We start from the raw sequence: 41107 nt of genomic DNA on the forward strand, positions 1-41107 counted from the left end.
GCATCGTCTTCTCCGGTGCCACGGCCTGGCGGGCTGCCGAGACGATCCTCGCCTGCGTGCACAGTCAGGGCGTCGAGCAGCTCGGCCACCTCTTCAAGCTCCTCGCGCTCTTCGCGCACGCCCCGCCCGAGGAGTACGACCTCGTGGCGAGCGAGTGGATGGGCCGTCCGACCGACGCGGCGTCGCGCGACGCGGGCGAGGCTGGGCTCAGCTACATCTCCGACAACCTCACCGGAGACATCCGGCTGTCGACGGCCGCACGTCTCGCGTACATGTCGGAGCCGACGTTCTCGAAGTACTTCAAGAGCGCGACCGGCATGACCTTCTCGAGCATGGTCAAGAAGCTGCGGATCGCCTACTCCCGACGCCTGCTCGACACGACCGACCACTCCGTGGCCCAGGTCGCCGAGATGAGCGGCTACCACAACATGGCCAACTTCAACCGGCAGTTCCTCGCCGAGGTCGGGACGACGCCGAGCGCCTACCGACGGCTCGAGTCGGACCAAAAGCCGCCGCCCGAGGTGTTCAGCCTCGGTCGTCGGGCGCCTTCGAACTGACCCTCCGGGGTGACGCCGAGGTCGCCGAGGCCGCCGCTCCGACGCCCGGTCTGCCCACCATCAGAGACGGTCGGGTCCGGTCGCGTGTCTTTTGTGTGACGTGCCCGGCAGACCTGCCGCTACCCGTGCGTCGTGCTCTAGGTTCGTGAACCAGTGCCCACAGCCCTCCCGCGCGAAGGAGCCCAGCGTGCAGATCGGTGTCCCCCGTGAGACCCGTGCCCGCGAGACACGTGTCGCCGCGACGCCCAAGACCGTCGAGCAGCTCGTCGGACTCGGTTACGACGTCGCCGTCGAGAGCGGGGCGGGGGAGCGGGCGAGCTTCTCCGACGAGGCGTATGCCGTCGCCGGCGCTCGTGTGGTCACGGCTGAGGAGGCGTGGGGCTCGCCGATCGTACACAAGGTCAACGCACCCTCCGACGACGAGATCGCGCGGCTTCGACCGGGCACCGTCCTCGTGTCGCTCCTGGCGCCGGCCATCACCCCCGACCTCGTCGAGAAGCTGCGCGCCGCGGGCGTCACCGCGATGGCGATGGATGCCGTGCCGCGCATCAGCAGGGCACAGTCCCTCGACGTCCTGTCGTCGATGGCCAACATCGCCGGCTACCGGGCCGTGGTCGAGGCCGCCCACGAGTTCGGCTCGTTCTTCACCGGGCAGGTCACGGCCGCCGGCAAGGTGCCCCCCGCCAAGGTGCTCGTCGCAGGGGCCGGTGTGGCGGGCCTCGCCGCGATCGGCACGGCACGCTCGCTCGGGGCGATCGTCCGCGCGACCGACGCCCGAGCCGAGGTGGCCGAGCAGGTCGAGTCGATGGGCGCGGACTTCCTCGCCGTCCAGATGCCCGAGGTGGATGCCGCAGCCGCGTCGAGCGACGGCTACGCCAAGGAGATGGGCGAGGAGTACAACCGGAGGGCCGCCGAGCTGTATGCCGCCCAGGCGCCCGACGTGGACATCATCGTCACGACGGCGCTCATCCCGGGACGTCCCGCGCCGCGGCTCATCACCGGCGAGATGGTGGCCTCGATGAAGCCCGGCTCGGTCATCGTCGACATGGCGGCGGCCAACGGCGGCAACGTCGAGGGCGCGGTCGCCGACGAGATGGTCGTCACCGACAACGGCGTGACGATCATCGGCTACACCGACCTCGCGGCCCGTCTGCCCACGCAGGCGTCGCAGCTCTACGGCACGAACCTCGTCAACCTCATGAAGCTCCTGACGCCCGGCAAGGACGGTCAGCTCGTCCTCGACTTCGACGACGTCGTGCAGCGCAACATGACGGTGGCCCGCGACGGCGAGCTGCTCTGGCCGCCGCCCGCCATCCAGGTCAGCGCGGCCCCGGTCGCGCAGACGGCAGCCGGCACGAAGGTCGTGAAAGAGCCTGAGCCACCGAAGGACCCGCGGCGCAGGTATGCGGGGATGGCGATCGGCGCCGTCGTCTTCGCGGCCATCGCGGCCGTGTCGCCGCCGAGCTTCCTCGGGCACTTCACGGTCTTCGCGCTCGCCGTCGTCATCGGCTACTACGTCATCGGCAACGTCCACCACGCGCTGCACACGCCCCTGATGTCGGTCACCAACGCGATCAGCGGCATCATCGTCGTCGGCGCGCTGCTCCAGCTCGGCTCGGCCGGGTCGGTGGGCGGCACGAAGGGTGTCGTCATCATGGTGCTCGGCTTCGTCGCCGCGCTCCTGGCCAGCATCAACATCTTCGGTGGCTTCACCGTGACCCGCCGCATGCTGACGATGTTCCGGAAGGGCTGACCGCACATGGACATCGCACTCATCCAGGCGGCATACATCGTCGCGGCGCTGCTCTTCATCATGTCGCTCGCCGGGCTCTCGAAGCACGAGACCGCCCGCGACGGCAACGTCCTCGGCATGGTCGGCATGGGCATCGCCCTCGTCGCCACGCTCTGGCTCTCCCTGCGTGATGCCGTGTGGTCGGCCTGGCTGCTCATCGCGGTCGCGATGGTCATCGGCGCCGCGATCGGCATCGCCCGGGCGCGCAAGGTCGAGATGACCGGCATGCCGGAGCTCATCGCGATGCTGCACTCGTTCGTCGGTGCCGCCGCCGTGCTCGTCGGCATCAACACCTTCGTCGCCACGTCCGACCTCGTCGGGGTCGAGGGTGAGGCCGTGCACCTCGTCGAGATCTTCCTCGGCGTCTTCATCGGAGCCGTCACGTTCACCGGCTCGATCGTCGCGTTCCTCAAGCTGTCGGCGCGCATCTCGAGCAAGCCGCTCATGCTGCCGGCACGCCACTGGCTCAACCTCACCGCACTCGTCGTGTCCGCAGGGCTGATCGTGTGGTTCGTGACGGCGCACTCGATCGTGCCGCTGCTCGTCATGACGGCGATCGCGCTCGCGTTCGGCTGGCACCTCGTCGCCTCGATCGGCGGTGGCGACATGCCCGTCGTCGTCTCGATGCTCAACAGCTACTCGGGCTGGGCTGCGGCCGCCGCGGGCTTCATGCTCGGCAACGACCTGCTCATCGTCACGGGCGCACTCGTCGGCTCGTCCGGTGCCTACCTCTCCTACATCATGTGCAAGGCCATGAACCGGTCGTTCGTGTCGGTCATCGCGGGCGGGTTCGGCTCCGACGGGGCCGTGTCGAACTCTGACGTCGACTACGGCGACCACCGCGAGACGAACGCGGCCGAGGTCGCCGACCTGCTCAAGAACGCGTCCACGGTCGTCATCACCCCCGGCTACGGCATGGCGGTCGCGCAGGCGCAGTACCCCGTCGCCGACCTCACGTCGAAGCTGCGTGAGCGGGGCGTGGACGTCCGCTTCGGCATCCACCCGGTGGCCGGTCGCCTCCCGGGCCACATGAACGTCCTGCTCGCCGAGGCCAAGGTGCCCTACGACATCGTCCTCGAGATGGACGAGGTCAACGACGACTTCCCGGACACCGACGTCGTGCTCGTCATCGGCGCCAACGACACGGTCAACCCGGCTGCGGCCGAGGACCCGACGTCACCGATCGCCGGCATGCCGGTCCTGCAGGTGTGGAACGCCAAGGACGTCGTCGTCTTCAAGCGCTCGATGAACGCCGGCTATGCGGGTGTCCAGAACCCGCTCTTCTTCCGCGACAACTCGGCCATGCTCTTCGGCGACGCCAAGGAACGCGTCGAGGACATCATCAAGGCCCTCTGACCGACAGAACCGACTGACCGAGTGCCCCATGACTGGCCGAATGCCTTGGTATGCCGGGCAGCCCGGTCAGTCGCGGGGCAGTCGAGGGCGCGTGGGGCAGCCAGTCCGGACACGGTTCAGGCGCTGCGGGGTCGACGGACGTCGCGTCGGGATGAGCGCATGACGGCGGCGTGCAGCAGGGTCCGGACGCGCTCCGGGTGTGACAGGTCAGCCCACACCAGTCGGACGACTTCGTAGCCGAGCGAGCGGATCCGGTCCTCACGCTGCTTCTCGGCGAAGAGCGCGTCGCGGCCCTCGTACTTGACCTTGCCGTCGAACTCCACGACGACGCGGGTGCCCTCGACGAGGAAGTCGACGCGGTCCGGCCACCCGCTCGCGGTCAGCTGCCCCGTCCCGGGCACGTCGTACTGCGGCACGAACCGATACCCGAGCTGGTGCAGGAGCCATGCCGTGAGGGTCTCGCCCGGAGACTCGTGCAGCGGCTCGATGCGGTGCGCCACCGCACGCGCAGCCACGATCCCGCGGTGCCCGTCGAGCAGGGCCAGGGCGTCGTCGACCTGCGCGCGAGTGGCGACTCGCGACCTCATCGCGGCGTCGCCCGCGACGAGAAGGGCCCGGCGGCTCCGCAGCCCTGTCTGGGCGATCGCGAGAGCCGGTGTCACGGAGCGTTCCGGGTCGAGGGGGTGGGCCGTCGGGCACTGGTGCAGCCGCACCCACCGACCGAGGTGTGCCGGGATGCCGGGCTCGGTCCACGTGAGATCGACGCGAGAGGTGACCGGACGGAAGGTCGGCAGACCGAGGGTGAGCAGGGCCGCGTCGTGGCTGAGCACGGCGCGACCGGCATACTCCTGAGCGGCCGCAGCCACGCGCAGACGCCAGAGCTCGTGGTCGGAGGCCGGCCGCCCCGGCGCGTACCAACCGGGCCGGAGACGCGTGCAGCTACCGGCGCGCAGCAGACGGCGGAGCGCTGCGGCATCAAGTCCGAAGCGTGACGCGGCGGCGCTCGAGAACACGCCGTCGCGGGCGATGGTGGACAGGTCCATCGGTCCATCGTGGCCTCGAAGCCCCCGTCCGTGCAGGAGGCCTGTGGACACCTACCGGTTCGCTGCCCGCCCACGGCACGACTGCCCCCACATGGAACGACTCCCACGGCATGCCGTGGGAGTCGTTCGAAGAGAGAGCAGTCGAGCGTGTGGGGCGGAGTCAGCGTTCGCTGAGCACCTCGGGGGCTGCTCGGCGGCCTTCCTCCTCCTCGCCCGTCGCCAGCTTGCTGTGGTGGCGGGAGTAGAGGAAGTAGATGAGGAAGCCCAGCAGCATCCAGATGACGAACCGGATCCACGTCTCGACCGAGAGGTTGAGCACGAGGTAGAAGCAGGCGGCTGCCGACAGCCACGGCACGACGGGGTTGCCCGGCACCTTGAACGAGCGCTTGAGGTCGGGGCGCCGCTTACGCAGGATCGGGACGGCGAGCGAGACGAGCATGAAGGCGGTCAACGTGCCGATGTTGACCATCTCCTCGAGCTTCCCGATGGGGGTCAGCGAGGCGATGAGGGCGACGACGGTGCCGATGATGAGCGTGAGCCTGACCGGGGTGCTCGTGCGCGGGTTGGTCCGTCCCAGCCCGGCCGGGATGAGGTGGTCACGGCTCATCGCGAACGTGACGCGGGTCGCGCCGATGATGAGGGTCATGACCACCGTGGTCAGACCGGCGACGGCGCCGGCCGAGATGAGCGTGGCGTAGCCCTCCTTGCCCACGGACTTGAACGCCGTGGCGAGCGCCGCATCGGGGTCGATGTCCTTGTAGTTCTGCATGCCGGTGATGACGAGCGTGACGGCGACGTAGAGCAGGGTGCAGATGGCGAGCGAGCCGAGGATGCCGCGGGGGAGGTCACGCTGCGGGTTCTTGGCCTCTTCGGCCGTCGTCGCGACGACGTCGAAGCCGATGTAGGCGAAGAAGACGATGGCGGCGCCGGCCATGATTCCCATGACGCCGTACGTCGCGGGAGTCATGCCGGTGATGACCTGGAGCAGCGGCGTCGTCAGGCCCTCTGCGGCCTTGCCCGGCTGCGACGGCGGGATGAACGGGGACCAGTTGTCGCGGTTGATGAACTGGATGCCCGCGAAGATCACGAACAGCACGATGAAGAGCTTGACGCCGACGAGCACGAGGTTGACGCGCAGCGACTCCTTGATGCCCCAGGCGATGAGCAGCGTCAGTGCGGCGATGAGCAGGAAGGCCGGCAGGTCGAAGTGCGACCCCGGCCCCACCGATTGCGGCCAGGTCACTCCCAGCTGCCCCAGGAAGGTCACGAAGTACTGCGACCACCCCTGGGCGACCACGCTCGCGCCGAGCATGAGCTCGAGGAGCAGGTCCCAGCCGATGATCCACGCGACGAGCTCGCCGAGCGTCGCGTAGGAGAAGGTGTAGGCCGACCCGGAGACGGGAACCGTCGACGCGAACTCGGCGTAGCAGAGAGCGGCGAGGCCACAGACGATCGCGCCGATGACGAACGACAGGGCGATGGACGGACCGGCGTAGTCCTTGGCGGCTCTGCCGGTCAGCGTGAAGATGCCGGCGCCGATGATGACACCGATGCCGAAGACCGTGAGGTCAAGGGCGCTGAGTGTCCTCTTCAGCTTGTGGTCGGCCTCTTCGGACGAGGCCATCGAGGCCTCGACCGACTTGGTGCGGAACACGCTCATGCTGACCTCCGAGCGGTCGGTGACGGGCGGATCATCACAAACTAGCGGTGAGCGCGACCGCCTGCGAGTCCTGCCCGGGCGTCGTCGGCCGCGCGCCGCGGGGGATGCCGCGGCTACCGAGTGGTACCCGCCCGGCGCACATCCGTGTCACCGGATGCCGGGATCCGGCGAAGGGCTCAGTCGCGGGAACGGGGCCAGATCGGGCCGGTGTCGGCGCCGCGACGGCGACGCTTGAGGTCGTCGCTCTCGTAGACGGTCTCGGACCCGTCGGACGGCCGCTGGATCGGGACGGCCCGCGAGTAGGAGTCGAGACGGTCCTGGATCGGGTTGTGGGTGCGGTGCACGTCGGGGTACGACGTGCCGCCACCCGGGGCGATCGGGCTCACGGGCGGTATCTGACCGCCGGGCTGCCCGGGGTCGTCAGGGAACTCGTCGTCGATCTCCTCGAAGTCCTCGTCGCCGGGTGGCGGGACGATGTGGAAGATCTCGGCGCAGATGTCGCGGTAGGTCTGGTCGGGGTTGGGCACCCACTTGACCTCGCGAAGCGCCTGGTCCTGGCCGGCGCTCTCGAGGACGAACTTGCCGTAGCCGAGGAACTGGCCGGGGATGGAGCGGACGTAGCTCATGTCGGTGACCTTGAGCAACGGCATCATCGCGACCTTGTGGGAGATGAGGCCGTAGCGCAGCAGCAGCCGCTTGTCGGTGGCCACGAACCAGTTGTGGCTCCAGTCGAGCAGGCACCACAGGAGGCGGGCGAGCAGCCCGAAGAAGAGCCACCAGAAGATGGTGCCGAGGGCCTGGGTGGCCTTGGTGACGTTCGAGTCGACCCACACGGCTGCGGTGAGCCCGAGGAGCATGGTCGCGACGGGCTCGGCGAGCTTGCCCCAGTGCGCACGCACCGCGGTGACGAGTCTCTCGCCAGGGAGCAGGATCGGCGCCAGTCCCGCCGGGACCTCCGTGCTCCGCATCAAGGCCATGAGCTCAGTGTGCTCGCATCAGCGGTTGAGCAAGGAGTTGAAGAACCTGAGGATCGCGTTGAAGCCGTCGACGATCACACCCCAGATGTTGCTGACGATGTCGGCAGCCTTGTCGGGGGACGTGAACACGGCGTAGACGAAGAACGCGAGCACGATGATCACGATGATCTTCTTGGCCTTGGGGCCCATGGTGTGTCGCTCCTTGGAGGGAAGGTGCTGGCGCTGCCCTGACAGCCCCACGGCACAGGGGTGGGACCAGTGTGCCGCACGTGGCTGGTGGGGTGCGGCATCGGCGCCCGCGTGTCGGCTTGACGTCCCCGTCGCCGCTATCCTCCACGGGTGTCGCGAACGCCAGCGTATGCCGCCGAGCTGCGCACCGCCCTGAGCCGCGCCGCGCGTGGGGTGGACGAGCGCGAGCTGACCCGGGCGACCGAGGCGCTCGTGTCGCGCTACCGGTCGGTCGCGCCCGCGTCGGCGCCGATCCTCGCCTCCCGGGTGCACGTGGCCGCGTATGCCGCCTACCGGATGCCGGCGACGCACGCGGCGCTCTCGCGGGTCATGGCCGATCTCGCCGACCGGGGGCTGGCGCCGCGTTCGCTGCTCGACCTCGGTGGTGGCACGGGCGCGGCGGCGTGGGCGGCTGCGGGCGCCTTCGACTCGCTCGAGTCGGTCACGGTGCTCGACCAGGTGGAGGACGCCCTGACCCTCGGTCGTGACCTCGTCGCCGACGCTGCGTCGCCCGCACTGAGGGGCGCGACGTTCCGCCGCGCCGTCGCCGGCGCGTGGCCGCAGCTCGAGGCCGATCTCGTGACGGTGTCGTACGTGTTGAGCGAGCTCGACGAGAGGCAGCAGGACGGGCTCGTCGCCGACGCGATGCGCCTCGGCCGCGCCGTCGTCGTCGCCGAGCCGGGGACGCCCGACGGCTACGCGCGCGTGCTCCGCGTCCGGTCGGCTCTGCTCGCGGCCGGCTGGACCCTGCTCGGCCCGTGTCCGCATTCGATGGAATGCCCTCTCGCACAAGGGGACTGGTGCCACTTCGCGGCTCGAGTGAGCCGGTCGGCGGAGCACCGTCGGCTCAAGGGGGCGGAGCTCTCCTACGAGGACGAGAAGTTCTCGTGGGTCGCGGCCGCCGCTCCCGGCGTGCTCGACTCCCCGACCCGAGAGGCGATCTCGGGTCGCATCCTCCGACACCCCTTGAAGCGCAAGGGACTCGTCGAGTTCCAGGTCTGCCGACCCGACGGGACCGCGGGTCGCGAGGTCGTCTCGAAGAAGGCGGGGGAGCGCTACCGCAGGGCGCGCGACGCCGAGTGGGGCGACGCACTGCCCTGACCGGACGGCATACGCAAGGGCGTCTGCTCAGACGACGCCGTAGAGGCGGTCGCCCGCGTCACCGAGCCCGGGGACGATGTAGCCCTTCTCGTTGAGCTTCTCGTCGATGGTGCCGAGCACGACCTTGACGGGGATGTCGCTGTCGGCGAGCTCGTCCTCGAGGTGCTGGATGCCCTCGGGCGCCGCGAGCAGGCAGACGGCGGTGATGTCGCGGGCACCCTTGGCGGTGAGGTAGTCGATCGCCATGACGAGCGTGCCGCCGGTGGCGAGCATCGGGTCGAGGATGAAGACCTGGCGTCCGGTGAGGTCGTCGGGCAGGCGGTTCGCGTACGTCGAGACCTCGAGCGTCTCCTCGTTGCGGATCATGCCGAGGAAGCCCACCTCGGCGCTGGGGAGCAGCTTGACCATGCCGTCGAGCATGCCGAGACCGGCACGCAGGATCGGGACGATGATCGGCTTGGGGTTGGAGAGCTTGATGCCGGTGGTCGGCGCGACCGGCGTCTCGATCTCGAACGGCTCGACACGGACGTCGCGCGTGGCCTCGTAGGCGAGCAGCGTCACGAGCTCCTCGGCGAGGCGCCGGAAGGTCGGGCTGTCGGTCCGCTTGTCGCGCAGGTAGGTCAGCTTGTGGGCGATGAGCGGGTGGTCTGCGACATGGACGTCCATGGGTGGAAACTTATCGCGTGGCGAAGAGATCCGAGACCCCCGACAAGAGCTCCGTCCCGGCCCCGGAGACGTATGCCGCCTGGGTCGGCCAGGCGCTCGACCTCGCAGCGGCGACCGTCGGCTCGCAGGACGTCCCCGTCGGCGCTCTCGTTGTCGACCCCGAGGGCAGCGTCGTCGGGCGCGGGCGGAACGTCCGTGAGGAGCTGGGCGACCCGACGGGCCATGCCGAGGTGGTCGCGCTGCGTGAGGCGGCGCAGGCGCTCGGCTCGTGGCGGCTCGACGGCTGCATGCTCGTCGTGACGCTGGAGCCGTGCGTCATGTGCGCCGGCGCGACGATGGCGGCGCGGGTCGAACGGGTCGTGTTCGGCGCCTGGGACCCCAAGGCTGGAGCCTGCGGATCGGTGTGGGACCTGACCCGGGACCCGCTCGCGACGCACGTCGTGGACGTCGTCGGGGGCGTTCGGGCGGAGGAGTCGGCGGCCCTGCTCGTCGATTTCTTCGAGGGCCGGAGGCTCGGGTAAGGTCTCTCCCGGTGGCGTGTCCGAGCGGCCTAAGGAGCACGCCTCGAAAGCGTGTGTGGGGGTAACTCCACCGTGGGTTCAAATCCCACCGCCACCGCCAGTCACCTGCAGAAACGCCGGTTCGAGCCTCAGGGCCCGGACCGGCGTTTCTCGTGGTGGTCTCAGTTGTGGTCTCATTCGAGGTCCGCCGGGCTCTCGAGCCCCGGCCAGAGGAGCCCGTCGACCTGGCGTGCGACGTCGTCCCGGATCGGTGCGACAACGTGGGCGTAGCGCTGGGCCATGGCGGGGTTGGACCAGCCCATGATGCTCATCATCGTGGTTTGGCTCACCCCGAGCATGAGCAGCACGGTCGCTGCGGTGTGGCGAGCGTCGTGAAGTCGTCCATCACGGATGCCTGCCCGCTGGAGCAGGACCTTCCAGTGAGACCAGTCGGTGCGGGGGTTGATGGGGTCGCCCGTCTCGGTGGTGAACACCCACCCGCCCTCATGCCATGCGTTGCCGGCGTGGACGTGCTCTTCCTGTTGGACGTGCAAGTGGTGCTGGAGAAGGGTGACGAGCTGCGGTGGTAGGCCGACCTGCCGGTTGCCGGCGCGGGACTTCGTCGTGTCTGTCTCCGGGTTGATGCGGACACGCTCTGGGCAGTGGCCGGCCTGCGCCTTGCCGCACGTGCCCCCGCAGGCGTGGGCGTACCTGGGGCGCAGGAGTGAGCGGCGAGCGGTCAGGACCCCGTTGTCGAGGTCGATGTCGGTCCACTTGAGGCCAAGTACCTCGCCCTGGCGCAGGCCAAGGGCGAGGGCCATGACCCAGCGGACGCCGTTGCGTGACTCAGCGGCCGCGACGAACAGTCTGCGGATCTCATCAACGGTGAACGGCTCGATGTCGGGTGGGACGACCCGGGGTGCTCGGGCGATGGTGGCCGGATTCCGAGGTAGGTGGCCACGGCGGACGGCTTCGTTGAGCGCGGTTCGGATGGTGCGGTGAACCTGGTGGACGGTTGCGGGCTTCGTCTCGGCGCTGAACTTGGTGGGCTGGATCAGGATCCGGCGATAGAGGGATTCGAGGTGCTCGGGCTCGAGGAGCTCGAGACGGTGTGCGCCTATCCCGGGGACGAGGTGGTGACGTACGGCGACGCGGTACGCCGACAGCGTCGTGGCTTTGACGTGCCCGGTCACGACGTTGTCGAGCCAGTGCGTGAGCCAACTCTCAACGGTCCACCGGGTGCCGGCTGTCGGAACCGTGCGCTGCTCACGGTGCTTCTCGAGCCTACGCACCTTCTCGGTCACGCCAGCCTTCGACGCGGACCGGACGTGGCGACGGTCAGGTCTTCCGTCGTCGCGAATGCCGACGGTCACACGTCCATGCCATGATCCGTCGCTGCCCTTGTAGATAGACGAGCGGCCATTTGGCTGTCGTGACATTGACGAGGTCATCGTCAATGTCATCCGATGCCGGAGTCGCCACTGTCGCCGGGCGAAGAAGCAAGCGCGCGAAGGCGGGCCACGAAGTCGTCGAGGGCGTCGCACGGGATGCGACGCAGGCGACCGATGGCGATGGACTCGATGTCGCCGCTGCGCACGAGCGCGTAGACAAGGGTGCGCCCGACGCCGAGCCTCTCTGCGGCTTCTTCCACCGTGAAGACGATGCGCTCCGTCTGAACGGACATGGTGCCTCCTGAACGTTGGCGTGCTGATAGCACCAAGACCGACCCGAGCGGGGCACCACGCGTTTCGTGTGCATCCTGATCTATTTGACGCGCAATCCCGACCATCGGTTGATGAGCGGGCCCGGCTCCGGCCAGGAGAGGGTGCCTCTCTGCTCAACACAGCCCGCGGATGGAGCAGCAGAAAGCGTTGTCGTCGGTATGCGTCGCCTCCCACTCGCGACGAAGTAGCCAGCTGCACATTGCGTGTGCTTCGATGCTGCCGCAGGGATTCATCAAACAGTTGGAGAACCCAAGGCATGGCACAGCGAATTCAGACGATTCTGGACGATGACATCGACGGTGGCCCCGCCGATTCCACGATTCAGTTCAGCTATCAAGGCACTCAGTACGAGATCGACCTCTCCAAGGAGAACGAGCAGAAGTTGATCGCAGCGCTCGAGCCCTTCACGAGCAGAGCCCGCAGGATCGGCGGCGGCCGCCGATCCTCGACCAAGGCGCCTGCCGGGAAGACGGACAAGAACCAGCTCCAGGCTATGCGCGACTGGGCACGCTCCAACGGCCTCAAAGTCTCTGATCGGGGCCGGGTCAGCCAAGAAGTGCAGGACGCATACAACGCCTCACGCTGAGACCAGCGACGAAGGTCGCCCGCCCCGGCAAGGGCGGGCGACCTTCGCGTTCGTCGTGCTTTCAGTGTTTCTCGCTCCCGAGGGATTGGTCCGTGCAGCGGGCCCGCTGTCGCACGTAACACGCAAGGGCCCAGACCCGACTGGTGCGCACAGCCCGCCAAGGCGGAGTTGCGTGGTCGGAGGTTACGCCACCCCTCGGACTCACGCGTCAGGCAGCGTGGGAGGGATGGCGCGACTTGGACGACCTCACTTCACACGTGAGCAACCAGACCGCCGACTGTAACTCCGCGGCCTCTGCGGAGTGGTCCACAACCAATCTTCCCCGAGCTGAGGAGTCCCTTCGCGGCGATAGGGGACACTGCCGCTTCGCGGCGCTATGACGCGCCTTGCCGGCACTCAGGTAGACGCAGGTGGCTCTGGGTCCGACTCGATTGCCTTCACGGCAGCCGACACGCCACCGTGGTCACTGCCCTTGCGCATTGCCAGCGCCGCTTGGATCAGTTTGCGCACCGTCAGCAGAAGCATCAGGCCGCCCGAGATCCCGCACCCAGCTTCCAGGAGGGCGGGTGAGAATGGGCCCCACCTTCGGAAATCTGCGGTGAACAGAGGGACGAGCAAGGTAATTCCAACACCGGCGTAGGCCGCGGCCTCCGTCAACCGCACGCGTCGCTCGAACTTGCGAGCTAGGCCCCTCTGAAAGCTCTCCAAGTGTGCTTGCAGCCTGTCGTGGGTCGTCCTAACGACAACCTGATCAACGTTCTGACGCAACTCGACAACGGGTGTCTCCTCGTCACGGACTAGGCGAGGTCTCGATGTCCTGCGTGCTTCATCGCCCGCGACGCCCAACCGGGGCGGCGACTCTGGCAGCGTGGACGCGTCGGTCGGGTCGGGTTCTCCCAACTGCGGCGGCTCAGACACCTCCTCACCGCCCCTGGTCGACCGGATCCCTCTGCTCCCTTCCCTCAGGGTCCCGCACAGCGGTCACTTCCGCCATGGTTATCGGCCGCCGGTGGTTCTAGTCGAAGCAGGCACTAGACGCCGTAACCGCGAGCTGCGCCAAGGCTGCCCTCTGTGTCATGTCGCCAATCGCGTAGCTGATGAGCCGATGGTGTTGGGCTGTCTCCCAAGGCTTGGGATAGCGAGGAAGTCCCACGGCTGGGCTGCTGGTCGAGTCGGAGGCAATGTGACCACCCAAGACTGTTGAGTCACGGGTGGTCGGCATGCGGCGGAGTGGCGCGGACCTTCGACTCGCTCCTCGAGGCAGTCACGACGGAGCGGCTTCCCTCGATGGCCCTGAACGCTGCGTGTCGAATGACGTTTGGTAGAGCACAAGAGGTTGTCGATTCTGATTGCTTCTACCGTCTCCGGGGAAGTGGACATTTTCGCGGGTCCCGAGGACATGATGGGTAGAAAGGTTTGCCGGACAGCTGCGCAAACCCGGACCTCCACGCATCGACGACGTGGGGTCATGTGCTGTTCGGGCGGGAAGGCGGGGCGTAATGTCAGGAGACGATGATCGCGTTGATGTCTGGGTTAGGCCCCTGCACTGGTTCGTGAGAGATCAAGGCTCTGGGGTCGCGCATCTCCTTGATTACGAGTGCGCCACGGCTGATCACGCGCTGTGCGGCAGGCCGTTCGGCGAGATCAGGTGGCAGGGTGATGAGCGCCCTCGTGCCGTCTGTCGGCGCTGTCAGGAGCGCCTGTCGAAGCACGAGGCCGGCGAGTGGCAACGACGCGCAGAAGCTGAGGCCGCACGCCGCCGCGAGCAGGAAGCGGAACTGCAAGCAATTCGTTCCCGGCTGCGTCGCGCGGAGAGAACCATCCTCGACCTCGAAGCCGCTTCGACGGCGTTCGACCCTGAGGTCATAGTGCTGCACTGGTACGTGCGCGACCGAGGATCCCGTTCTGCACACCATCTGGACAGTGAGCGAGAGGCGCTCGACCACGGACTCTGTGGTCGCCCATTCGACGAGATTCTCTGGCAGGGAGCCGAAAGACCGCGTGCCGTCTGTCGGGCTTGTCAGGCGCACCTCGAGGCCTACGAAAAGAGGTGGTGGCAAAGGGTGGCCGCAGCCGAGCACGCGCGCCGCACAGCATTGGAGGAGGCCCAGAGCCGCTCGGACGAGCAGCGACGCTCCCTCGAGCAGAAGATCGAGAACCAACGCCTAGCGTTGAAGGGTTTTAATGAGCGCGTCCGGTCGGCGAAACCGTCAAACCTCAAGCCGCCACGACCCACACCGTCTTCGGGTAAGAGGTCCAAGCGGTCGCTGGCACACGACCTGCCCCGGCTCACCAAGCAGACGCGCTCGCGAACGTCAGAATCTTGGTTACCAGAGGGATACAAGCTGCCTACCATTCGGGTCGTTCCAGGCGGCTTGCCTGGTCATGGAAAGGGCCGTTAAAAGGGCCGATGACCAAACGGGGAGAGGCGAGGAAGTCCCGCACCGCCCGCACCGAACTCGCGTGGCAGGCGATTGGGCCAAGCGCATGAACCACCAGACTCAACGCTCTCTGCACGTAGCATTCGGACTCCCGACGAATCTCCGGGCCTTCGCGACCGCTGTGGTCGGCTCGCGGCGGTGGGACCCGCCCGATTCGCGGCGGTAGGACACAACCAACACAGCCCTCTCAGCAACGATCGCATCGACCCTCGTCGGTGAGGCCATGCACCAATGGCCAGCGGCATGAGGCCCGCATGGTGCGGGGGGTTGTTAACCGCGCTGGGCGGATCGCTAGCAACGATTCCTCACAAGGAATCTTCGGGTCGCAATCTAGCTTGGAACCCTAAGGGCAAGTATGGATACACGCCGTCGAGGCAGTTCAACAAGTCAGTAGCCGATACATATCCGAAGGCCGCCACGTCCTGGCGAACAAAGTTGCTCCATCTTTCGCCTTCTTCGGATTCCTTGTCGACATGTCGTTCCATGCTTCGAATAATGTCCGCGGCGTTGGATGGCTCGCTCGCACGGTTCGCCAAGAGTTCCTGCAGCGCAGATGGCACCCCGATCGCCAGCGCCGCTGCCAGCAAGAGACCCAGCCCTGCGTGCACGTCTTCCGCGTTCTCCTCCTCGATCTCGGCGGCCAAGTATCGTGCGCGCAGAACTAGGTACAAGTTGAGAAAACGCTGGGCGCGGCGTGGTGAGTGGGAGACCAGAGGAGCGACGACCCGAAGTGCTGCGATCTCGTCCGGATTGAGGAATAGCGCTGTCGTGAGGCGGCGCAGGGCCAACTGCTCTGCGATCCCAGCTCCGATGGGACCTCCGGTCCTCCGAGGAGCATTCGCCTTCCGCCTCGAAATAGGGAAGCTTGTGTCGGAACCCTCAGCTGAACTCGATGCAGGTCCGTTCGAGGAGTTCGCTAAGCCTGCCAAAAGGTCGGCCGACCCTTCGATCCCCATGGGGGGAAGAGAGTAGGTCAGCTGGAAGATCTTCTCGAGGTAATCTGCAGCGGTTGTAGAAGCTGACCGATCGGCAAGAAGAACCGGATGGCGCTCTCTCAGGGATTGCTCAAGCCATCGGGGGTTCACGCCCACTACGACCACGAACAAAGGCAGGGCAAGGAGTAGGTGAACGGCATCAAGCACATCCGCTACGCGCTCCGGGTCGCAACGATCCAGGTCGTCGATGTATAGGATGATTCGATCAAGCTTCCCATCTTCGTGATCATTGCCACTCAGGGTGTTCTTTATCAGTTCCTCCAGCTCGCGCAGGTCTCGATGCGCGAGCGCGACTACGCCCAAGTAGTTTTGGTAGTCCGCGCTTTCCGCGCGCTCCTTGAGATACCTATGCAACAGTCTCACGCCGGTCATATCGTCATGCTTCAGCTTTGCCTGCGCCTCAGCAACCTCGGCCTCGACCAACGCTGTTTGCCTTTGCGTGTAGTCCGCCTCCGCGAGCCTCACTTCATCCTGCAAGATGGCCATCTCCTCAGCGAATCGGTTCTCGACCTCCTTCAGTCGTTGTTCGAGTTCATGCTGTACCCGCAGCGCAGGTCTTAACAATCTTCGAAGTAATGTGCTTTGTCGGGAAATCAAAGCCGCCGCGGCGGAAAAGACAGCTGTGACTTGCCCGATGACAAGGGCGGCGGATCCCGCCCACTCGTCCCAGAATCTCAGGACGAGAGAAAGAGCAAAGGTGGTCAGCCCGACTATCGCGGCGGCGTACAGTCCGAATGCCAATGGGGACTTAAATCTTCCACCCGCAGTCGCTAAGACTCGTGCGCGACGTGCGAGCGTTGTGATCATACCCGCCGTTTCCCACAACTCCTTCGCGGAGTCCAGCATTGGGGGAACGCCGAGGGTGGTCGCCGCGCCGCTCAAGTCCTTCTTGAGTTCTGTATCTGCCGCCGTAACTTCGACAGCTGCCCAAAGGTCTCTTTTTCCCAACCGATGCGCATCAGTGAGTGCTTTGCGGCGCCGGGTTGAGGCGGCGGCCACGGCATCTTTTGCGACCGCAACACTTTGCTCCGCCAACTTGAGTCGAGCTGCGGCATCTGCGCTCATCTGTTGAGCGCCGGTCAGCTGCCCTATCGCCTCATCCAAGGCCTTTTGGTATGCAGGCTTGGTGCCATTAAGGCATGTAAAGACATGATCCAGGAGGCTGGCCCACAGGTTTCCCTCCGCATAATGCCACGCGCTGAACCATACATGCGCGACGTTTCGGCAAAAGGTGCTGCTCGTGACATCCTGCTCGCTCAGTGAATGAATTTCTGCCTGCAAATGCTTCATGAAGAAGGTCTTGCCGCTTCCCCATTCGCCATAGAGACCAACCGCTATTGGCGGCTCGAGCCGTCGAGAGGACAGAAGCGCAGACATGGCCCTCACGTCTGGACCTATGCCTATCAGGTCCGTTGAGTTTGCTGAATCAGCAACCAACCCGGCCACAACTAGTCCGCGGGACGAATCATTCGAGGAGCGCAGCGATCGAATTCGTGCGCCCTGACTACCTAGCTTTGGGTTCTGGTCCGCCTCCAAGCCTCCGGAGCCAAGCGTGGATGTAGTCTGGTCTATTCGGGCAAGGTCTTCCTTTGCGAAAGGGTCTCCAAGTCGGGCGCCCTGTCGGAACCGGTCGCGCGCCTCGAGCATGTTGCCCCTGCGTTCCTGCAGCAGTCCTAGATCTCGGATGGCGTCGCGATCGCCCATGTCGGCGGCACGCTGCAGCGCCTCAACCGCTGCGTCCACGTCACCGATCCGCTCCAAGAGGAGTCCGAGCTCTCGCAGCGCGTCGGGATCACCCCTATCTGCCGCCTCGCGCAGGGGCACAACTGCCGCAGACTCCTCGCCCTTTTGCATGAGGACCTGGGCCAGTTCCCGGGCAGCGTCCATATTGTTCTCCAGTGCCGCGCGGCGCAGCCAGGATTCTGCGAGGTCGAGATCGCCGCTCGCTCGCGCCATGAGTCCCAGTTCACGCATAGCGGTCGGGCTGCCCATTTCAGCGCGCCGGCGCAAGCTTTCCGTTTCGTCCGGGGGACTTGCCACGGCCTCCAACTCGAGGGGGACCATCATGGAGTTAGGATGCGCCTCGTGAGGCCCGGGCTGCCGGGCCGATGTGAGCTGATAGGTGCACCCAGGTTCACTACATCTCCATTCCCTTGCAACGGCTGAGCCGTCGCCCGGCACTCTGGGGTCACCCATGTCGCTGGCAGGCGTCCGGCCGTACGCACAGATATTCGACGATTGTGCAAGCAGAGCAGATCTTGCGTGCCTCTGCTGCTCCTCGGCGCCGCTCCAGGAACGTCGCAGTGAGGCGCCTTTGATGCCGAGCGGGCTCAGCCATGAATCTCCCTATCCCAGCCGCGACATGACAGACTGACCCTACCGCCCGAGGGCGCAGGCCGATGAACATGTCTGGCCGGCGGAAGGGATGTCGAAGATACGTGCTTGCGGAACGGTTGACGACGATTCCAACACCTTTGAAACTTGATCACCGCACGCAGATGAGCCGGGCTCGCGCGGCCATCTCGATAACCGATACGGGATCGCTTGGTCGACGCAGCGGGAGCGTGAGCCCAGACCAGTTCGCCCGGCGATCTCGCGCTCAACTGTGCTAATCGCCCTCACCTCTGCCGACGGGTGCAATATCAGCGGCGTGACGAACGGGGTCTATGTGGGGGCGGCGACGCTGCCCCACAGTGGGCGGAATCGACGCGGGCCGGGCATCTTGTCAGACGCCCGCGACGTAGGCGGTTAGGAAGTGGACGCCATGCCGGTCGAGGTTGCCGCGAGCGCGGTCGTAGTGCTCGGTGGTGCGCGGGTCGGCGTGCCTGGCGAGAATCTGTGCGTCGCGGAGCGGGACGCCAGCGTCGAGGGCGTTGGTGATGGCGGCGTGCCGTAGCGAGTGAGGGCTGATGTGCCGCGGGATCCCGGCGGTCTTCGCGATGCGGGCGACCATCCGGTAGACATCGCGTCGATCAACCGGCTTGCCAGAGACCGGCCTAAGCACCAGCGGGCCGGACGTGCGTTGGCCGCGGCACGCCTCGAGTGCCCGGAGTACAGGGACGGTGACCGGCATGGTGGCCGGTTTGTTGCCCTTGCCGACCAGGTGCAGCACGCGGTGTCCGCGCAGGGTGTCGGCGTAGTCCTCGATCCGCACCGCCGCCGCTTCCGAGGCGCGGAGGGCGTTGATGCCCAGCAAGTACGCGAGGGCGCCGTGGTGGACGGTGATGGTCTGGGCGACCTGCAGGAACCGGATCAGCTCGAGCCTGTCGAGCCCCTGGGTGCGGGACTCGTCGCGGTGAATCTTCGGCAGCCGCGCGTACACGGCTGGGTCGGCGCTGATCAGGCCGTCGATGTGGGCGAACCGGAAATAGCCACGGACGGCGTGCATCATCGTGTTGACCGAGGAGTCCATCAGCCCGCAGTCGCCGAGGTGTCGGATGTAGAGCTCGACGTGGGCTCGCTGGATGCCGGTCAGTGCGTCCAGCCCGTTGCTCTCGCACCAGGCGAACCACTGCCGCAGCTGAAACGCGTAGAGGGTGTGAGTGCGCCCGCCGTAGCGGGCCAAGTACGAGACCGCCGCCAGTTGGGCCGTCGACATCGTCGCGGGCTGAAACGGAAGAAGTGCCGTCGGAGCGGACATTGGGTCACCTCGCGCGGCGACTGAATACTGGGCCGGACCCCGTTCGCCGCCAACGTGGCCAGCATCTGGGGCTCATCGACGGTAGACCGGGGCGTGTTCTCGCGTCGGCAGGCGGCGGAAAGACGCACTCGCAGAATCGCCTCGGAGGAGTCGATAACGTCATGTGGACTGCCGGCCAGTTGCTGTCCAGGGGTGAGACGTCGGGTGGATACACCTAGAGGTCAGGTCAGATTGACGTACGGCGGATGCGCGAGTGGATCTTCGGCCAATTGAGGGCGAATGACCACGCTTCGCCAGGTCCCTCCGACGAAGGCGCTAAGCCCATGTGACTTCTCGTGCTCAGCGGCCAACTGAAGGCCGGTTACGGCTGCCTCTGCTGCAGCGACTGCCGTCATCTCACGTACGGACTCATGCTGGCCGAATCGCTCTCTCATTGGGTTTCTGTACCACGGCGAGTGACCACCGATCTCATTCAGATATCGATCAGCTTCGCCGGTAAGCGTGCCTATCGCACGGAAAGTCGGTTCTGCTCTTTGCGGCGAATCTCTCGTGACGTCGAGGATCCAGAACTCTGGCTTGGGTTCAGGCAGGTCGGGGTAGCCGCAAAGGAGGCCCATGAACTCACTTCGAACCGTAGTCCCCTCGTCGGTCCACATTTCAGCAACCGGATATAGCACTTCCAACCGCGCGAATTGCGCTTGGATTCGGCACGCAAGCGACTCGAGGGAAGTGTGCGCCGTCCATACAGCTTCAAGCTCTCCAAGCATTTCGTCTGCGATATGGGCGACTTCGAAGCCCCCGTACGATCCTCTATTCACGAATAGAAGGCAGTACGGAAGATGATTGGGCGCGATGGCGAGCTTGCGCGTATCGGTGAGAGCCGGCCGCGGATCAGCCTCGTTCGATATGGTTGAGAAAGTCGTCTTGCCATCACATAGCGCGACCAACCCGTCAGTCGCTGCGAATGCCAGGCAGAGACTCATGGTTTCTCACCCTTTGCTGACCGGTGGCTCTTGCGCGCTACCCGAGGCCTAGGCCAACGATGAGCCGGCGTGAGCAGCCATCCATATGCCTGACAGTACCGCCACGCCGGGCGCGGAGCACATCGACCTGGTTGGGAGTGCTGCCTCAGGCTTGCCAAGGTTTGGCAGTGTCGGTTTGGCAGGGCGCGGCGATACCCAGACCCATTGCCAGGCGCCCAGACGCGGCGGAAGGACGCGAGCGCCCTGATGGGGGCTGACGCCCTCCTAGTGCGGACGGGGGACGCGTTACCTACGGCAAGGCGCTTTTGCAGTGTCGGCCCAAGGCGTCAGACTCGGATAGTGAAGCCATCTCGTCAAGGAAAGTTCCCCTACTCGGCGTTCACGCAAGCCTGTCGAGCGTTCCGCCCAACCGAGCTGCTACCTGCCATCGCTGAAGCTTCTGCAGACCTTGGCGAGCCGCCGTACTCAACCCAAGCAATGATGCGAACACCGCCGTGGGGGTTGGCTGCGGCAGCCCGAGAGTCGCTGCTATATGGTAACGAGTACCGCTCCAAACCCGTTGACGCGGACGCCCTGCGTTCCCTGATGCACAAGTTCCAGGTCGCAATGGACATGAACGATTCCGAGGCCAGCGACGTCGACTTCTTTGTCCGACTTACCACGCGTTTAACGTATGAGCAGTTCCCATACCAAGAGTCGATGTTCGAGGAGGTTGCGCGCTCACACGCTTGGCTAGTCGAGGGACTGCCTGATGTCGAAACGAAGGTAATCACTACGGACTCGTTGGCGTCCATGCTGGGTGGCCTGTCCTTGCGGGAGGCCATCGGCGCTACCTTCTTCCTCCAAGTCGGAGCGCTGCAGAACGAAGGCACGTATAGGCGGAGTTGGCTTGACCAGCCCAACTTTGCTGAGGTGTTGAAGGTCTACCCCCGGTCGTCCATAGAGCTGATATCAAGCCGCTTGACGACGACACCTGAAGGCTTTCGTGCAGCATTCGCGCAGCACTCACTCGGGACGGCCACGATGTCGCGATTCGACTACAACCCGCTCGTCGCTACACCGTTTGTGGATCTGGGCGACACAGTCGTAGCACCGGCAACACGCCTCATCCTGCGTACCGTTACGCCGGGGGGGCTTGTACTATGCGGGCCTGGCTGAGCATGGGGTCACGTTCGCTGAAGACCTAGGACGATTGTTCGAGCACTACGTCGGCCGTCAGCTCAAACTGATCGAAGCTGCTCAGGTTGAGCCGGAAATCGTTTTCGGGAAGGGGGGTGGGAACAAAAGCGTCGATTGGTTCGTGATCCTTCCGAACCTCGTTGTATTGGTTGAGGTCAAATCACGCCGACTTGGCCCCGCGGCTCGCGCGGGCGATGCAGCCCTCTTTGCATCCCTCGCAGAAACTTTGGGCGGCGCCAAGGAGCAACTGACACGCACCGTTGAACGCCTTGCTGATGGCCACCCCGCCTTCGCCCACATACCAACGGACCGTCCGATGCTCGGTTTGATCGTGACTGCAGAGCCGTACTACACGGGCCCGGCCTACCTCCTCGACCATGGCGTGGCGACCATCCGAGGCGGGCGCTTATCCGATGTCCCAGTGACGACGGCGTCAGCCAGGGAACTCGAATGGTTGGTCACCCACGGCAGTGACTTGGAACCCATGCTGCTCGCAGAGATGGCAAAGGCCGCAGGCGGCGTCGTGGGCCTGCGCGACATTGGGAAGAAGCCAGGTGTCGACAACCCAATCCTGCTGAACGCGTGGGACTCGTACCCATGGCCAACCACGACGTAGTTGTCGCCCGGCTCGCGGCGGTAAGACGCTGTGATCGTGAGGGTCTGTGGGGGCGGGTGTCACCCGACTGTGTGGTGAGAGGCTGAATCTCGGGACTTTCGGGCCCGACGGTTTCTAGCGGGCCTTCATGGCAACAGCGACTCGCGAGCCTGATGTCGTGGTGATGGCGGGGGGTTGCTGGGCCTCGAGCCAGCAGGGTAGAGCCGTATTCCCTGCGGCGCCGCAGATTTGTGAACGACCACCTAGCCAAGGGGGTTCCTGGGAGCGAGCCGCACCTATTCCGTGATGATGGGGTGGTCTCGGAGCCATTCGACACGAGCCCGACGAACCGCCCGAATCCTCGATCGGTGACCGGCTGTCGGACGGACACGACCTCGGCCGCCAATAGCGGCGACCAAACCACGCTGCCTGACTTCGGCTATATCGGCCTGCTGCGCAGTGACGTTGCTGACGATCCCCGAGGTACGCATGTGCATCTTGGCCAGATCGACCCAAGCCCGGTCAAGGCCAGCCCGCTCCTTCGACCGCGCAATGCGCTCATCGGTCCACGCCTCGCCGAACACCCGCACCATCGCCTGCAGCTCAGCGAGCTGGCCCGTGAGCACCTCAGTCGTTCGCCGCGAATCCTCGTCGAACTTCCGCTCCCGATCCAGGCGATCCATGATCACCGTGCGATGAGCGAACCACGACGCCAAGCCGACTCCGATCAGGCCGGTCAGCATGGGGATCCCAATGTTGTTCACGTCGTCCCCCAGGTCGAGCGCGGCGCCAGTGGCCACCGAGAACACGACGAGCACGACCGGGATGCTCTCGGCGTGAGCGCGGACGCGCTTGAACCGCAGCGCCAGCCAGACGGCGCAGGCGATCGCCAGCCCAACCCAGAACATCCAGAAGTAGTCGGGCGGGCGGTTGTTAACGATGGTCTCGCGCGCCACCCCTATGAATGCGCCCAGAAGGTAGATGGTCCACACGGAGATCCAGAAGTCTGGACGGGCCCGCCACCGGCGAAGGGCAGCCTTCACGCTGCCCCATGAGAGAACCGGGTCATGCTCATCTGCCATACCGTCGGAGGTCGCCACCATGGCTGAGGTTCCCACACGCTGCAGCGCGAAGGCCCGCAGCGGCGCGCCTGGGAGAAACTGGCCCCTACCCGGGGCTCCGCACTTTCGCATGCACGGCGGCGCCTCACCCCAGGCCTAGGTGAGGGCCGCCGAGCGCATCGCCGCTCGCACTGGCCGAAGCTCAGGTCGTTCTAGGCTTGTGAGCGGTCAGCCCTGACGCGGCGGGGCTAATGGCGGCCTTGACCGCGGCCTAGCGGTGCTCCGTTCACTCGGTGGCGTCGGAGTTGGTCAGGCGGGCTGGCCGCGTCGGTAGCTCCAGATCGCGTGATCAAGTTCTGTCGCGCTCACGTTCATGCGATCGGCCACGCCGGTCACCAGACGGGAGGCGTGCTCCGTGGTGTGGACGTGTGGCAGCCGATCCTGGACAAATCGCATCAGCCATGTGTCGGCTTTGACGTCGTCGATGCCGAGCAACATGCGGAAATAGGACCAGGTCACCGGACCGCAGCCCTTAACGGACAGGTATGCGGCTCGCGCCTCAGGCAGGCGCGTGGACACATCCTCGGCATGCACGACACCTACCGCCACGAGGGCTTGCGCGGCCTGGATGACGATCGCGGCCTTGTATCGGCCGCTGATCTTCCCCGAGTTCGTGAGGGTGCGTAGGTTGGTTTCGTCGAAGTAGGCCAGTGCGCGTAGGTCGTCGGCTGGCTCGCCGCGTGAGTCCCTCCAACGCACCACTGCTCCGTAAACTCCGGTGAGCCTCTTGCGGCTGCCATACCGTGCGCGCACTGAGAACACGGCGTCGATGAGTGCCGCCTCCACCTCGGTGGCCCATCCGCCAGGCCACTCGGGCGGAGAGGAACCGATCGTCTCGACGACATAGTCGTGGAGCACGTCCAAATCGTTGCTCATTCTCGCTCCGTTCGGGGTGCACTTCCTTCGCCACGGCCGCGGCGCCGGTCGGAGGCTGGCTTTGGCGGCCCGTAGCGACGTTCTGGACTAGCTCTTAGCGGCAGTCCTGTCGGTCCAGTCGGACCCGTCGTGGTACCGAAGAAGAGTTGGATCGTGCGGGTCCTCGTGCCATCCCATCGGGACCTCACGGGGGCGTGACTGTTGGCCGTCAAGGACAACCAGCACGAGTGCGAAGACCAAGAGGATGGCGCCCACCGCGCCCACTACCCATGGGCCCATCGTGCCCTGGGCGCGAGTGCCCAACAGGTCTCTCACGGCGTTATCCGCATTCGCTTGCGCCTGAATGCGGAAGGCCAATCCGATGAGTGCTGCACCAGCAAGACCCAGCAACCACGTCCATCCCCGTCGAGTCATGCGCGGACGGTAACTGATCGCGGGGGAGGAGAAAGCCAAGTGTTGCGGCGTGTCCACGCAGGGAGACGATCATGCCGATTCGCGCGCATTCGGCCGCCAAACTGGCGCCGGTATGACGCGGGCCGCCGAAGTCCGCTGACCGAGATCATCTGCCTCAGTGCCGCCTTCCTGCGGAGCCAGTGCCCATCGAGTGTCACTAGGGGACTCTAGATCGATGTACCATCGGCTGGCGGAGCGTCAGGCACTTGCTGCCAGCTGAGTTGGGCAGAAAATTCCAAAATGGGATTCAGCGATAGCCCCTGATTCGCCACACCTGGACCTCCCAATCATGTCCCCCACCCGCCGGCGGCTTATACACAGTGCTGGTGAGCTTTTGCGGCGGGCGGGTAAAGCTTGCCTTGAGCCAGGTTGCATGCGTATCAGTGAGGAGGCCTTCCCCTCCGACTGTGTCGACAAGATGGAAAATGTGGTCAACGTGTTGTTGGAAGTAGGGATAGGGCAGGATTCTTCGCTTCTTTTTTCCTCGCTGCCCTAGAAGCTTGTGGCTCAGAAGTCGCTGCACATCTTGCGGACGGCCGGCCAGAATGAACATGCATACTGCTCCTGGATGTGCTTTAGAGACTACCGCGAGGCGGCATATGTCCCGCACGACATTGGCTGCGCTCGCATGCGACGAACCTGCCCACTTGGCTTCGATGGCGAGCACGAGCTCATGGGGTGCATCGAAACCGAATGCTGCGAAGTCTAGTTCGCGCATGCGTCCACCTCCTGCGCTCGCGGCGGCGCGTTGTGGAGATTGGAGTTCGGGTAGGGCATAGCCGGGCCTGATAGCGAACGTCGCGTTGTCGAGGCGTGCCGTGAGTACCTCCAGAAGGACTCCGTGCATGTGAGCTTCACTGAAGCCGTGGCCTCGCTGACACGCGTAGTCGAACTGGAGTCGGCCCACGAGCCCACTCGAGATCTGACGGCCAAGTGCGGCACCAACAACTCTTCTCAAGAGTTTCCAGCCTCTCTATGAGGATTGGTACATCGGCCGCGGGTCTTAGGGCTGTCTAGGCGCCCAGAACCGCTATGAGTGGGCCGAGAGCCCAGCAGGAAGGCGCCAGGGCCACCGCCAGAGGCATGTGGCCATCGCTCGGCGCGACGGCGGTAGACGCAGTCCTGCGCCATGCCGACGACCTCGGACGCACTCACTAGCGGTTGGTGCATTTCCCTCGGCCGAAGATCAGGGCTCGCGTTCCCAGCGATTCTGGCCTCCCGCAGCATCAAGGATGAGAGCTGCCCGTAAACGCTTGCCGGTAGAGGGATGCACGCGGACTTCGGCGCCAGGACCCAGCAGCACGTTAACGTTAGGGCCGTAGCCCTCGAAGTGCAGTGGCGGCGGGGGTTCGATCACTCGCCATTGTTGGCCGGGAGCGGTGAGGCTGGGCGGGCTAGCTTTCCAGTTGAGCCAGCACTCGGCCATCGAATCCGCTAATGCTGCGGCAAGACTCGCGGTGGACTCGGTCAGGCCCTCGAGCGTGGCAGGTGTGCCTTTGGCGAGGACCACCTTCTCGAGCGCGCGCCCACTTGTTGGGGCATGCACAAAGGTCTCAACGTCACTCAGCTTAGGAACACGAGGGAGCCCCCGGTGCAGCCCCTCTGGGCTGCCGGGCTGACCCTTGAGTAGCAGCATCTTTGTGGAATCCGCTCGATGGGTAGCGGCGTTGCGCGTCTCACGCATCCATGGCAACCAATCCCTCGGTCCGAATAGGTTCGTGTCTCGAACTGGCTCGAGTAAAGCGTCCTGTAGAGCCCTGCCTGGAGTTCCCGTAGGCATAAGGGGCGCCTTGCTGGCGGCCCTAAGCCCGGAGCCGGGCTTCGGGCCATCCGGTGTCTCGAGCACATTCTCGACCGTGGACCAGTCAGCCTTAACGACGTTCCTGACATTGACGGCGCCCACGATGAGCACCGCCGCCGCGAGGCGGTCTAGACACTGGCATAGGTGATACAAGACCTGTTCGATGGTCATCTCGCGCCGCAGTTGCTGTTTGCGCTCCGTCGGGGTCTGGTCTGGATAGGGCATCAGGCCGGCCCGAATCTTCTTCACGATCTCGTAATCCATCGCGTTCTGGATTCCACGGTGCTCGACGGCGGCATACGAAGCTCTTGCCAACGACGTAACGGAACCGTCGATCGACTGAAGCAGGTAGTCCGACAGGAGGACAATCCGCTTCCAGTCCAGCATTTCGTGCCACCAACCAACTCCGCCGCGCTGCTCGTCGAGGTCATCAAAGACGAGCCGTCCAACGTGTACGAGCTTGTCCGTGGCCGGTTGGACCTTCTGTTCCCACTCTTGCAATGCCAATTGCGACTCCCTGATATGACGATTCCGGCCTCACGAACGAGAGGTTCCGATCGTCCATGTGCCGCCCACTGTAGGGTGACGCGGCGTCCCGTGAACGTTGACCCGGAAGCCAGGTCGCGGGTGGCGGCGGACTGACTCAGTTCGCACTGTCCGTAAGTCATGATCTTCCAGCCTTCGAGCGACCCTCATCACGGAGTGGTCGGCGAGTGGTGTCCACGTAGGGCGCATGGCGCGCGGCGCATCCGCCTGCCGATCGATACGATCCGCTCGAAGCATCGATCTCGAGGGGATGGCACGTGGGCAATCTGGGCGCGTATCAGGCGATGACGTCGCTGGCGAAGAAGGTTGGGGGGCCAAAGGCCCTCGCCGGACTGACGATCGCAGGCGGCTACTTCGTCGGACGGCTTACCGAGGCCGGCGCAAAGACGTTGTTCAGAGCGTCGAGAAGCGACGCCAAGGGAGAGACAGAGGACCTAGGGCAGGGTCGCGTTTTCGACGTGATCTCCGCCGGCGACGATGACCACGGATTGAAGCTGCGCGTCGGCGACCAGTACCGGGTCCTCGAGCGTGACGAGGAGGCGATCTTGATCGAGGTCCTCGAGGCGCAAGACAACCCGCACTTCACCTCCGCGTCATTCCTGGCGTCGGTGTCGAGTTTCATTGGGGATAGCGCCAGCGAAGTGGAGTAGGCCATGGTGACTCGGTCATCCAGTACCGATGGCAACGCAGCCACGCGGCGGATTGACGCTGCTCGGGAAGTGCTGGCGAACGTAGCGAACCCCCTGCCATCATCGGCAGCATGACCGTCCACGACGTGGAGGAGGACCCGCCGCAGGCGCGGCTTGCTGCCGCCGGCGGCTTGCTTCCCGGCGGAGGTACCGCCTCCCCCGGAGCCGGGCACTGGGACGGTCTGCGTCTCTCCGATTTATGAGGAGTGGGTCGCCATCTGGGCCTACGCCCAGAAAGGAGTGCCAGCCGACTACCGCTCACTGGAAGGTCCTTCCGGCATGACACGTGAGCAGGCAATCGAGTGGGCATTCGATCACAATGCCGAGCGCCGATTCATTCACGAGGGAGCGGACTGGGTACCTTTGACCTAGGCACGAGCCGACTGGCGGCGATGTGACGCTCCTAAGCACCGACTCGCGGCGAGAGTGAACACGAGTGGTGATCCTCTCAAGGATGAGGCGTGCCGCGCATATGGGGGGACATGCTGCGAATGGTCAACAAGGCGGCGCGGACGATGGCTAGGCTGCCTGCTTGCGTGCCGCAACGGGAGCGTCCATGGTGTCCCACCGTCCGCAGACTGAGCGCATACGGCACACTCCACTGGCTGAACGAAGGGTAGAACCGTGGGTCTTTTCAGCAAGAAGTCGACTGATAACGACGAGGATTGGACGACTGAATGCCGGAACTGCGGCGGCACGGCTATCAACTCGAACTTCTGTGGCGAGGCATGTAGAACTGAGCACTGGGAAGAGCAGCAGCGGTCCAGTTCCGGTCGGTTGTACAACACCAACCCCAACTGTCCCGCTTGCGGGGGCTCTGGGTCATGCCAACTCTGCGAAGATGACGACTAGAAGGCTAGACGAAGGTCCAGCGCCGGGTCGGTGAACGCCTGGGCGTGCTGGCCCCCGAGCCGCCGCGCTGGGCAAGGGCCTCGGCGGGGCGCATGGCCTATGTCAAATAGCGCCGCGGAGCTCGGTGTGGGGTGTCGGGCGCTGGCTGCGAAATGACGCAATCATTGTGGCGGAAGCCTTGATGGTGACCGCGCTGGCGCCTTGGTCTTTCTAGTAGGTCGGGCTGAGCGGCTACCTGCGCTAATCCCACTTTTGCTTTGAGCCATGGATCACTGCCTGATGGCCGCCATTGCGTCCTAGCCGTCAGCTCCCCGGGGTGAATTGTCTAATCGGCTAGGCGGGAAGGGCCGTGGGGCTAGTCCTTCTTCGGAGTTGTTGCGAGGAAACCGCGGCGGCCCTCGTTGCTGTCTGTAAATTCGATGTCGATCGTTTCGGCGGCAAGTTCCTCGGGCGGGTCCGTGTTTTCCATGATGATGACCTGAACGTTCTCGGTCCGCTGCACGCTTCGGAAGAACCGCGCGACAAACGAGTCGTCGAGCCGCTGGGCCGACTCATCGTCGGCTTCGCGGGTCTCGCCCTTCTTCGGTGGCTTGTACGTGACTAGCGGTGAGTCCAGCACCACGAAACCGGGATGGGGGAGGTCGTGGGCTTGACAGACGTCGGCAAGCGCGAGGGTGAACGCTGCGTGAAGGATCGCTCGAACTCCCTTGCCATGCGAGGCCCGCAGCTGCTCGTCGTCGACGATGTCGAACTCGTTTCGGTCGAAGCGGACGCTGTCAGCTCCAGGGAAGCCCCAGGCGCGGAGTCTGTCCTGGATGGCGGTCGAGAAGCGCCCGGCGGCCACGAGCGGGAGCGGGTCCACCGGTTCGGCCCGCTTCGGCTTCGCTTCTTCGTCAATCTGGGCGCGCATCAGCTCCAGGTCGGTAATTTGTCGGTGTACCGCGATGGCGGACTCGACCGAGGACCGGGTTCGCAGGAGTTCGTCGAACCCGTTCTTGCGCGGTCGAAGCTCCTCGTCAGCAATACTTAAGGCGGTCTCGCTCGCGCTAATTGAGTCGACGAGGTCCCGGTCCCGGGTGCGGAGCCTCCCAGCTTCAGTCCGCAGGTCCTCGATGGCCTGCTGGAGGTCGCCGCGAAGGGCCTCAGTCTTGGCGCGTTCGCTGGCTACGACGACCGCCAGCGCGGTGGTGTCGGTGCCGTACTCCAGGTTCGAGTGCTGGTGCGCGGACTCGGCGCCGCAGAATGGGCACGCCTCCGGTGAGAAGTACCCGAGCAGGTTCCCGGCCTCGGAGACCATCTCGAGGCGGGCGAGGTCGGAGTCGTACTGCTGGGTGAGCAGGTCGAACCGCGCGCTCAACGCGCCTATATCCCGGGCGCGCCCTTGGACTTCGGTACGTGCGGCCCGGAGACCTGCGAGGCGCTGTGCTGCGGTCACACGCGCACGTGTGGCCGCGTCGATGTCGTCGCCGGCCGCGCGGATTGTCGCGGTCAGGCTCGCAAGCTGGGTGTGGAGCTGCCCGACGTCCGCCGACTTCTCAATCTTCACCCGTGCTTCGGCGAGGAGCTGGTCAACGACCTCGCCTTTCGCTCGGCCGATTGTTCGGCGCTCGGATGGGGCGATGACCTCCTCCAGTGCCGAGTCGTCCTCGCCGAGGAGAAGGAGCTTGAGGGCGGAGACCTCGGTGGTCCGCTCTGTGTGCTGGCCGGTGAGAGGCGGCGCTGTGCGCGCCTGCATGCGCGTCTCGCCGATAACGGTGAGGTGAGCGAGATGCCGCAGCGTGAACGAGACCTTCTTGTTGCTGGCGTTCTTCCGGAGCTGACGTCCGTTCAGGTCGATGGCGTCAAGGATGTAGTTAGACAGGCCTCCGTCGTTGCGAGGGTCGTGGGCGGCGCCGAGGCTGGCGCCCTTTTGGTCTGCAGGTACGGAGAAGTGGGTGCCGGTGTAGACGGTGTACCCGCCGCCGGAGACCTGCCGCGTGATCGTGACGAAATGCTCGTCGGGGAACTTGAGGCCCATGAGCACGGTTGCGTACCCGGTCAACTGGGGAATTTCGCGGAGGTTCTGTGCCCCGAGCATGAAGTCGATGGAGTCCGCGATGAACGACTTGCCAGTGTCCGAAGGCCCCCGGACGATGGTCACGCTCGGCCCGAACTCGACGCTCGCGTCGGGCCGGCCGTGTCCGACGAACGCCAGATGGGTGATGGAGATGCGGTCGCTCACAGGTCATCCCTCGTGCTTTCGTCCGCGTCGAACTCCTCGACCCACGCGTCGAAGATGCTCCGGAACCGGGTGCGCAGTTCCTCCTCGGACAGGTCGCCAAACTCGGAGATGACCCAGGTGGCGCGTTCGTGAAGCCGGGTCGCGTAGGCAGACTCCAGCTGGTTTAGGAAGTACAGCGAGGAGTCGTCGGCCAGGTAGGTCAGGCCTTCCGCGGTGGCGAAGGCTTCAGCCAGCCCCGCGCTAAGAAGCACTCGGATGCCCCGGTCAACGGACGTCCGTTTGGTCGTCAACTGCCCGATGCGCGTCGGCAGCGGCGGGTGCAGGCTCTCGGGCCCGTCGACGTCTGCTGTGTTGAGCACCAGGTGGTCGAGCATGACGAGCTGACCCAGGTCGAGTGCGCGTGGGTAGGACTCAACGAGCACGGCTAGTACCCGGACGCCGACCTCGACGGGGGAGTTGAAAGGGCTGATCACGGTGCTTCGACCCAGGTTAGGCGCTCATCGTTGACGAGCTGGTGGCAGACGCCCTTCCGGTCGTCCAGGTCCGCACGCTCGATGAGCCGATGGTTGTTCAGGTCGATGCTCGCCGACGCCTGGAGGACCGCCTGCGCGCGGGTGTACCCGTCCGCGTGGTCGGACTCGGCTAGCTCGACCACGCCCGCGTGTACATCCGCCTGAAGCGCCTCGAACGTCCCGTCGGGCGTCGACTCGCGTGCGTACACCCGCAACGACTCGGCCCGGAAGAACGCTTGCCGCTGCCTTTTGAAGTGCTGGCCCCGGGTGGGATGAGAGGCGACGTTGTCGCGGTCAAGGTCGTCGGCGGGGTGCCTTTCCCGGTACGCCGCCACCAGCTGGTCCACGTACCGCTTCTCATCCCCGGTATACGCGCCAGGCACCGCTTCGATTTCACGGCGTTCGGGGAGCGGCGAGTTGAAACGAAGTGAGTAGTACCTGGTGTCGGCATGCATCGAGATGACATGGCGTCCCTGAAGAGCGTCAAACATCCCGAAGTTCGTCGCGGCGACGAGGGCATCCACTGCTATGCGCTCGACGGCGTTCATCGCTGGGGCCGGCGCGTGCGTCGCCAACCAACCGATGAACTCCTCCTTGGCCTTGGTGGGCTGGCTGAGCATCTTGTTGAGCTTCAGGCCGGCTCCCTTGGGGGCCACGAACAGGTACGCGTCCGGCATGACGCAATCCCCGGCCACGGTCGCGCGAAAGATCTTCAAGATCTCCGGCCACGCGTCGGACGGCTGCAACGGGGAGGCGTACTGCTTGCACTGGTAGCAATCCCAGGGACCTTCGAGACCGTGGGCGCTCTTGAAGCCGGCCACGTCGATGCCGAGGTCGCCGGGTCCACCCATCCGCTTGACGAGAAGGTACCCATGTGTGGACTGGATGCCCTCCACCAGTTCGTCGACGAACTCTTCCCACTGGTCCCCGGAGTAGTGGGAGATGACCTGCGCTGGGCTGAGTCCGGGTGCCTCCGGGTCAACCACGACGCTCGCCTTCCAGATGGGCCGGTGTGCCCGACCACGACGCCGCGAGCCTGGCGGCGCTGTGCAGGGTCCCGAACATGCTGATGACGGTACAGGCCATTCTTCGCTAAAGGGGTAGTTGGGATCTGCGCCCACCAATGTCCTGCCTGAATCAGCATCCGGCAGAGGGAACGACGTGCGTAGCCAAGAGCCGAGACCACGTGACGACGGGCGGTCGCGGACGACTAAAGGGATATGACATGTCGGTTCGTCCCGGTCGTGATCCAGGCATATCCGCGTGGCTGGATATCGTCGGCGAATTGGTCGAACGGTCGGCGTGCGCGTCAATCTGGGCGGGATGGGCGCCCTCCGCGAGTGTGATGGTCGCTGGGGCTTCCGTACGGCAAATGCGGTGCGATGTCGCCCGGCCACCTCAGTTCACAGGTCTGCAGTGCAGACCACGTCGGCCGTCAGCGGTTTCTGCCGGATCGTGGGTGGGAGTGCTCGCGCGACCTGCGTGGCGGCTGCTTGGGCTTCCCAAAGAGCGCGTGGAAGGCCCGAAACGTCGCAGATCGTGGCGGTGACCATGCGTCCGGCGAGGGTGGCAGTCAGGCGTCCGGCGTCCGCGGTCGCGTGTCGCGCGTGGACGAAGAGAGCGTTGGAGTCGAGTAGACGGCTGGCCCATGGCGTGGCGGTGGGTGTCACACTCGCCAGGACGCTCGCGCCGCGCATCAGAGATTGGTACGTGGCTTCGGCGTCTAGAGAGGATTGATGAGCCGGCCCGGTGATGGACGCCAGGCTCGAGTAGAGGTGGCGTGACGCGTCGACGTAGTCATGCGAGGGCGGCGCGCCTGTGGTGGTCTGCGACCATGCCTCGGCCGCACCCTGGAGGGCCAGGGCTGACCGTCGGAGGTGTTCACGAAGGTCTGACGTGGCAGACGTCGGCGTCGTGGCCCTCAGGACGGCGTCCAGCGCGGCGTAGAGATGGACGCCCTGCCTGTTGATGTCTCTGAGTACTTCGACGCTGGGGACGCGAGCACGGAGTTCCGCGCGGGCAGCCTGTGCCCACTGGTGGATCGCGAGATCGAGCTCCTCCGCGTCGGTGAGGAGCACGCGGGCGTGGGAGGGGGCCGCGACGTTCTGCAGCCCCCTCAAGGGTGCGCCGTTCGGCAGCCGCTGGACCAGGGGCGACGCGTACCGCGCGATAGCTAGGGGCCGGTCGGCGATGGCAGGGTCGCACATGCTCAGGACTTGGGTTGCAGCAATGCTGGCAACATCGAGGCACTCCTTCGCGATCGTCGCCGCCGACGCCGCCTGCAGCTCAGGAACGGCGGGGTCCGTCCTGTTGAGGACGAGGAGGTCGGTGAGGGCGCCGAACGTACACGCGAGTCGCGCGAGTGGGTGGTCGTCGTCGCTCGGTGGGGGGTGGACGGGCCCGTTGAGCGTGAGCTCGCTTCTAGGGATGCGGTAGCCGGTGTCCGTGGGGGCTGCCAGCAGCGCGCCGGCCCGGATGCTCTTCCTCGCTGCGGCTTCGCTGGTCCCCAGGAACCGCGCGGCCTCGCGTGGCGTGTAGTCGGGTTGGTCGCCTACGGGTTGGAGCGGCTGGGGATAGTCGCGGAACGCCTTGTGCAGCGCGACGGTGTGGGCGTCGGCGGGTGGCCATCCGACGCGTGCGCTCACGAGCTCGTGCAGCAGCCTGTAGATGCTCTGGTCGAACGATTCCCACTGCGGCCTGGAGACGGGTTGACGGGATCGTTCGAGGTCGGTGAGTGTGAGACGGGCTCTGGCGAGCAGGTCAGTGGCGGTCGTCGTCATCAGGGACGCGCCTTGACGGTGCTGTGCGGTCGCGCGTCGAGGTCTCGCGCGTTCTCTGCGAGGTCGAGGACGTGGGCGCGCCAGAACGCGAGGTCGCTGGGCGACTCTTCGGCAGTCAGCTGGTCAAGCGCCTCGCCGGCTGACGTCAGGTGGGCGTGCAGGTCCCGCAGGGGAACGTTCGCGGTCGGTGGCATGGGGTCGAGGCCCGAGGCGATGAGCCGGATCGTCCCGGCGATGGCTGACCACGGGTCGAGCGGGTTCCCCTGAGCGCGGTCCGCGGCGAGGTCGGAGGCCGCTTGCAGCTCGGCGGCGGCGGTCTCGAGGAGTGTCATGGATGGCATGCGGTTCGACGCTCCCGGTTCAGATCAGGGATGGGGTGGCGGGGATAAGTGGCGTAGCCCGGGTAGTTGCTGGCGGCTGGCGCATCGCGTCCTCGAGGGCTTTGGCGTAGGCGTCGCGCGGGTTCCAGCCGTGGCGGGTCATCTCTGACGTCGAGTCGCGCAGGAGCTGAGCGCGCTCGGTCGGTGTTAGCTGAGCAGCGAGCGCAGCGATCGTGTCCACGGCATCCCGGATGGGGTCGTCGACGCGCTCGAGCAGCAGCTGGATCAGCTGTCGCCCAGGGACGACCGTGCTGGGGACTTCCGGATCGTGCGCGTTGCTGGGGCGAGCGAAGAGGTCGCCCAGTCCGTTCGGGCCTCGGGCGGCCAGCCAGTCGGCAGGATCGGACCCTGACGGCAGGCGGCTGATCAGCACGGGCGCGCGCCGCTCGATGCAGGCGGCGTCGAGCCAACGAGTCGTGCCTTGCTGCCCGGCCGGGTCTCCGTCGAAAGCGATCCTCGGCGGCCTGTGGGTCATCGCCAGGACCTGGTCCACGTGGGTGGGCGACACCGCGACTCCGTTCGTGGAGCAGACCGCGACGCGCGACGAGGTCTCGACGGCCGCGGCAGCGGCGGCCACGGCCAGGGCGTCGAGCGCTCCTTCGACGACGAGGACCTGGGCGTCGGGGGAGAGCGGGTGGTGGGTCGGTCGGTAGAGGACCTGGGACTTGTCGAACACGGGCGTGTGCGTCGGGTTGCGGTACTTGGGGGCGGCGGGGTGGCCACTGATGTCCCGTCCGATGAAGCCGCGGATCTGGTTCCGTTCATTGGTGATCGGGATGATGACTCGGTTGCGGTAGGTGTCGATGAGGCGCCCCCCTCGGGTGCGCATGGCGAGGTCCATGCCGAGGAGCTCGTCGTCGTCGACGCCCCGTGAGCGGAGGTGATCTGTCAGTGATGACCAGCCGTGCGCGGCATGGCCGACGAAGATCTCTCCCGGGAACGTGCGGGTGAGCGGTTCGATGTCGATGCCGCGGCGGTGCTGCAGGTAGTGCGTGGCGAAGCTTGCGCCCACGGGGGTGGCGAAGTGTTCCCAGGCCAGCTGGTTGATCTCGAACGCGCGGCTAGGGGGGATGTCGGCAATGGCCGGTTCGGGGACGGCTCGGAGGTGGGGTCGAGGTCGGACTACGGACAGCGAACGCTCCCGGTACCGGTCCCCGTCGAGCTCGGCCACGGCTTCGAGGAAGCCCAGGTTGCGGGTGCGGCGGACGAAGTCGATGACGTCCCCGCTGGCGCCGCAGCCGAAGCAATGGAAACGGTCCGGAACGCCGTCCACCGAGAACGATGGCGTCGTGTCGTCATGGAAGGGGCAGCAGCCGACGTAGCCGTGCCCGCGCTGGTGCAGCTCGACCCCGGCTGCCGCGACCACGTCCGCGAGTGGGTGCCGGGCGCGGACCTCCTCGACGTCGACGGATCGTCGTTGGACGCTCACAGCTGCGCCTCGACGACGTGAACGGTGTCCCGGTCGGCGGAGTCGAGCGCGGCGCTGTTGCTGGCGACGAGCTGGGCGAAGGACTCGATGGACATGTGGATGTCGGTGTCCGTGGCGTGCGCGAAGGCGCGGTCGACGGCGGCGCGGGAGGCGCTCGGGGAGAGGACGGCATACTCCTGCCACGTCGGGTCGTAGGCGTACAGCAGGCCGTGGCTGGCCGTGTCGCCGTCGAGCCGCAGCGAGATCCGCTGGTTGCTGCGCGGCCCCCAGCGCATGCCGTAGTCGCGGTCGATGCCGCGGATGATGCGGTGCTGGGAGTCGAACGCCTTCGGCCCGACCCACTCGATGGTCGGCTTCGGCTGGGGCGTTGCAACCCCGTGGGCGTATCCCGCCGCGCGAAGGTCCGTGATCTCGCTGGTGCCGGCGTCGAGTGCGGTCGTGATGCGTTCGGCGATGGCGAACGGGTCGTGCCCGACGACCGGGGCCAGGACCTGCCCGATGGCGTGCGCGTACGCGTTGCGCTGACCGAGGCGGTACCAGTAGTCGATCGGGTCGTGCTCCTCGACGTTGCGGCTCGCGTTGCGGGCCAGGGCCAGGAGCTGGTCGACGGTGGCGTCCGACGTGGGCTCGATCGTTGGCTTGGGGTGCGCGTTGGCTGACATTGCGGCCCTCCCGTGCGCGGGGCCCTCCCGCGCGTCTGGAGAGAGGACAGTCCGCGGGGGACACCATGTGACCGTTCAATCGGACTGCGGCGCAGAGACTTTCGTTGCGGGCCACGGCGCGATGAGATCGTCGCGGTGGCCGGCGACCGAGCACTGCGTCTTGGCTACGTGCTGGGAGAGGAAGATCTCCGCGTCGTGGAGGGCGCGGACGAAGTCCATGGCGGCGGTGGGGGAGGCGGTGTCGGCGTAGTCGGCTCGCTCGTGGTCGCGGAGCGCGGAGAGGATCTCCACGAGCGCGCCGTGTTGCGCCCAGCACGGAGGGATGATGCGTGGCTCGACAGCGAAGCGGCGCACCAGGTGACGCACCCACTCGTCGAGCTCCTGCATGCGGTCACGGGTTTCGTGCTCGGTGAGGGAGGGCCAGTGCACGGGTCCGCGGAGCTGGCCGAAGGTCCGCTCGAACGGATCCTCACCGAAGTCCAGCGCTTCGTCGGTCGTCACGGAGCAGGACTTTGCGGGCGGGTGGGGTTGTCGTCGGCGCGGGCGTCAGGGGCTTGCCGCAGGGAGGCGATGATCGCAGCCGTTGCCGTCCTGCGGTCTGAGCGCCTCCACGTTGGGTGCGCGTCGATGAGGGCATGCAGCCTCTGGTGGTCCCGACGGCATAGGGGCACCAGGTCCTCGACTGGCTCGATGCCCAGACGCGCGTAGGTGGCGTGGTGCAGGTGCCCGGCTTTGAGGGTCCAGCGTCGACCGCACACCAGGCACGCAGGCTCCACGCCGGCGGCGGTCAGCCAAGCGGCATACCACTGCTTGCGCTTGTCGCTCCACGTGCGCGAGTTGAGGTACGCGTCGTAGGCAGCCCGGCGGGGCCGCCGGGTCCGTCGGGTCCGTCGGGCGGTGGGGTCAGGGACGGACGAGGCTCGCATCGCGAATCCTCTGCTCGAGGTCCGTGCGCGCAGCAGTGAGGCTCTTCGCATCCTGGCGCTTGGTCCAGGGGCTCATGGTCAGCGCGATGGGTGGTGCCGAGCGCATGAGGAGCACGGCCGACCCGAAGGGGAGGGTGCGCAGCTCGGCCGGCGTCAGTATCGGCACCTCGCTCGTGGAGGTCGACGTCGAGTGGCGGCCGTCGTGGCCGGTGCTGCGGCTCGTGACGTCCTTGGGTCGGGTGCCGATGAGCTTGGACAGGTCGTCGAGGTCGCGTGCGTTGGACCCGCCGCCGAGGATGAGCTTGACGATGGCGGCGTCCCAGATGGCCGACGCTGCGTGTTCGCCCCACACGGCTCGGGCTTGCGCCAGGGACTGGAGGACGACGGTCGTGGCGATGCCGGAGCCGCCTCCGTCGGACATGAGCGAGGCGAGCGAGGGGAGTGGGTAGTTCGCCGCCTCGTCGAGGATCATCGACAGGGGAGGGTCGAGGCGTGAGCCGGGGGAGCCGGCGGCCTTGCGCCGGGCGACCTCGAGCACGTCCTCGAGGAACGCGCCGACCAGGCCGGCTGTGGCGGCGGCGCCGGTCGAGGTGCCGAGCAGGTAAACGGTGCCGTTGTTTGCCAGGACGTTTGCTGGGTCGAACTGCTCGCCCTCGGCAGGGGAGACGGCCTGCAGGACGCGAGGGTCGGCGAGCGCGGCGAAGGCGATGGAGACCATGGCCCAGACGGAGTCGCGCTGCCTGGGGTCGGCGCTGATGATGGAGTCGAGCCCTTGGTGCCACGCCTGCGCCGCGTGTGGGCTCGTGCTGAGGATCATGACCGCTTCGCGGGCATGGACCGCGGACAGCGACCACCGGTAGAGTTCCGCCGCGTCGCACCGGCCAAGCGCAGCGGCGTGAAGAAGTGCGCGCACCGCCTGCTCGGCAGAGGACTGCCAGAAGTTCGCGTCGGTGGTGCCGGCCGCCGCGCCCTTGGTGAGCGCCTTGGCGCGGATCATCGCGACGTGCGGGTCCTCACAGCCGCGGATGGGTGACCATCGAGCTGTCGAAGGAACCCCGGGTGCGAGGCCTTGCGGATCGAAGACGGCCACTGGGCCAGCAGATTGCCGGGCGCGCAGTGTCGCAGTGATGTTGTCAGGACGGGTGCTCGTCGTCACCACCGCCCCGGGCGCGTCGAGGATGGCCGGGATGACGAGATGCACCCCCTTGCCGGAGCGAGGCGGCCCCAACACGACGGTGGAGTCCTCGACCGTGACGAAGCACGTGATGCCAGTGCTGAGCCCGACCGCATGCGCGACGTCATGGACTGATGCCGCGCTTGTCGAGGGCCGCAGTGTCTGGATGCGACCTTTGAGCCGGCCTGCTCCCGCGGCACGAGCGATGTCCGAGCGGGTCGCCATACCGGTGCGGTGGTGCCACGCCACCCGCTGAGTTCGTGCCCGGCAGCCGCGATGGATGACGTAGGTCGCGCCTCCAACAGACAAACCGAGTGCGAACGCCAGACACCAGAACTCAGGCGTGGAACCACCGCTATTGCCCCACGCGGCGGCTGGCTGATCAGGGTGCAGCAGAACAGATATGACTCGACCGCCGGAGAACTTCGGAGCCGGGCTGCTGTGGATCCACGCTTGCAAGCTGGCGGCCAGCCACAGCAGCCCGCTCACACCAAGAGCCGTCGCCAGGGCGCCGAGCGCAGCGGAGTCGCTCGCCGGCAAGGGCCGTGATGCGTCGGTCATGAATCGCGTAGAGGCCGCCGGGGGCACGATCGAAGGTGCGCCCTCGGCTGACGTCGTCGGCGAGCCGCTGTGGCGCGGTTACACGCCTGTTGTCAGCCCGGGCGACTGACACCGTCGCTGTCACGGATAGGACTTGGAAGGGCGGCCTGTTGGCGTCATACGAATTGCGGCCGGGCGCCGGGCGGCATAGGGCAGGCTGGATGACATGCCTGTCGTGTCGCTGCGTTCACCGGTGGCGTTGGCTCGCCCCGTCGATGACCTCACACCGCAGGGTGCTCAGAATCTGGTGTGGGAACCGAAGTGGGACGGCTATCGCGCGTTGGTAGGGGCAGGTCGCATCTATAGCCGCAACGGCACCAACCTCACGCCTCTGTTCCCGGACCTCGCGCCAGTCCTGGCCGCGCGACTGCCCCAGGACCTGGTCCTGGACGGAGAGGTGATCGCGTGGGACCCGGTTGCCGGTCGCCTGGACTTCGAGGGGCTCCAGGCTCGGATGACAGCCGGTCGGCGGATCCGCGCCGTCGCTGCCCGTCGGCCGGCGCAGCTGGTTGCCTTCGACGTCCTCGCTGCCGGCGGAGAGGACCTGCGCGGCCGACCGTTGCAGGAGCGGCGTGCTGTGCTCGAACATGCGCTGGGCGCCATTGCCTCGCCCATCGTGCTGTGCCAGCAGACAGACGACCTGCTCCTAGCACGTGAATGGTTCCGCACACTTTCTGCTGGTGGCATTGAAGGTCTCGTCATCAAGGAGGCCCACAGCGCCTATCCAACTGCGCCGGGTCAACGAGTGTGGTGGAAGGTCAAGGCCAGGCGGACGCTTGACATGCTCGCGATCGGGTTCACCGGCGACGTGGCGTCGCCCACGGGATTGGTACTGGCCTTCCCTGGTGTCGCCGACGACGACGGCCAGCCGGCCACGGCCGGGTCGACGACCACGCTGTCCAAGACCGTCGGCAGATCCCTCTCGCCCTTGTTGCACCCCACTGGGGAGACGTTCCAGCGCACCTTCGCTTGGGGCTCAGCCGGACCCACAACGGTGACGATCGTCGAGCCATTCGTCGTCGAGGTAGAGGCCGACGCGTCCGCCGCCGCGGGCGTGCTCCGGCACGCGGTGCGACTCCACCGAGCCAGACCAGACGTTGATCCCGCAGAAGCGCTGTGACCGGGCAAGCAAGCCAAACTTCATGAGCCGCCCTGGGGCGGCAGGGTGTTAGCCGTAAACGCCAAGACGGGGGCGAGCGTAGGACCTTCAACGCGGCAAATCCGGACGTTGGCGGGGCGTCTACGAGAGCGCGTGGACCAGCCAGCGATTGCGCTGCGTCAAAAGGCGGGTCATGTAGCTGGTCAGGATCGCTGCGTCGAGCAGGCGGCCGATAGGGTCGGCCAGTGATGTGAACTCGACCGTGTCAGTCATCAGCGTCGTCTCCTCGCGCTGCTCGAAGACGTGTTCATGCCACCAATGTGCGAACGGTCCAGATACCTGCTCATCGACGAAGCGGTTGGGAGCGACGAGATCGGTGATCCGAGACGTCATGGTGAACGGGAGGCCGAAGTGTCGGGCTCGCCATGTGACGGTGTCGCCAAGCTCCATCACGCCTGAGCGGACGCCACCGACGACGCGCTCGCCAGATCGGGACATGGATGCGGTGTGGGCATCGACAGAAAGGCTCAGCTCGAAGCACCGTTGAGCCGATGCGGGGACGCTTGTTGCCAACACGATTCGCGGCACCCGCCAACCGTATCGGCTGCACGTCGCCCGGACTTCGGCAGAAGCGATCAGCGGCAAATCCGGTAAACGCTTCACGTTGCTGTGCAGACGTTCACCTCCTGTGCTGCCGTCGCCGGCAGGTACAGAGGTTCGCAAGACCTGGGCGGGTGGGGGCTAGCTGTGCTGACCGGACAGCTAGGCAAGGAACGCCCGCAACGCCGCGAGAACGTCGTCGCGGCGGTCGATGAACAGGTAGTGGCTGGCCTGGAGCTCGATGACGTGAGCATGTGCGGTCTCGGCTGCGAAGCGGTCACGACAGGCGGCCCGCCACGTCGCCTCGGGGCCCTCTCGCTCGTCCCCGCGGGAGTAGATGGCCAGGGCCGGTGCGCTGATGTC

37 protein-coding genes and 1 tRNA gene (1 of these 38 only partly in view) are annotated in these 41107 nt (G+C 66.1%); 11 read left to right on the forward strand and 27 right to left on the reverse strand.

Features of this window, described 5'->3' with window-relative positions:
* From H283_RS0112705 to pntB, 3 genes are all read left to right on the forward strand, one after another.
* On the forward strand, positions 1 to 557 hold the 3' portion of the coding sequence (locus H283_RS0112705) for a helix-turn-helix domain-containing protein (RefSeq protein ID WP_231372275.1). Its footprint begins 352 nt before the window's first position; 557 of the gene's 909 nt are visible here — the last part of the coding sequence; its start codon lies off the left edge, out of view; it ends in the stop codon at positions 555 to 557.
* A gap of 187 nt (positions 558 to 744) precedes the next feature.
* Positions 745 to 2310: a Re/Si-specific NAD(P)(+) transhydrogenase subunit alpha gene (locus H283_RS0112710; RefSeq protein ID WP_020143904.1), complete on the forward strand. Its 1566-nt coding sequence runs from the start codon at positions 745 to 747 to the stop codon at positions 2308 to 2310.
* A gap of 6 nt (positions 2311 to 2316) precedes the next feature.
* Complete coding sequence (gene pntB, locus H283_RS0112715) at positions 2317 to 3705, forward strand: Re/Si-specific NAD(P)(+) transhydrogenase subunit beta (protein ID WP_020143905.1); 1389 nt, start codon at positions 2317 to 2319, stop codon at positions 3703 to 3705.
* A gap of 116 nt (positions 3706 to 3821) precedes the next feature.
* On the opposite strand, the gene H283_RS26710 is transcribed toward pntB, so the two are convergent.
* The 4 genes from H283_RS26710 to H283_RS28185 all read right to left on the reverse strand — a co-directional run bounded on the left by H283_RS26710 (position 3822) and on the right by H283_RS28185 (position 7574).
* Entirely contained in the window at positions 3822 to 4748 is a 927-nt protein-coding gene (locus tag H283_RS26710) for a hypothetical protein (protein ID WP_020143906.1), read from the reverse strand.
* Between the two features lie 160 nt (positions 4749 to 4908).
* On the reverse strand, positions 4909 to 6408 hold the full coding sequence (locus H283_RS0112725) for an APC family permease (RefSeq protein ID WP_020143907.1): 1500 nt from the start codon (positions 6406 to 6408) through the stop codon (positions 4909 to 4911).
* Between the two features lie 176 nt (positions 6409 to 6584).
* Complete coding sequence (locus H283_RS0112730; protein ID WP_020143908.1) at positions 6585 to 7385, reverse strand: PH domain-containing protein; 801 nt, start codon at positions 7383 to 7385, stop codon at positions 6585 to 6587.
* A gap of 18 nt (positions 7386 to 7403) precedes the next feature.
* Complete coding sequence (locus H283_RS28185; protein WP_020143909.1) at positions 7404 to 7574, reverse strand: TcpD family membrane protein; 171 nt, start codon at positions 7572 to 7574, stop codon at positions 7404 to 7406.
* 150 nt (positions 7575 to 7724) lie between these two features.
* Here H283_RS28185 and H283_RS0112740 point away from each other — a divergent pair, with 150 nt between their 5' ends.
* Positions 7725 to 8714 (forward strand): small ribosomal subunit Rsm22 family protein, encoded by a 990-nt coding sequence (locus H283_RS0112740; protein WP_028785558.1) that lies wholly within the window; start codon positions 7725 to 7727, stop codon positions 8712 to 8714.
* Positions 8715 to 8741: 27 nt separating this feature from the next.
* Here H283_RS0112740 and upp read toward each other — a convergent pair whose 3' ends face one another.
* Positions 8742 to 9380: a uracil phosphoribosyltransferase gene (gene upp, locus H283_RS0112745; RefSeq protein WP_020143911.1), complete on the reverse strand. Its 639-nt coding sequence runs from the start codon at positions 9378 to 9380 to the stop codon at positions 8742 to 8744.
* A gap of 17 nt (positions 9381 to 9397) precedes the next feature.
* Here upp and H283_RS0112750 point away from each other — a divergent pair, with 17 nt between their 5' ends.
* The gene (locus H283_RS0112750) at positions 9398 to 9901 is read left to right on the forward strand and encodes a nucleoside deaminase (protein WP_020143912.1); all 504 of its coding nucleotides are present in this window, start codon (positions 9398 to 9400) and stop codon (positions 9899 to 9901) included.
* 10 nt (positions 9902 to 9911) lie between these two features.
* A tRNA-Ser gene (locus tag H283_RS0112755) sits at positions 9912 to 10001 on the forward strand.
* A gap of 73 nt (positions 10002 to 10074) precedes the next feature.
* On the opposite strand, the gene H283_RS0112760 is transcribed toward H283_RS0112755, so the two are convergent.
* Positions 10075 to 11343 carry a site-specific integrase gene (locus tag H283_RS0112760; RefSeq protein ID WP_231372276.1) on the reverse strand — a complete coding sequence of 423 codons (1269 nt, stop codon included), beginning with the start codon at positions 11341 to 11343 and terminating at the stop codon, positions 10075 to 10077.
* On the reverse strand, positions 11340 to 11564 hold the full coding sequence (locus H283_RS25050; RefSeq protein WP_020143914.1) for a helix-turn-helix domain-containing protein: 225 nt from the start codon (positions 11562 to 11564) through the stop codon (positions 11340 to 11342). The genes H283_RS0112760 and H283_RS25050 overlap by 4 nt, the downstream gene beginning before the upstream one ends.
* 296 nt (positions 11565 to 11860) lie before the next feature.
* On the opposite strand from H283_RS25050, the gene H283_RS0112770 reads away from it, so the two are divergent.
* Entirely contained in the window at positions 11861 to 12190 is a 330-nt protein-coding gene (locus tag H283_RS0112770; RefSeq protein WP_020143915.1) for an Lsr2 family protein, read from the forward strand.
* A gap of 1502 nt (positions 12191 to 13692) precedes the next feature.
* Here the strand turns inward: H283_RS0112770 and H283_RS0112780 are convergent.
* The 4 genes from H283_RS0112780 to H283_RS27755 all read right to left on the reverse strand — a co-directional run bounded on the left by H283_RS0112780 (position 13693) and on the right by H283_RS27755 (position 20249).
* Positions 13693 to 14136 carry a hypothetical protein gene (locus H283_RS0112780; RefSeq protein ID WP_020143917.1) on the reverse strand — a complete coding sequence of 148 codons (444 nt, stop codon included), beginning with the start codon at positions 14134 to 14136 and terminating at the stop codon, positions 13693 to 13695.
* Between the two features lie 800 nt (positions 14137 to 14936).
* Positions 14937 to 17666, reverse strand: a complete 2730-nt coding sequence (locus tag H283_RS27230) for a P-loop NTPase fold protein (RefSeq protein ID WP_196805978.1) — start codon at positions 17664 to 17666, stop codon at positions 14937 to 14939.
* Positions 17667 to 18351: 685 nt separating this feature from the next.
* Positions 18352 to 19266, reverse strand: a complete 915-nt coding sequence (locus tag H283_RS0112790) for a tyrosine-type recombinase/integrase (protein WP_020143919.1) — start codon at positions 19264 to 19266, stop codon at positions 18352 to 18354.
* A 221-nt stretch (positions 19267 to 19487) separates the two neighbouring features.
* Positions 19488 to 20249 carry a hypothetical protein gene (locus H283_RS27755; protein WP_156023155.1) on the reverse strand — a complete coding sequence of 254 codons (762 nt, stop codon included), beginning with the start codon at positions 20247 to 20249 and terminating at the stop codon, positions 19488 to 19490.
* A gap of 585 nt (positions 20250 to 20834) precedes the next feature.
* On the opposite strand from H283_RS27755, the gene H283_RS0112795 reads away from it, so the two are divergent.
* Both H283_RS0112795 and H283_RS27760 read left to right on the forward strand, forming a co-directional pair.
* Entirely contained in the window at positions 20835 to 21407 is a 573-nt protein-coding gene (locus H283_RS0112795) for a hypothetical protein (RefSeq protein ID WP_020143920.1), read from the forward strand.
* Between the two features lie 34 nt (positions 21408 to 21441).
* Positions 21442 to 22044, forward strand: coding sequence for a hypothetical protein (locus tag H283_RS27760; RefSeq protein WP_156023156.1), 603 nt, complete (start codon positions 21442 to 21444; stop codon positions 22042 to 22044).
* Positions 22045 to 22319: 275 nt separating this feature from the next.
* Here H283_RS27760 and H283_RS0112805 read toward each other — a convergent pair whose 3' ends face one another.
* From H283_RS0112805 to H283_RS27770, 5 genes are all read right to left on the reverse strand, one after another.
* Positions 22320 to 23126: a hypothetical protein gene (locus H283_RS0112805; protein ID WP_156023157.1), complete on the reverse strand. Its 807-nt coding sequence runs from the start codon at positions 23124 to 23126 to the stop codon at positions 22320 to 22322.
* A gap of 267 nt (positions 23127 to 23393) precedes the next feature.
* The gene (locus tag H283_RS0112810; protein ID WP_020143923.1) at positions 23394 to 24020 is read right to left on the reverse strand and encodes a hypothetical protein; all 627 of its coding nucleotides are present in this window, start codon (positions 24018 to 24020) and stop codon (positions 23394 to 23396) included.
* Positions 24021 to 24107: 87 nt separating this feature from the next.
* Complete coding sequence (locus tag H283_RS28685; RefSeq protein ID WP_156023158.1) at positions 24108 to 24434, reverse strand: DUF2510 domain-containing protein; 327 nt, start codon at positions 24432 to 24434, stop codon at positions 24108 to 24110.
* 286 nt (positions 24435 to 24720) lie between these two features.
* Positions 24721 to 25191, reverse strand: a complete 471-nt coding sequence (locus H283_RS27765; protein ID WP_156023159.1) for a hypothetical protein — start codon at positions 25189 to 25191, stop codon at positions 24721 to 24723.
* Between the two features lie 468 nt (positions 25192 to 25659).
* Positions 25660 to 26781, reverse strand: coding sequence for a hypothetical protein (locus H283_RS27770; protein WP_156023160.1), 1122 nt, complete (start codon positions 26779 to 26781; stop codon positions 25660 to 25662).
* Between the two features lie 296 nt (positions 26782 to 27077).
* On the opposite strand from H283_RS27770, the gene H283_RS0112820 reads away from it, so the two are divergent.
* A complete protein-coding gene (locus H283_RS0112820; protein WP_020143925.1) occupies positions 27078 to 27470 on the forward strand; it encodes a hypothetical protein in 393 nt (130 codons plus the stop codon).
* A 1246-nt stretch (positions 27471 to 28716) separates the two neighbouring features.
* On the opposite strand, the gene H283_RS0112825 is transcribed toward H283_RS0112820, so the two are convergent.
* From H283_RS0112825 to H283_RS0112870, 9 genes are all read right to left on the reverse strand, one after another.
* Entirely contained in the window at positions 28717 to 30582 is a 1866-nt protein-coding gene (locus tag H283_RS0112825) for a hypothetical protein (RefSeq protein ID WP_020143926.1), read from the reverse strand.
* Positions 30579 to 31055 carry an ABC-three component system middle component 2 gene (locus H283_RS0112830; protein ID WP_020143927.1) on the reverse strand — a complete coding sequence of 159 codons (477 nt, stop codon included), beginning with the start codon at positions 31053 to 31055 and terminating at the stop codon, positions 30579 to 30581. The genes H283_RS0112825 and H283_RS0112830 overlap by 4 nt, the downstream gene beginning before the upstream one ends.
* Positions 31052 to 32080: an ABC-three component system protein gene (locus H283_RS25060; RefSeq protein WP_020143928.1), complete on the reverse strand. Its 1029-nt coding sequence runs from the start codon at positions 32078 to 32080 to the stop codon at positions 31052 to 31054. The genes H283_RS0112830 and H283_RS25060 overlap by 4 nt, the downstream gene beginning before the upstream one ends.
* A gap of 417 nt (positions 32081 to 32497) precedes the next feature.
* Positions 32498 to 33874 (reverse strand): helix-turn-helix domain-containing protein, encoded by a 1377-nt coding sequence (locus H283_RS0112845; RefSeq protein WP_020143929.1) that lies wholly within the window; start codon positions 33872 to 33874, stop codon positions 32498 to 32500.
* The gene (locus H283_RS0112850; RefSeq protein WP_156023161.1) at positions 33874 to 34215 is read right to left on the reverse strand and encodes a hypothetical protein; all 342 of its coding nucleotides are present in this window, start codon (positions 34213 to 34215) and stop codon (positions 33874 to 33876) included. Before H283_RS0112850 ends, H283_RS0112845 begins: the two co-directional genes overlap by 1 nt.
* Before the next feature lie 19 nt (positions 34216 to 34234).
* Positions 34235 to 35683 carry a CHC2 zinc finger domain-containing protein gene (locus tag H283_RS0112855; protein WP_020143931.1) on the reverse strand — a complete coding sequence of 483 codons (1449 nt, stop codon included), beginning with the start codon at positions 35681 to 35683 and terminating at the stop codon, positions 34235 to 34237.
* Positions 35680 to 36345: a hypothetical protein gene (locus H283_RS0112860; RefSeq protein WP_020143932.1), complete on the reverse strand. Its 666-nt coding sequence runs from the start codon at positions 36343 to 36345 to the stop codon at positions 35680 to 35682. Before H283_RS0112860 ends, H283_RS0112855 begins: the two co-directional genes overlap by 4 nt.
* Positions 36346 to 36420: 75 nt before the next feature.
* A complete protein-coding gene (locus tag H283_RS0112865; protein WP_020143933.1) occupies positions 36421 to 36846 on the reverse strand; it encodes a hypothetical protein in 426 nt (141 codons plus the stop codon).
* Between the two features lie 402 nt (positions 36847 to 37248).
* Positions 37249 to 39006: a type IV secretory system conjugative DNA transfer family protein gene (locus H283_RS0112870; protein WP_043649170.1), complete on the reverse strand. Its 1758-nt coding sequence runs from the start codon at positions 39004 to 39006 to the stop codon at positions 37249 to 37251.
* Positions 39007 to 39211: 205 nt separating this feature from the next.
* Here H283_RS0112870 and H283_RS25065 point away from each other — a divergent pair, with 205 nt between their 5' ends.
* On the forward strand, positions 39212 to 40165 hold the full coding sequence (locus tag H283_RS25065; RefSeq protein WP_043649172.1) for a hypothetical protein: 954 nt from the start codon (positions 39212 to 39214) through the stop codon (positions 40163 to 40165).
* 120 nt (positions 40166 to 40285) lie between these two features.
* Here H283_RS25065 and H283_RS0112885 read toward each other — a convergent pair whose 3' ends face one another.
* On the reverse strand, positions 40286 to 40732 hold the full coding sequence (locus H283_RS0112885) for an SRPBCC family protein (RefSeq protein WP_051103614.1): 447 nt from the start codon (positions 40730 to 40732) through the stop codon (positions 40286 to 40288).
* Between the two features lie 174 nt (positions 40733 to 40906).
* Positions 40907 to 41107, reverse strand: a 201-nt coding sequence (locus H283_RS28195) for a hypothetical protein (protein WP_028785562.1), incomplete at its 5' end; no start/stop codon positions are given.

Source organism: Terracoccus sp. 273MFTsu3.1 (genome assembly GCF_000383675.1).
Lineage (GTDB): Bacteria > Actinomycetota > Actinomycetes > Actinomycetales > Dermatophilaceae > Terrabacter.

What these genes read in the sequence shown, in the direction of transcription:
- pntB (WP_020143905.1), top strand. Translation starts at nt 2,317, where the DNA reads ATGGACATCGCACTCATCCAGGCGGCATACATCGTCGCGGCGCTGCTC.
- H283_RS26710 (WP_020143906.1), bottom strand. Translation starts at nt 4,748, where the DNA reads ATGGACCTGTCCACCATCGCCCGCGACGGCGTGTTCTCGAGCGCCGCC.
- H283_RS0112725 (WP_020143907.1), bottom strand. Translation starts at nt 6,408, where the DNA reads ATGAGCGTGTTCCGCACCAAGTCGGTCGAGGCCTCGATGGCCTCGTCC.
- H283_RS0112730 (WP_020143908.1), bottom strand. Translation starts at nt 7,385, where the DNA reads ATGGCCTTGATGCGGAGCACGGAGGTCCCGGCGGGACTGGCGCCGATC.
- H283_RS28185 (WP_020143909.1), bottom strand. Translation starts at nt 7,574, where the DNA reads ATGGGCCCCAAGGCCAAGAAGATCATCGTGATCATCGTGCTCGCGTTC.
- upp (WP_020143911.1), bottom strand. Translation starts at nt 9,380, where the DNA reads ATGGACGTCCATGTCGCAGACCACCCGCTCATCGCCCACAAGCTGACC.
- H283_RS0112760 (WP_231372276.1), bottom strand. Translation starts at nt 11,343, where the DNA reads ATGACATTGACGATGACCTCGTCAATGTCACGACAGCCAAATGGCCGC.
- H283_RS25050 (WP_020143914.1), bottom strand. Translation starts at nt 11,564, where the DNA reads ATGTCCGTTCAGACGGAGCGCATCGTCTTCACGGTGGAAGAAGCCGCA.
- H283_RS0112770 (WP_020143915.1), top strand. Translation starts at nt 11,861, where the DNA reads ATGGCACAGCGAATTCAGACGATTCTGGACGATGACATCGACGGTGGC.
- H283_RS0112790 (WP_020143919.1), bottom strand. Translation starts at nt 19,266, where the DNA reads ATGTCCGCTCCGACGGCACTTCTTCCGTTTCAGCCCGCGACGATGTCG.
- H283_RS27755 (WP_156023155.1), bottom strand. Translation starts at nt 20,249, where the DNA reads ATGAGTCTCTGCCTGGCATTCGCAGCGACTGACGGGTTGGTCGCGCTA.
- H283_RS0112795 (WP_020143920.1), top strand. Translation starts at nt 20,835, where the DNA reads ATGCACAAGTTCCAGGTCGCAATGGACATGAACGATTCCGAGGCCAGC.
- H283_RS0112805 (WP_156023157.1), bottom strand. Translation starts at nt 23,126, where the DNA reads ATGGTGGCGACCTCCGACGGTATGGCAGATGAGCATGACCCGGTTCTC.
- H283_RS0112810 (WP_020143923.1), bottom strand. Translation starts at nt 24,020, where the DNA reads ATGAGCAACGATTTGGACGTGCTCCACGACTATGTCGTCGAGACGATC.
- H283_RS28685 (WP_156023158.1), bottom strand. Translation starts at nt 24,434, where the DNA reads ATGACTCGACGGGGATGGACGTGGTTGCTGGGTCTTGCTGGTGCAGCA.
- H283_RS27765 (WP_156023159.1), bottom strand. Translation starts at nt 25,191, where the DNA reads ATGCGCGAACTAGACTTCGCAGCATTCGGTTTCGATGCACCCCATGAG.
- H283_RS0112845 (WP_020143929.1), bottom strand. Translation starts at nt 33,874, where the DNA reads ATGACGACGACCGCCACTGACCTGCTCGCCAGAGCCCGTCTCACACTC.
- H283_RS0112850 (WP_156023161.1), bottom strand. Translation starts at nt 34,215, where the DNA reads ATGCCATCCATGACACTCCTCGAGACCGCCGCCGCCGAGCTGCAAGCG.
- H283_RS0112860 (WP_020143932.1), bottom strand. Translation starts at nt 36,345, where the DNA reads ATGTCAGCCAACGCGCACCCCAAGCCAACGATCGAGCCCACGTCGGAC.
- H283_RS0112870 (WP_043649170.1), bottom strand. Translation starts at nt 39,006, where the DNA reads ATGACCGACGCATCACGGCCCTTGCCGGCGAGCGACTCCGCTGCGCTC.
- H283_RS25065 (WP_043649172.1), top strand. Translation starts at nt 39,212, where the DNA reads ATGCCTGTCGTGTCGCTGCGTTCACCGGTGGCGTTGGCTCGCCCCGTC.